The sequence below is a fragment of the Lacticaseibacillus zeae DSM 20178 = KCTC 3804 genome (assembly GCF_000260435.1).
Taxonomy (GTDB): Bacteria; Bacillota; Bacilli; order Lactobacillales; family Lactobacillaceae; genus Lacticaseibacillus; species Lacticaseibacillus zeae.
Genome location: NZ_BACQ01000023.1, coordinates 1 through 57,671 on the forward strand (window position 1 = coordinate 1; position 57,671 = coordinate 57,671).

Below are 57,671 nucleotides of genomic sequence, written 5' to 3' on the forward strand. Positions count from 1 at the left end.
GAAGCCGATGTGCTCATGATGATCCGCAACGGAAAGGCCATCGCCCAAGGCACGCCTGACCAGCTTAGAGCAAACTATCATACAGATTCGATCGAAGCGGTCTTTTTGGCCGCAGGGAGGCAGCAAGATGCGCGTTAATGCATTAATCAGTCGTATTTTCAAAGAAATGATTCGCGATAAACGGACACTGGCACTGATGTTCATTGCGCCGTTGTTTATCATGACGTTAATCTTTTTTCTTTTCCAATCCAACACAAATACAAAAGCTGACTTAGGCGTGCGCGGTGTGGATACATCTGTGGTTCGGGCCCTGGATACGGATCGAATCCGGCTCCACCATGTCGGCAATGAAGATCCGACCATGCTTATCAAAGATCACGATTATGCTGGCATCCTGACTCAGAAAGGCAACAAACTGACACTATTACTCGCCAATGCCGATCAAGGAAAAAGTGCCCTCTTGAAACAGGGCTTACAGGCAGCAACCATCAAGCTTAAAATGCAGGCAGCAGCTACTACGATTAAAAATCAAGCAACCGCTTTACAAAAACTGGCATCAGCGTTACAACATTCCACGCGTGGAACTGCACAGGTAAGGGTCCCAACCGGCATCAACTGCCACTCACTACAGAATCGCAACTTATTATCGTTACGGATCGGCTAATTCGACTTATTTTGACACCTTACTGCCGATTCTGATTGGCTTCATCGTTTTCTTCTTTGTTTTCTTGATTTCCGGCATCGCGCTATTACGTGAACGCACAACCGGAACGCTTGACCGATTACTGGCAACTCCTGTGCGGCGAGGAGAAATTATTAGTGGCTATTTATTGGGCTATGGCATTTTTGCGGTGATTCAAACAATCTTGATTGTCGGCTATGCCTTGTTCGTCTTTAAAATCCAAATTCTCGGAAGCATTGCCGCAATTTTTCTAATCAACTTATTATTGGCAATCACGGCGCTTTCGCTTGGCCTACTGATTTCAACGTTTGCCAATACGGAATTTCAAATGCTCCAGTTCATCCCATTGGTTGTCGTCCCGCAAATTTTCTTTACCGGGCTGATTCCTGTGAATCAAATGCTCGGCTGGTTGCAACCGATTGCCCGCTTAATGCCGCTTTATTACGGTGCCGATGCGTTAACCGGCATTATTGCAAAAGGCCAGTCATTAAATGCGTTGTATCCGGACGTCATTGCCCTCCTAGGCTTCTTCTTACTATTTTTAAGCCTGAATCTTGTCACCATGCGGCATTATCGACAGGTTTAAACAAATCTGACTAAAGAAGGAAGTGAATGATCGTGCAGCCGCATAATCTGACGGATCTATTCTCCTCATCGCTTGCTGAAAGCCAGTTGTCAGCCAAGCAACAAGCGGTTTTGAAAGCAATTCTGAGCCTTTTTTCGGAAAAAGGATTTGATCGTGCCAGCACAAAAGATATCGCCCACCTGGCAGGCGTTAGCGAAGGAACAGTTTATAAGCAGTTCAAAACCAAAGAAAGCATCCGCCAAGCGTTATTGGCGCCCATGATTCAACACGTTATCCCGAGCGCATTCACTGAGTTCATTCATGAAATCGGCGAACAGAAACTGCCTGACCTGCACACTTTTCTAACCTTCATCGTGCATAATCGCATGGCCTTTGCCATTGAGAATCAGGCGCAACTTCGGATACTGGCCGCCACTCTTTTGCAAGATGCGGCGCTAAGCCAAGCACTGGCGGAAAAGTTTCAAAAGCAATTCATGGACAAGGCCATCCACTTACTCGCCGTCTATCAACAGGAAGGTGCGCTCGTTGACTGGCCACTGACGCGCATCCTTCGCTATATTTTTGGTACCATTTTAAGTTACCTGTTGCCAGTTGTCTTGGGGATGCAATCTAGTTTTGATCTTGAGACTGCGGTTTCCGAGGCAGTGGCGTTTCTTGAGCGGGGGTTACAAGCATGATAAGACCAGATATACCAGCTATAAATCGCTAAATTTTAATCACCTAAATTCGACAGTTTTGGGTGTTTTTACATCCGGCAGAACGTTAGAATGAGGTTAAACGTCTTAATAAAAGGAGCCATGTCTGAATCATGAAAAGTGAAAAGGAGACGCGGCGCAAGTTTGCAACTGAATCGGTTGCGGATTTACTGGACGACTTGCACACAACGTCAACTGGATTAAGTCAAAAAGAAGCAGCTGCCCGCCTTGCTAAATATGGTGAAAACACAATCACCCGCGAAAAGCAAAAGTCGCAGTTGCTAGTCTTTCTGAAAAACTTTACCAGTGTGATGGCGATTCTGTTATGGGTAAGCGGGTTTGTTGCAATCCTATCCGGCACCCTGGAGCTAGGTATTGCCATCTGGCTGGTCAACGTTATTAATGGTATTTTCAGTTATTGGCAGGAACATGAAGCTCAAAAGGCAACGGACTCACTCATGAAAATGTTGCCGACCTATACGCAGGTCTACCGTGATGGCAAACTGCAACAGGTCAATGCTACCCAAATCGTACCGGGCGACGTTTTCAATCTACAAGCCGGCAATGCCGTACCGGTGGACGCCCGCCTGATTAAGGCCACTTCTGTCCAAGTCGATCAAAGTGCGCTTACCGGTGAATCGGTCCCTGAATCCAAAAAGGTTGACTATAATGCTGGCCAAGGTGAGTTTGCCGAATCCAATCTTGTCTATGCCGGTACCACGGTTGGCGCCGGAACGGCAACGGCCATTGCTTTTGCGACTGGCATGAAAACCGAGTTCGGGCGAATCGCCGCGTTAACCCAACAACAAAAGCGGAGTCTAAGCCCGCTGCAATTAGAGCTTAATCGTCTAACCAAACAGATTTCACTCATTGCTATTAGCTTAGGCGTTCTTTTCTTCGTGGCCGCCATCTTCTTTGTCCATTATCCGGTCGCCCAAAGCTTCATTTTCGCGTTAGGCATGATCGTCGCCTTCATCCCCGAAGGCTTACTGCCGACAGTGACACTTTCGCTGGCTCAAGGCGTGCAGCGCATGGCCAAGAAGCATGCTTTACTAAAAGACTTGAACAGTGTTGAAACGTTGGGTGAAACAACGGTGATCTGCTCGGATAAAACCGGCACCCTGACGCAAAACCAGATGACGGTCGATCATATCTGGACTCGGTCACATACTTATACCGTGAGCGGCCAAGGCTATGTCAATAATGGCCATATTGAGTTAGACGGCAAAAAAGTCCAATACGGCAGCGACCCTGACCTGGATCTGCTCGTTCGTCTGGTTGCATTCAACAACGACACCGAAGTTGAACCAGCAAAAGGCCAAGCCCGACCGAAAATCCTTGGCACACCAACCGAAGCATCACTGGTGATCCTGGCGCAAAAGTCCGGTATCGACGTTAATGCTTATACTAAAAAATATCCGCGGCTTAAAGAGCTCCCCTTCGACTCCGATCGTAAACGGATGACCACCATCCACCAGCACGATGATCACACGCTTTCCATCTGTACCAAAGGCTCTCTTAGCGATTTATTGCCGCACTGCGACACCATTCAGGAAAACGGCAAGGTCCGGCCTTTAACCGCAGCAGACAAAGAAGCAATCGATGCCGCCAACCGCAAGTATGCTTCTCTAGGCCTTCGCTCAATTGCGACCGCTTATCGTGAAATTCCCCAAGAAGCTGATAAACAAAGTCAGCTCGACAACCTCACGATTGAGACGGCCGAAACCAAACTTACCTTTGTCGGCTTGGCCATCATGTCCGATCCACCGCGTCCGGAAATTTACGATGCCATCGAGAAATGCCATCGGGCCAGCATCAAAATCATCATGGTGACCGGCGACTCCTCACTAACGGCGAAGTCCATTGCCGTTAAAATCGGCCTGACCTCCGATAAAGCGCGGGTCGTCACCGGCAGTGAACTCGATGCCATGAGCCAAGACGAACTCAAACAAGCACTGGCAGGCGAAATCATTTTTGCCCGGGTCGCGCCAGAGCAAAAATATAAAATCGTTTCTACGCTACAAGCGATGGGCGAAATCGTTGCCTCCACCGGTGACGGCGTGAACGATGCGCCTGCGTTGAAAAAAGCAGACATTGGTGTTGCGATGGGCGTTACCGGAACCGACGTCGCGAAAGATGCTGCTGACATGATTCTGACTGACGACAACTTTGCTTCGATTGTTGCTGCCATCGAAGAAGGTCGCACCGTTTACAGCAACATTCAAAAGTTCTTGGTTTACATTTTGAACTCCAACCTGCCAGAAGCGGTACCATCTGCGCTCTTCCTCTTCTCGCGCGGTGCCATCCCGTTACCGTTGACCGTCATGCAAATTCTGACTGTCGACCTCGGCACCGACATGATGCCAGCGCTGGGACTAGGGTCGGAAAAAGCCGAGCCTGGCATTATGGACAAACCGCCACGCGCACGTGATGCTCACCTTATGAACCGCACCGTTTGGAAGGCGTTTGCCTGGTATGGCTTAATTGCATCCATCATTTCCAGCGGCGCTTACTTCTTCGTCAACCATCTAAACGGCTGGCCACTACGCGGCCTGGCAACCAGTGGATCAACCTATGTCATGGCCACGACCATGACTCTTGCCGCGATCATCTTCTGCCAGATCGCTGCCGCTATGAACTGCCGCACCGAAAATGCTTCGGTCTTTAAAGTCGGCTTGTTCACCAATCACTTGGTCTGGTTCGGTATTGGCTTTGAAATCTTTCTGTTAGCATTGCTTAGCTACACGCCATTCTTACAGAACTTGTTCCACACCGGACCGTTAGCACTCACCGACTGGCTTTTCCTGGCAATCATTCCAATTCCCCTCTTCCTAATCGAAGAAGGCCGCAAATGGCTTAATCGCCGGCGCTTATCGCGTGAAAAAGTCACGGCTACCGCTCGTGCGTCAAGTGTTACCCGTTAACAGCATACCCGTAAGTCAATTAGAAAAGGTCCAGAAGACGTAATGCGTACGCCTTTTGGACCTTTTCTAGTTGGCTGTTGTTTATAAACCTTTAACCAATTTAATGTGAACCTATACTTCGCTAACCGATTCAGCGAAACAAGCCAGGTGCAACTCACCATTTTTTAAAAACCGTGACCGTCTCACCGAGTGCGCAAAGCCCAAAGGCCAGCATGATGATGATATAAGGTCGGTTCACTTTAATTGCCAAAGCTGCCAATAGCAGACAAACTACTGCCAGCCACAGACTCAGACAACAAATGATATCAAGCCACAGGCCTTCGTTGTGCCGACTATGTTTTCTCATTTGGGTCACCTCATATACAACCTATCATACCTGATTGAGCTGCCTGGGACTACTATGTGCTTTCTTTTAAATCTGTCTGGTTAAGATGACTTGACACCATTTTGGAGGCTTAATGGTTGCGGCTTGTTTGATACTATAAAAACCATCATGAAATCAAAACAAAAAAGCCGCATCAATCAGGGGCTTCCCCCCAACTGACGCGGATAGTTTTAGATACGTTTGCTCACCGGCGGTACATCTTAAATTCTAAAAATAAATCATTATATAACCCAACCTTTGCCGGCGGGAGGTCTGAGTAGATCTCCAGATGCTTCATGGTCTCGTCATCTGGATAGAACTGCCGATCATTTTGAACGCTTTTTGGCAGCAGTTTTTTGGCTGCGGCGTTTGGCGTCGCATAGCCGACATATTCGGCATTTTGGGCGGCGTTTTTGGGTTCCATCATGAAGTTGAGAAAGGCGTATATGGCTTTGAAATGTTTGGCGGTTTTTGGAATGACCAAGTTGTCAAACCAGAGATTGCTGCCTTCTCGCGGAACGACATAGTGCAGGTGTTTATTGTTGGCCAGCATTTCACTGGCTTCACCTGACCAGTCGACAGCGATTTTAGCTTCGTTTTCAGCCATATACATTTTGATTTCATCGGCGACAACTGCCTTGACGTTGGGCGACAATTGATCGAGTTTGGCTTTGGCCACTGCCAGCGTCTGCGGATTGGTTTCGTTAACTGACTGGCCCATTGAGATCAAAGCCGGCGCGAAAACATCACGCGCGGAATCAATCAGCATGATCGAATCTTTGAACTTAGGATTCCATAACTGATTCCAGTGCTGAACTTCACTGGCTTTGACAAACTTGTCATTATAAATGATCCCCAGTGTCCCCCAGAAATAAGGAATGCTGTATTTATTGCCAGGATCGAATTCCTTATTGATCAAGCGCGGATCCATATTCTGCATCCCATTTAATTTACTTTTATCGAGCGGCAATAGCAGATGCGCCTTTTTCATTTTCTCAATCATATAATCCGACGGGACGGTCAAATCGTAGCTGGTGCCGCCTTGCTGGATTTTGGTGAACATGGCCTCATTGGAATCAAATGTTTCCTGATTCACGTGATAGCCGGTTTGCTTTTCAAATTTACTGATTAGTGCCGGGTCGATGTAATCGCCCCAGTTGAAAAGATTCAGCGTGTTGTCGCCGGTATTGCCTTGCGACTTTTGCAGGTCTTGGCTCCAAACCGCTAATCCCAGGCAAACGGCCAGGATGGCGACCGCAATACTAATGAGTCGTTTCATTGATCAACGCCTCGCTTTCTCGCTTGTGTTTGGCCCGCCGACTTTGACCCGCCCGCTGTAGGAAGTAGTAACCGACAACCAGTAGTAAGGCAAAGACGAACATGACCCCGGATAATGCATTGATTTCCAAGCTGATGCCTTGGCGGGCGCGAGCGTAAATCTCGACAGCCAACGTTTCAAACCCATTGCCGGTCACGAAGAAGGTCACCGCAAAGTCATCCAGCGAGTACGTAAATGCCATGAAGAATCCCGAGAAAATGCCAGGCGTGATGTAAGGCACGATGACGCGCGTCAGCACCTGATAGTTGGAAGCACCCAAATCACGAGCGGCGTCCAGCAAGGAATGACTCATTTCCTGCAGACGCGGCAGGATCATCAGCACCACAATAGGAATGGAAAAAGCAATGTGGCTCATCAGCACTGACCAGAATCCCAACGGAACTTTCAAGGCCGTGTAAAAAATCAGAAAGCTGGCCCCGATAATAACATCCGGACTTACCATCAAAATGTTGTTGAGTGACAAGACCGTATTTTTCATCACGGGACGGCTGGTTCGATCAATGGCCAGCGCGCCCAATGCACCGATAATCGTCGCAATTAAGCTTGATAACAACGCCACCAGCAACGTATCCAAAACAATCTGAATCATCCGCGTGTCCGCAAAGAGCTCGGCATAATGTTTCCATGTAAAGCCGGAGAAGTTGCTCATCCGATCCCCAGTCGAAAATGAATAGATCACAAGATAAAAAATCGGCACGTACAGACAGATGAACACGAAAATCAGATAAAGGTTGGACCATTTAAACTTACGCTTCATGCCGGCGCACCCCCTTCTTCTTTCGCTCACCGGTCAGGAACATGATGATAAACATGGCGACAATCAAAACAACGCCGATCGTTGAGCCCATGCCCCAGTTCATTGTCGTCAAAAAATGCTCTTCAATGGCGGTACCAAGGGTGATGACCCGATTCCCGCCAATTAACCGGGTTAACATGAACAGGCTTAAACTGGGAATGAAAACTGCCTGGACCCCTGACTTGACCCCTGAAATCGTCAACGGCCAAATCACTTTAGTAAAGGTCTGCCAGCCGTTTGCGCCCAGATCCTGCGAGGCATTCACCAAGTTTTCCGGTAGTTCTTCAATCGCATTGAAGATCGGCAGAATCATGAACGGAATTTCGATGTAGGCAGCAACGAAAATAAAGCTGAAATCAGTAAAGAGAAATTGCTGTGGTGCAATCCCAAACATCCCTAAGAAACTGTTGACCCCGCCGTCCTGGCTGAAGATGCCGATGAACGCATACGCTTTTAGCAACAAGTTGATCCACGTCGGTAAAATGATCAGCAATAGCCACAATTGCTTATGCTTGGCATAATGCAGCAGATAAGCAGTCGGATAACTGATCAGTAACGTGGCAAAGGTGATCAAAAAAGCATACCAAACCGAATTAATCGTCATCATAATATAAGTGCCGGATTTAAAATAAGTTTGGTAATTCGCCAAGGTAAAATGGCCGCTGATATCAAAAAAGCTTTGATAAACGATCAATACCATCGGCGCGATGACAAATAGTGCGAGCCACATCACATAAGGCATGTAAAATGCAACATTCGTGGTGGATTTTTTCACGATGACCCTCCTCAGATTCAAAATCTAATGGTACCTGCCAAGTGTTGGTTTTTCCAGACTACAAACGCCGACAGAACACCGATCCCCCTACCACGGATCAGTCGCCTTCATAGGTTTCCAGCCGTGCGTCGAATTCTTCTTCAGACTCGTTCAACCGCATGACGTGAATATCTTCAGGATCAAAGGTTAATCCGACTGTTTCCCCGTCTTTTGCCGGATTCGTCGAGTGAATCAACCATTCATTTTTCAATTGGTCGTAAGCGACAATTTCGTAATAATCGCCGCGGAACAATTGGGTGTCGACTTCAACATTCACTTTACCGGCATCGGCCGCCGTAATGTCCAAGTCTTCCGGGCGCAGGACAACTTCAACGGGTTCATTTGGCCGCATACCGGCGTCGGCGCATTCAAACTGTTTGCCATTGAATTCAACCAGGAAGTCTTTAATCATATGGCCTGGGATGATATTGCTTTCACCAATGAAGTCGGCAACAAAGTGATTGACCGGTTCATCGTAAATATCGACCGGCGTGCCACTCTGCTGAACCTGGCCATCGTTCATGACAAAAATTTCATCCGACAATGCCAGTGCTTCTTCCTGATCATGGGTCACAAATAAGAAGGTGATCCCCAAACGTTCCTGCAATTCGCGCAGCTCGTACTGCATGTCCTTACGCAGCTTGGCATCAAGCGCTGATAACGGTTCGTCTAAAAGCAACACTTGCGGCTCAAGAACAATTGCCCGGGCAATGGCGACGCGCTGTTGCTGGCCGCCTGACAACTCGGAAATTTCCCGGTCGGCATATCCTTGTAGCCGAACCATTTTAAGCGCGTCCGTTACCTTGGTCTGAATCGTTTCCTTGCTCATACGATGCAACCGCAATCCAAACGCAACATTGTCAAAGACGTTAAGGTGCGGAAATAACGCATAATCCTGGAAAACGGTATTCACTTTGCGTTGGTTAGCCGGGACATCGTTTATTTTTTTGCCATCAAAAAGAACTTCGCCTTCCGAAACATCCAAAAATCCCGCAATCGCGCGCAAAATCGTTGTTTTACCGGAGCCGGACGGGCCGAGCAGCGTATAAAATTTTCCTTGTTCGATTTCGATATTGACATCTTTTAATACTTGCGTGTCGCCATAACGTTTGCCGACATGCTTCAGTTCCACAATAATGTTGCTCAATGACCCCCACTCCTTATAGATAAGATGCTGTCGCAACCAGCAGGCACTTGCTGCGACCCGTTGCTGCGTTGACAAGTTGATGTTGTTTCGTTGCGTGAAAATAAATGGTTTCGCCTTTTTTGGCAACATAAGCCTGATCGCCCAGCAGCAGTTTTACTTTGCCGCTGACAACGTAAACAAAGGTCTCAGCCGGAGATGGTTCAAACGTTTTAAAAATGCCGTCCGGGGCAAAATCAATCATCACCGGCTCCATCTCATTCTCATTACTTTCCGGTACCAACCACTTCAGTTGATAGCCTTTGTCTTCATCCAGATAAGTGACCTGATCTTCTTCGTGGTAAACCAGCGAATCAACCGGCTCTTCCCGGAAAAAGTCTGCTGGAGACTCGCCTAAAACGCTCAGAATATCAAAGAAAGTCTCGAGTGACGGTGAACTCTGGTCATGTTCAACCTGCGAAATATACCCTTTCGATAAGTCGGTCCGCTCCCCGAGTTCTTCCTGTGTCAGGTTTTTTCGAATGCGCAGATCACGAATTTTACTACCAATATCCATGGCACACCGCCTTTTTAGGTTTCGTTAAACTAAACTTCAAGTTTACTGACTCTGCCTATTATACAAATGTCATGCACCAACGCAAGCTTTTATAACTGAGATGGGCAAAATATTTTCAAGCGGGACTGCCTAGATGAGAATTTAATGAATATCGCCACAAATCGGTAGCAGCACAAAAACGGCGGCATCGCATTTTCTTTTAAGAAAAGGATGCCGCCGTTCGTTTATCTATTGAGAATAGTGCTGCTCTGTAGCCGGGCTTCTAAGATCAGACTTCCTCCAAAGACGTCAGAGTCGCTGCGTTTTCGGTAAAGTTGACATTTTGATTCAGCCGCTGGGCCATCGTCATGGTGATGTAGCCTTTTTCCATCAAATCATGGATGGCTGTTCGTTCTGCGGCAAACGCGATGGCGCGCAATCGACTTAGCTCATGTTCGTACTGGGTGGATTTATGCGTATTCAATGCCTTGACCGAGGCGATGCGATTGCGATATTGAACAATCAATGAATAAATCACCTGGCGATTGTAATGGTGGGCCTTGTTTTCCTTTTGGCGGAGAAACTTCGACAAGTACTTCAACCCGCCTTTTGCCGTTTCTTTTTCAATGAATAATTTCTCGTTAAAGAAGCGATGCGAGCGGTTTTGCTCACTGGCCACGGTGTACCAGAAGTGTGATAGGCGCAATGCCGAGCGGTCAAAAAGCATCCGCAACGTTGGCCGCCCCGATCGTTTGGCCATGGAGTCCAGATCATCCATTCGGTGCTTTAATCGCTTGCGTGCTTTGGCATAACTCTTCGACATGATTTTGTTTTCCCGCCACAAATCGTCCAATGCATATAATTCGCCTTGAACACCGACTTTGCGCAGGTCAAGTTCGTCTTGGACCAGTGGCGGAATTGCGGCACCGGTGTCTTCAGCCAGTTCCAGTCGCCGAATCAGATTCTGATATTCCGCGATGAGATCCAATGCCGCTTTTTGATTATTTTCCCGGCGCTCTGATTCAACGCGGCGCACGGCCATTTGGTACACAAACATCTGCGCCTGACTCATCGAAATAATCCGGACATCATTGGCGTGATCCTCATCAACTTCAGTCTCATCATCAGTCGCCGCGATGGTGGAACCACGCGTTTGCAAAGGTGCGACAGATCGGGTTACGATCGGCAAGGCTATGATCGCAACAATCAGACTCAGCACCACAACGCCTGCCGCAATAAATAACATCAGGCTGCGCTCAGGGAACGGATCACCATTGGCCAGTGCAGCCGGTACGGCAAACACCCCGACCAAGGTGATGGCACCGCGAACTCCTGAAATGCCACTCAACAAGGCTGCGCGCCATGAAGGCTGGTTGCCTTTTGACCGCACTGTCAGCAACATGTAGCCATAAATCCATAAGGTTCGCAAAATCAGAATGCCCAGATAGACCAACACGACAAAGCCGAGTGCCTGTAACGTGCTGACTTCATGATCAGCAATCGTATCGCGCATCGCCACCGGAAGCTCAATGCCCAGAATCAGGAAAATAATTCCGTTAAGCGTGTAAACAATTAAATCCCAAGTCCGCTCTGACACGATTCTTAGTTCCGGCAAAGCGGCCACATATCGATTGTGTTGTGTATTGCTCAGTAACCCCGCCACAACCACAGCAATGACGCCGGAAGCATGCATGAACTCGTCAACAATCAAATAAATAAAAAATGGCGTTAACACCTGCAAAATCGTATGCAGAATCACATCATTGATCCCTTGTTGCAACAGCCAGTTACGACTCAAGTTGATGATCCCGATTAAAACAAGCCCAGCCATTGCGCCAACTAACGCCACATAGAAGAAATCCTGAACCGCGTGTCCAAAAGCAAATGTCCCGGTCAGCGTTGCGGCAATACCATATTTGAAGCCGATCAAGCCGCTGGCATCATTGATCAGGCTTTCACCGCTGACCAAGTGCAAGACCCCACTCGGCAGATGCGTCCGCTTGGCCAGGCTCTGAACCGCAATCGGATCAGTCGGGCTGAGAATCGCGGCCAAGGCAAAACTTGCAGGCAGCGGCAATGGCGGGATCAGGAAATGAATCAAGTAACCGCCAACCAACATCGTTGCAAAGACCAGAAAAATCGCATTTCCGATGATCGGACCGCGCAATTCCCACAACTCCCGCCGTGGAAAATGCCGCCCATCGTAATACAAAAGCGGCGCAATGAACAAAAGCATGAACCAGTCAGTCGCTAAGTTTATCGTTAAATGAAAAAACAAAGCCGCGCCGAGTCCCAGCGCGACTTGAATCAAAGATACCGGGACAGCGACAATGTAGTGGCTGAGCACGTTTGACACGATGACCAGCGCCATCAAAAACAAGACGGCTTCGACTAAATGCATTGTGGGGCCCCTTTCTTTTATTTTGAATGTAGGCTACGACTGCAAGGGTTCGCCAATGATGCGGACTTCAGTTTCCAAATCGACACCAAATTTGGCTTTAACCGTTTTCTGGATCAGGTGAATCATATCCAGATAATCAGTAGCAGTTGCGTCGCCTAAATTGATGATAAAGCCTGCATGCTTCATTGAAACCTGCGCACCACCAATAATGTGGCCTTGCAGTCCGGCCTTTTGAATCATCGGGCCGACAAAATGATGCGGCGGCCGCTTAAAGACTGAACCGCAAGACGGATATTCCAATGGCTGTTTAGCCGCCCGTCTTGCATTCAGTTCGTCCATTTTGGCGCGAATTGCCGGTTTATCGCCGGGTTTCAGGGAAAAAGTAACGCTTAAGACAACATCGCCGGTATCCTGAACAATACTATGGCGATACCAGAACTTCAATTCGCGATGGTTATAGGTTTTGAATTCACCTGCGCGCGTCAACACATGGGCGCTGCTGATAACATTGCAGACTTCACCGCCGTATGCCCCAGCATTCATGAAAAGTGCGCCGCCGACACTACCTGGAATCCCGGCCGCGAACTCAAGACCGGTCAATCCGGCGCGATACGCAGCTTCGGTCGTGTCAATGAGGCGTGCGCCAGCCTGAGCCGTTACGGTGTTATCGTTCACCGTAATCTCGTTCATGGCCGTCAAAATCAAGACCAGCCCACGGATACCGCCATCGCGCACAATTAAATTACTTGCGTTTCCGATGACCGTCAAAGGCAAATGCTGTTCCCGCGCCGATTCAACCAGAGTCCGGACCTCGGCAACGTTTTTAGGAAAAGCCAGTAAATCGGCTGGCCCACCGGTTTTTGTAAACGTATAATGGCTTAACGGTTCATCATGCATGATAGTGATCCCTTCAAGCATCCGTGGTGCATCTACCACAACATCAGGTCCTTTCAAAAAGACTACTTATATATTTTAGCAGAAATTGAGGCTTGTGAACACTTACCTCTCCGTGCGTTTGTTAGAAAAGTCTAGTAGAATAAAAGAGCAATGTAGCGATAGGAGTGAACGTTTTGAAATTAATTTCATGGAACGTGAATGGCTTGCGGGCCGTCTTAAAAAAAGACTTTATGACCATTTTTAATGAACTGGATGCTGATTGGTTTTGTCTTCAGGAAACCAAAATGCAGGCAGGCCAAGTGAAGCTTGACCTTCCTGGCTACTATCAGTATTTTAACTACGCGGAACGCAAAGGCTATTCAGGCACCGCGATTTTTACGAAACACGAACCGCTCAATGTGACTTACGGCATGGGCATTCCCGAGCACGATAAGGAAGGCCGCATCATTACGCTTGAATATCCCAAGTTTTACTTGATGACGGTTTACACTCCCAACTCTGGCGGCGAGCTCAAGCGACTCGATTATCGTCAACAGTGGGATAAGGATTTTCGTGCCTACACTAACCAGTTGGCGGAAAAAAAGCCGCTTGTGTATTGCGGCGATTTAAACGTTGCTCATGAACCGATCGACCTTAAGAATGATAAGACCAATCACCATAACGCTGGGTTCACCGATGAGGAACGTGCCGATTTTACCAAGCAGCTTAAGAGCGGCTTTATCGACACTTTCCGCCATCTGTATCCCAATACGGTCACTTATTCTTGGTGGAGCTATCGGTTCCACGCGCGCGCCAATAATGCCGGGTGGCGGATTGACTACTTTGTTGCCAGTTCAAACTTTCAGCCGTATGTCAAAGATGCCAAAATTTTAACCGACGTCATGGGCAGTGATCACTGTCCGGTTGAACTCATCACGCAGGATTTACTATAGGAGCGTGAAATAATGGATTTTATTGCCATGGACTTTGAAACCGCCAATCGCAAACGGGCCTCAGCCTGTTCGCTTGCCTTAGTGGTTGTGCAGCAAAATCGGGTTGTCGATAGTTTTTATACGCTCATCAACCCGCAGATGCGCTTTGACCCGCAAAATATTCGCATTCACGGGATCACACCGGATATGGTTCAAAACCAGCCGACTTTTGACCAGGTTTGGCCGCATATCCAGATGTTTTATACTCCGGGTCGCATTGTCACGGCTCACAATGCCCCGTTCGATGTGTCGGTGTTGCGCCTGACACTTGACCGGTATGGCATCACTGCGCCGCGCTATCAGGTGATCGACACTGTTCGGACTTCACGGCAATTTTTACCGAAGCTGCCAAATCATCGGTTGGATACGGTCAGTGCAGCGTTAAAAATCCCACTGGAACATCACCACAACGCGTTGGCAGATAGTTATGCCTGCGCGCGGATTCTCATTGCCGAGAACAAACATTTTGGTGAAGCCCGAACGAAAGCTATGATGAAGTTGGCTAAGGCCGGTTAATACCAAAGCGAAAGAGGCTGAGCCATAATTTTGCGCGAACGTTCGCAGATTAGTAAATCCCGAACGATTTAAAAGTTTTAGGCAATAAATTCCTTGCCGTGCCAAACTCCGCAATCTCCGGCCAGCTGGGGCTGGAACGCTGTGACGGCGCTTTGAGCCAGAAAACCGCTGTCTCAAAGTCGCCTAACAACATCAGCGACAAGATCGGTCACTGTGTTGTTTGCACGGCTGAGCCCCATCTGGCCTACGATTGCTCCGCCTTGGCACTCATATCTTAAATAACTCCACCGTATTACCATAGGGAAACAAAAAAGCGAACATACGCTTATCATCACGGTATGTTCGCTTTTTATTGTGGCTATGAATTATGACTCAGCCTTTTTAAAAGATAGCGTTGTTCCTGCAATATCACTTTTTAGCAACGCTACGCTCAGATTTCCAAATGCTAAAGGACGTTTTCATCGACTGCCACAAGCCTGAACCGGAGTAAACCAATACATTGTTCCGGTAGACTTTTACCGTAAACATGGTAAACAGCACGAGGAAGACGAGGCTGATGGCGACGCTGATCCACGCCTCGCCCATGCTGGCCCGTCCTAGTGACATCTGGGTGGGCATCACGAAGACATTCAGGAATGGAACATAGCTGGTAATCTGTGCCAATGCCGAATCGCTTGACTGAGCCGCAATCGTAATGAAATACCCAATCAACCCCAACATGCTAATCGGCATAGCTGCCTGCTGAACCTGTTCCTGATTGGAAACCAGCGAACCGGTCAACGCCGCCAGTACTGAGTAGGTCAAGGTGCCGATGATGAAGAAAACGACAATCATCGCTGTGGTGCCAGACACCAGAATCGAAAAGTCAAACTGTTTCAAAACACCGGACACAAACGACTGATTTTTGACGAATTGCCAACTAATCACCCCGGCAACCACATAAATTGCTAGCTGCGTCAGTAACAGCGCGAAGATTCCGGCCAGTTTACCGAAGAATTGGGTGGTCGCGCTCACCGAGGACAAAAGAATCTCCATAATGCGCGAGCCTTTTTCCGTGGCAATTTCCTGAGCAAGAATCGAGCCGTAAACCATGGTCACCATCAAGATTAAAATCATGGCCACAACCGCAACCCCGTGATTCATCAATTGCGTTGAGTTTGACTTGGTCACCTGTTTGCCGTTTTCAATGGCCACCGTTTTGGTGCTGACCATTGGCGGTTGCGTCAGTGCACTGACCTGCGCTGCCGTGAGATGCATACTTGCCGCGGTGCTGCTAAGTTTCAAGCCACTGAGTGCCGTGACCAAAGTGGTTTTATCAACCTCTTGGCCGTTATCCCGCGAAACATAGCGCGAACGGAATTGATCTTTGGCATTGACAGTTAAAATGCCGTCAACTTTCTCATCGTTCAGCGCCGCATCAGCCTTTTTACTCGATGAGTACACTTTAAAATGCAAATCATCGTTGTTTTGCTTACTTAATGCTTGGCTGACCGCGCTGACGTCACTGACAACTGCCACTTGGGCGGGTGCCTGCGTTTTGGCAATGTAAAAAGCAATGCCGAATCCAATCGCCAGAAAAAGCAATGGCGATAAGACCAAAAAGATCCACGAACCGCTTTTGGCATTCTTTTTGTAAACCTGACTCATGACGACCCAGAATTTATGCATGTGTTTCACCCACTTTCAAGCGGAAAATCTCATCAAGCGTTGGCGGTTGTTGCCGAAATTCCGGTATGTACCCATTGGCGACCGCTTTTTCAAAAATCTGGCGGCCCACTGCCGGATCTGCCAGCGTCAATTCAAATTCCTGACCATGTTGACGAATATTCGTCACACCGTCAAAGGCTTACAAGTCTTCCTGGGATAAGCCTGACTCAATGAAGAGTTTCGTCCGGCCAAAGCTTTCGCGGATATCACCGACAGCGCCGTTTAAGACCATTTTTCCTTGCTTCAGCATCACCAAATGATCCGAGATGGCTTCGACATTGGCCATATCGTGGCTGGAATAAATAATCGCCGCGCCATTGTCTTTTAGCATCTCAATACCAGCCATTAACAAGCTCGCATTGACCGGATCCAGTCCTGAGAAAGGCTCATCTAGGATCACCAGTTTAGGCATATGAATCATGGTCGCAATCACTTGCACTTTTTGCTGGTTACCTTTGCTCAGGTCCTTGATTTTATCGGTTGCCTTGCCTTTAACCTGAAAACGTTCCAGCCATTCGGGAATCCGGGCTTTCACATCCGCCGTCTTCATCCCGCGCAATCGGGCAAAATAAATAATCTGATCCTGCACGCGCATCTTCGGGTATAAACCGCGTTCTTCAGGCAAATAGCCGATGATGTCATAATCCTTGGCCGTTAACGGGTGGTCATTCCAGGTAATCGTTCCGGAGTCTGGGGTCAAAAAATTCAAAATCATTCGAAACGTTGTTGTTTTACCGGCACCGTTTTGGCCAATTAGTCCCATAATTTCGCCAGGCTTGACGGTAAAACTCACATCATCAACCGCCGTCATGGTGCCAAAAGTCTTGACGAGATCTTTAACTGCTAACATTGCACACCTACTTTCTTAATTCATGTCATGCTCCACATTGCTAACAGTGTAGCATGTATACTTTGCTTATCAAAATATAATTTTTAACTATCATAGCCAATGATTAACCTGTTACACTAAAAATAGCACTAGAGCCACCACTGGTCTTAGTGCTATTTTAGTTGAAGTTAAAATAAAAATCATTGGCGCTACGCTCATTTTAAGCTCTGAAGCAATGTTTCATAGCGCTTACCCTGAGGAACAAATTCAAGATGACGGGTTGTATCCGACTGCTCATCTTTTTGAAAGTGCACCAGCAAATCGGCTTCGGGTTCGCTTGCACCCAGAAAATCCGGCCATTCAACGACTGAAACGCCGTCACCTTCAAAGTATTCTTCAAGTCCAAGATCTTCGGCACCACCATCTTCCAAGCGATAAAGATCCATATGATACAGTGGCAGCCGACCGTGACGATATTCGCGAATAATCGTAAACGTCGGGCTTTTGACATAATCCGTAATACCCAGTCCCTTAGCCAAACCTTTGGTAAAGCTGGTTTTGCCAGCGCCAAGATCACCATCCAAGAGAAGGACATCTCCTACCTGTAAATGCGGACCTAGCGAAGCGGCGAATGACTGTAGTTCGGCTTCGCTGGTAAAATCTTTTTTCAAACTTGTCATAGCAAGGTCTGGGCCGCTGTGATAATGGCCAACTTGTAGACGTCTTCTTCGTTAGCGCCACGACTGAGGTCGGAAACCGGCTGATTCAAGCCTTGCAGAATCGGGCCGATGGCTTCAAAGCCGCCAAACCGCTGGGCAATTTTGTAGCCAATGTTTCCGGATTGCAATTCCGGGAAAATAAATACGTTGGCTTCACCGGCAACTTTGGACTCGGGCGCCTTTTGCTTGGCGACAGTCGGGACAAACGCCGCATCAAACTGCAACTCACCATCCAATGCCAAATCCGGTGCCAGCTCGTGAGCTTTCTGGGTTGCGGCCACCACTTTGTCCACTTGTGGTCCCTTAGCGCTTCCTTTAGTCGAAAATGACAACAAGGCAACTCGTGGCGGATCAATGTCAAATAAAGCAGCGGTTTTCGCTGATTCAACCGCAATTTCTGCCAGTTGATCGGCATCCGGATCGATATTAATCGCATTATCCGCAAATAAGTATCGTTCATCCCGGCCACGTTGCATGATAAACGCGCCGCTAACAAGATGAACGCCGGGACGGGTCTTGATGATTTGTAAAGCCGGCCGCACGGTATCCGCCGTTGAATGCACCGCACCGGAAACCATGCCGTCTGCTTCCTTCATGTAAACAAGCATGGTGCCAAAATAATTGGCATCCTGGACAATCTTTTCCGCCTGTTCCGGAGTTGCTTTGCCTTTACGCCGCTCAACGAACGCGGTCACCATCTTGGCGTGAAGATCATCATGCTCAGGATCGCGAACCGTCAACTTGCTTAAATCCCAGCTTTTTTCGGTTGCCAGGTTATGAATTTTCTCAGGGTTACCCAGTACAATCGCCTGCACCAATCCATCGGCGGTCAGTCGTACCGCGGCTCCTAAAACCCGCGGATCCTCGCCTTCCGGAAATACAATGCGCAAATGCTTGTCGTTAATCTTGTCTTTTAAGCTTTCAAATAAATCCAAATCTTATCCCTCCATAAAAGCGCTTTATTCCTTAACATCATACCGTTTTTATCGGGTCGTGACCAGCGGAAGACAATGGAAAAACACTTTGCGTGACTTGATTAACTCGCCGCAGTCACGGTTTCTGGCAGTTGCCAATTAATCGGCGTTTCGCCCATTTTTTTCAACGCTTCATTGGTACGTGAAAATGGCCGACTGCCGAAAAAGCCGCGAGACGCTGACAATGGACTTGGGTGCGCGGAGGCAATGATGGCATTTTTGCTGGTATCAATCAACGCAGCTTTCTTCTTGGCAGCATTGCCCCACAAAATAAACACAACCCCGCCACGCGCAGATAAAGCCGCAATTGCTGCATCGGTCAGCTCCTCCCAACCATGATTCTGGTGGGAATAAGCCCGGCCTGCCTGCACGGTCAAGACCGCATTCAGCAACAAGACCCCTTGATCGGCCCACGCCTTTAGATACCCGTGATGCACCGGCGGATAACCTAAATCGCTTTGTAATTCTTTATAAATGTTTTGCAACGACGGCGGCAATGCCACACCAGGCGCCACGGCAAAACTCGCCCCCACCGCCTGATGCGGATTATGGTACGGATCCTGTCCCAAAATGACCACTTTGACATCATGAAATGGCGTCCATTCGAATGCCTGAAAAATGTGATGCATTTCCGGATAAATTGTTTTGGTCGTGTATTCTTCCTTTAAGAACTCATGCAGCCGGGCATACTCGGGACTTTCAAAAATCGGTTCCAGCACCGTCTGCCAATCATTATGTATTAATGTTTTCAAAAGCTGCACCTCCGCAAATAGTGTACAAGAATCCCTGCGCGTTTGCTACCGGGCAACCGCTTTTCATGCTAAAATTAAGGACGTAATCGCACCATGACAAACCGGAGGGAACAGTAATATGATCAAACTTATTGCATCAGACATGGATGGCACGCTTTTGAATGACAAAATGGAAGTCTCAGACGAAAATGCCAAGGCCATTCGTGAAGCGCAAGCCGCTGGTATCGAGTTCATGGTTGCCACCGGGCGTGGTGTTACCGAAGCCAAGCCATTATTGGCGGCACAGCAGCTAAAGCCCGCGTTCATCACGTTAAACGGTGCCATGGTTTTTGACGAGGCCGGCAAACCGGTTGTCACCATCCCTATCGCCGATGATTTAAGCCAGTACGTTATCGATACTTTACAAGCAGCCGACATCTACTTTGAAATCACAACTAACAAAGGCGTCTTTTCCGACAGTCGGGTTAAGCGCATTCAGAACGTGGCAGACTTGCTAGTCGATCTCAACCCTGATACCACTTACAAGCTCGCCGTTGCTTTGGCGGCTGCCCGGTTGGAAATCATGAATATTAATTATGTGGATGACTATCAAAAATTACTGGACGATCCGACGATTCAGATTATGAAAATCATCGCTTACACCGGCGAAACACCTGACATTTTAAAGGCCCCGGCTAAAGTATTTAAAGCGACCGGCAAATTAAGTGTCACATCCAGTTCCGTTAACAATATTGAAGTCAACAATATTAAGGCGCAGAAAGGTTATGCGGTTGAGGCTTATGCCAAACAGAAAGGGATCACAATGGATGAGGTCATGGCCATCGGTGATAATCTGAATGATGCCAGCATGATCAAAATGGCCAAATACGGCATCGCCATGGGCAACGCGATCCCTGAAATCACCGACTTAGCTTGGGGTACAACCGGCACCAATGGCGAAAATGGCGTTGCCGAGGCGATTCGCAAAGCCATTCGGATCAATAAAGCGGAAGCAACTAACGCGCGTTTCTAGGATTGGCAGCTGAACCACATCATGCAAGCCTTCAAGGGAGGTTAGCAAATGGCGTTATATCTTGACATCAATGCATTGAGTACCGGCAGTCTTAGTGTGGTCAAAACCGACAATGGTAAGCCTGCCTACATTCTGACCGCCCGTCACGGTCTCATTAACGGTGGTTTCGATTTGAATACGCTCAGTGGCAACCCGTTAGGTTCGATCCGGCAGAAAACGGTCAGTGTTTTCCCGCGATATGACCTGTACATCGCCAACCGGAATGTTGCCAGCGTCAAAAAGATGTTCGGCGTCTGGCACCAGTTTATTTTTATTTCAAAACTCAACTGGGTGGCTATGGGGAATCTCTTAAATAACCATTACCAGGTCTTCCACGGCGTTAAAACGATTTTCAGTGCTGAAGAAGTTGCCCCGGCGATCGTCAAGCTAACCATTCCTAACAATCGTGACATTCCAGCCGCCATTTTGCTAGCCGCCATCCTCGATCGCTTCCGCCACGTCGGCGTTGCCGATCCGCTCAAACGTTACGAGTACGGCCTGGACTTTCCGGATTAGCGTCTGGGTTTAAAACAGCTTAGGGCAATTAGTCCCTTGCCGTGCCAAACTCCGCAATCTCCGGCCAGCTGGGCTGGCGACCGCGAAGCTAGAGTGGTGGGCACAACTTAGAGCCTCTGCAAAATCGGCAGAGGCTCTAAGCTCGGCCTTGTACTACGCCGGGAAGATCGCCCGGCTAGTACAATTGCACCACTGAGCCCCATCTGGCCTACGATTGCTCCGCCTTGGCACTAACATCTGAATAATCCTACCGAATTACCTTCGGGAAACAAAATGAACATCCTCCGTCATTATTGGGGGATGTTCATATTTTATTTGTGGCTATAAATTATGACCCAAGCTTTTGCTTTGTTTAGTCCGTGGCGTCTCTGCCGCAAATCTCAGCCGCTACTCACCCACCGGCCGAACCATATGATCATAACGGTGACTGCCGATCATGAGTTCACCGTTTTTGACAAAGCCATTGCGTTCATAAAGTTTCTTGGCGCGCGGGTTTTGCTGGTCGACGTTCAGACTCACAACCTCCGCTTTGTGTGCGCGGGCAACCGGGTCAGCGGCTTGCAGCAATTTTGTGCCGATACCATGGCCTTGAGCACTTGGGGCTACGGCCAGTGTGTCCAGATACCATTCGCCCGGGTAAGTTTCCGTATCCGTAAACAGCGATGATTGTGGCGTTAAGCCCAGCTTTGGCAATAACGGCTGCAAGGCGTCATCAATGTGTGCCTCCTGTTCGTGCAGATATCCGACTGCGATGCCTTCAATTTTGCCATTTTGATCGGCCACGAGCATCTGGGGATAGCCGTAGCGATAAGTCGGCAGAAGAAATGCCTGTTGCAATACTGCATAAAGCGTCTGCTTCGGCACGCGCATCAGTTGCGGAATTTCCATTTCGGTAAAAACAATATCAATCAGCGGTGCCACCTGAGCAGCATCCGCAGGTTTACTTGGACGTATGATCACAAAAATCGCTCCTTTTTCTTGTTGTTTATTATAGCAAAAAAAGCGAACGTTCGCGTGTTACCGCTTCCGAATCATTAATCAAATGTTTTTAAGCGAATAAGTCCAATTTTCCGCCGTTCTGGGTTAAAATATGTGAAGAGTTGTGTTGGCTTGCCGCCTACTAGATATAGTCAAGTGGTATAGCTACAACGCAATATCTTGTTCCAAATTTTCTTTTTGGCGCGACCCTGTTTGGCAAACCATGCGGGACCGACGAACGGAGGTGAGGAGCAGAAAACTATTTGAAGGAGCGTACTGGGTTGAAAGTTACTTTCAAGGACGTCACGATGTCCTACGATGGCAAGACAGATACCCTGAAGGATCTGAATTTTACCATTCCCGACGGCACGCTGGTTTCCCTGCTGGGTCCTTCCGGCGGCGGTAAAACCACAACGTTGAATTTGATTTCAGGGTTGTTGTCCCCTACTGCTGGGCAAATCTTTTTTGGTGACACCGATGTGACCAAAAAAGATGCCTTAGCCCGTAAAGTCGGCATGGTATTTCAGAACTACAGTCTGTATCCGCACTTGTCAGTGTTAGACAATATCGCCTTTCCGCTGAAAATGGCTAAAGTCAGCAAGGCCGAGCGCCACGCTAAAGCTAAGGATCTTGCCAAGTTGGTCCATGTCGAAGACCAGCTTGACAAGAAACCGGGTGCCTTGTCTGGCGGCCAACAGCAGCGTGTCGCTATTGCGCGGGCGCTGGCCAAATCACCAAGCCTATTGTTGCTGGATGAACCGCTATCCAATCTTGATGCGCGGCTACGAATCGAGATGCGGGAAGAGATTCGCCGAATTCAGCGCGAAACCGGCGTTACGACCATCTTCGTCACCCATGACCAGGATGAAGCCTTGCATATTTCCGACAATATCATGGTCCTGGCCAATGGATCGATTCAGCAGTTCAGTTCACCGCAGACACTCTACGATCAGCCTAATAACCTGTTTGTGGCTAAGTTTATCGGCGAACCTGTCATTAACACCATTCCGGCACAGGCCTTAGCTGCCGATCTTGCAGGAGCCGTTCCGGAAGATATTTTGAAGCAAGCCGAAACCGCCGGCATTCGCAGCGAGGCACTTATCCCTTACGATGCCGGTGAGAATGTGTTGGCCAAACTTCATGGCAAGATTACCCAAAGTTCTAAATATGGCCGGGAAGCCACCGCCAATATTACTTACAACGGTGAACATCTCTTGTCGACCGAAATGGCCGGTGTTTCCGGTAGTCAACCGGAGTTGGATTTTTATCTCACCAAATCAGGATTCTTTCTCTTTGATCAGTCTGGCGCCTTGATTTTTGGTGGTGAAAGTCATGCTAAATGAAAAAGCCAGCTTTAAATCGACAGCCAAGGCAGCGTTGTATTTGCTGCCGATGCTCGTCATTACCATTACCTTTAACATCTGGCCGATCATCAATTCTTTTTTAATGAGCCTTTACACCAAGTATGACTTTTACACGGATAAGGTCAGCGGCTGGGGATTCGACAATTTCGTCTATCTTTGGAATGATCCGGATTTTCACCTTGCCGTCCGCAATACCTTGGTCTTTGTAGTTGGCGTGGTGCCGATAACGGTGATTTTGTCGCTGATCATTGCGTTGCTGCTGAATCAGGTCAAGATCATTTCCGGCTTTTTCCGAACTGTCTACTTCTTGCCGTTCGTTACCAGTACCGTCGCCATTGCCATGGTCTGGAACTGGATGTTTCATGGTAACTACGGCTTGGTCAATTACTTCTTGAGTTGGTTTGGTGTTCATCCAATCAACTGGCTGACCGACCCGCATTATGCCTTGTTGGCGTTGATCATCATGAGTATTTGGAAAAGTCTTGGTTTTAACATCATTCTTTTCCTGGTTGGCTTGAACAACATCGATCACGGTTACTATGAAGCGGCGGAAATCGACGGTGCGAATGCCCGCCAGCGGTTCTGGAACATTACCATTCCGATGCTTTCGCCGATTACCTTCCTGGTTTCGGTCAACGGGATTATCGGTAGCTTCAAAGTCTTCGATGAAATCTTTGCCTTGTTCCAAGGAACACCGGGACCGGGCAAAGCCGATTTGACGATTGTGTATTACTTGTACCAGAAGTTTTACACCGAGTATAAGTATCCGATTGCCGCGGCATCAGGCGTTGTGCTTTTCTTCCTCATCTTGCTCGTGACACTCGTGCAGTTGTGGTATTCGCGCAAGCACGTTCACTATTAAGGGGGGAAGCAAAAAATGGCTAAAAAGCTCAGTAAGGTTTTACTTTATCTGATCGTTATTTTAGGGGCCATCACCATGCTGATCCCCTTCCTATGGATGATCTCGACGTCATTGAAAACAGCACCGGAAACCATTGCGGTACCGCCGATCTGGATTCCCAAGTTCCTGCAGTGGGGCAATTACGTCAGGGCATGGAATGAAGCACCGTTTGGTCAGTACTTTATTAACAGCATTATCGTCACGGTCGTCACCACGGTCGGCCAGCTTTTCACCAGTATTCTTGCCGCATTCGCCTTCGCACGGCTGAAGTTTTACGGCAAAAATATTTTGTTCATCATCTTTTTGGGAACGATGATGATTCCTGGGGAAATGCTGATCATCCCTAACTTTGTGACCTTGTCGCATTTAGGGCAAATCGACCACTATGGCGCGTTGATTCTGCCGTGGTTGGCCAGTTTCTTTACGGTTTTCACCTTGCGTCAAACATTCCAGTCCACCCCGGATCAGATTTATTACGCTGCCAAAATTGATGGCGCCTCGGACTGGAAATATCTATGGCAGGTGCTCGTTCCGATGAGCAAGTCCACCATCACGGCGGTGACCGTCCTTCAAGTCATCGGTTCATGGAACGCCTTCATGTGGCCGTTAATTGTCACCAACTCCGATAAGATGCGGACCCTGCCAGTCGGCTTGCAGGCCTTTACGACCGATGCCGGCACACAATATCAACTTTTGATGGCGGCTTCTACTTTCGTCATCATTCCAATGGTCATTTTGTATATCTTCTTACAGAAGTACATTATTGCTGGGATTTCTAAAGCTGGATTGAAAGGATAATCTATCAAAATGAAAAAGCAAAATTGGGTAAAACGAGTCTTACTTGCAATGCTGACGATCACACTGGTTGCTGTCTTGACCGCGTGTGGTAGCAACAGCAGCAGCAAATCCAGTTCCACGACTAAGAGCGATTCAGGCAAACGTGTCACCATCACCTTCTGGCATGGCATGAACGGTCCTTACCAAAAAGCCATCAACCAGATCATTACCGATTTCAACAAGAGTCAAAAGCAATACAAGGTAGTCGGAACCGCGCAAGGTAACTACACGGCTCTGCAGCAAAAGATCATGGCTGCTGCTAAGTCACGTAACTTGCCAACCATTGCTCAGACCACTTACACGACCGTTCCTGATTACGTTAAAAACGGGTTTATCACCCCACTCGATCAGTACATGCTGAAGGGTGACAACAAGATGAGTGCCAGCGACTTGAAGGATATTTATCCAGCCTTCCTGTCAAGCTCGAAGTATCAAGGCAAGTACTACAGTGTACCTTTCTCCAAATCAACCCGAATCCTTTTCTATAATGAAGCACTGATGAAGAAGTACAACATCGACAAGCCTAAGAGTTGGGAAGACATCAAAAAAGATGCCGACAAGCTGAAGGCTGATGGCGTTACCGCGATTGGTTTTGACAAGAGTTTCGATATGGAATTCGAAGGTCTCGCCCGTCAAGCCGGCAATCCGCTCATTTCCGCCAAGCCGTTGAAAGCCAACCTGGATACCAAGAAGACCATCACTGCAGCCAACTTCATCATGGACATGGTTAACAATGGTGAAGCCAAAACTGCAGGTGAAGATATTTACGGCGACAAGAACTTCACTTCCGGCAAGACCCTCTTCTATGCCGGTTCAAGTGCCGGGATCACGAACATGAAGCAAAATGCACCTAAAGACTTCAAGTGGGGCACCATGCCGCTGCCAAGCTACAAAGGCAAGAAAGCGACCGAACTCGCCGGTAACGATATCGTCCTCTTCAAGTCTGCTTCAGCCGACCAGCAAAAAGGTGCTTGGGCATTCATGAAGTTCCTGCTATCTGAAAAGGAAACTTCCAAGTGGGCCCAGTTGACCGGTTATGTTCCACTGCGTAAGTCCGCGGTTCAATCTGCTGACTTCAAGAAGTATCTGAACGAAAACGAAACCAGCAAGGCTGCGGTTGATTCCCTCGGCTTCGGCTTCCAGTCCACGGCATTCATCGGCTTCTCGGAATATCGTAACGATCTTCTGAACGCCGTTGATGCCATGCTGACGAAACACGAAAAGCCGGAACAGGCATTAAAGACCCTGCAAGGCCAAGCTGAAACCATTATCAAGACAAACAAGTAATCGCGCGAATCATTCACGCGGATGATTTAAACAATGCCTTGTTTAAAATAGCGTCGGACATGATCGACCCCAGAGATGCACCGCGTCTCTGGGGTCGATTTGTTTAAAAGCGATATTTGTTTAATATGGCTGATTTTGATAGCACGAATAATGCTCAGTTTCAAATTTTGACCGGCTTACAGTTCGTCGTCGTGATTCGCCCTAATAAAGATAAACCAGCCTAAATAGGCGAAGAAAGCCAATGCCACTCCACCAACAAGGAACACATGCTTGATGACTATCAATAGAATACAAGGAAGAACCACAAGAATGGCATAAAGAATTCCGAGAAATATTTTTCTAACTTTGTCCAAGGCTAGACCCTCCTCACAACTTTTACAGATCCATAAACATGAACACCCCAGTTGATCAACGTCCACTCTGACTTTGTCGGGTACTCAAAATACGATAACTACCACAATTCAAAAGCGAAAATTCTTTATTTGCTTTTCAAGCATCTGCGGAGTATGATCTAATGTTCTCAAAATATTGACGAGACATTGGAGGAAATCACGTGACTACGATTCGCTTTTTAAATGGCTTAAATACCATTGGCGGTAATATTGTCGAATTCGCCACTAAAACCAGCCGGGTCATTATGGACTTTGGGGTGGCAGCTGATTTAAGTCAAGAAACTGTAGCCTCGGCCCTTGAGCAAGGAAAACTGCCGCATGTGCCGGAACTCTTTTTCAATCAACCTGATCATTTTTCCGACGAAGCGATTTTTATCTCACATCTGCATATTGACCACATGGGTGCTTTGCAGTATTTGCAAAAGGACATCCCGATCTATCTTTCGGAACCATCCTACCGCCTCTATCGACTGCTCATTCAGTTAGGTATCGAAAAACCGGTTGCAAACCTGCATCCCCTCGCCTTTGAAACCTCGCTTGCGGTTGGCGATCTGACGGTCACTGGGTTTCATAGCGATCACGACGAGCCGGGTGTGATGGCGTTGCTGGTTGATGACGGTTCGCGCCGTTTTGCGCATTCAGGCGATGTCCGGCTCAACGGCCCGCATGCTGATCGGGTTCACGCATGGGCCAATCGCTTTAAGGAGGAAAAAGTGAGTCTTTTGATGCTGGAAGGCACCAGCTTTTCGTTTGACACGCCGATTCCTGCTGAGGATCAGAATCATCCCAGTGTGCCATTGACGGAAATGAGCCTGCAGACCAAGTTTCAGCAATTATTGGCGGATAGCTCTCAACTTGTGGTCATCAACCCTTACAATCGCAATTACGAGCGCTTAGCGGCGTTCCAAGCCTCGGCTCATGTCAATCATGTCAATGGTCGGCAAATGGTTTGGGAGCCAAATGAAGCTGCCATTTTAACAACCATGACCGGCACGCAACCCGATGCCATTCTCGGCCAAACGATCCAGCTGACTGACATTGCCCAGCAACCGCAACGCTACGTTCTTCAAAACAGCTTTGCAAATCTGGCCTCACTAGCAAACTTACCGATCAGCGCGTACGTCCACAGCAACGGCGAGCCACTGGGCGACTATGATCCCCGTTTCGCCCAGCTAAAAGATTGGCTAGCTGACCACAAGATGCCATTAGTGTTCATGAACGCCTCAGGACACGCGGCTCGTGAAGATCTGATTGAATTGGTCAAGGAAGTCAACCCCCGTGTCGTCGTGCCGTGGCACAGCTTCCATCCCGAACGCGAAGCTGACGCGATTGATGCCCAGACAAATGCCGATGTTCTATTGCCGGAAAAAGATTTGTATTACGATTTCAATCCTTTAACTGAAGAAGAATAGTTAGCAAAAAACAGGTTGCAAAGTGTCCTTGCAGCCTGTTTTTTAATGCTGGAATAGATCATCTACCGTTGTCTGTAGCTGCTTGGCTAAAGCAAAGGCTAAGGAAAGTGTTGGGTCATATTTATTGTTTTCAATGGCGTTAATGGTTTGGCGTGTGACGTTAACAGCATCGGCCAATTCCTGCTGGGTCAGATTTTGCCGGGTTCGAAGGGTGCGGATTTTATTTTCCATGGAACATCAAGGCGACCAAGCCAAAAATGAACACGATCGCTGTTAACACAATACTCATATATAAAATTCGACCTGGTTCTTTATCGGTTTTGTCAGCCTTATGCTTGAACCATTCGTAACCGCCCCACTGAATTACAACTGAGGTAATGATTACAAGTGAGATAAATGATGTCTCAGCGTCGTTTGTGTTGTTTGTCAACTGGACAAGATCGTAGATTGCCAATACAGTCAAAAGGAACACATAGGCGTATCCAGTTGATCTCTCCAAAAATTTGTGCTCCATTTCATCCATCTTTCTCAAGGAAGCCACCCCCTTAATGTCAAATCCTTTTTACATTCCAATTATATACCACCCAAAACAGATGTCAAAAGTTTTTGACTTTGTGACAGTCTAGCTTGTGTCTATAGACTAGCCGGCAAACTTTCAAAGATTTTGATTGTGTTTGATCCACTAATCCCTATTTTCAAGACAAAAAGCAGACAATGTCGGATTCCTTCAAAAAATACGAACTTTGCTTTTCTTAAAACATCAAGGCAATTAAGCCAAGGGTGAATATAATTGTCACTAACCCAATTGTTATATATAAAAATCGACTCGGTTCTTTATCGGTTCGATCCACTCGATACTTGAACCACTGATAGCTGGCAGACTGAACAACGCCCACAATGACTACGACAAAAAAGTCAAAATTCCACTGGCCAGTTTTGATTCGTTGAAAAATCGCGCTTGTGAGCAACATCAGAAGCATCATGGTGTATCCAACTTTGATCGTTTGATCATTGAATTTATGTTCCATTTCATCCATTTTTCTCAAGGAAATCGCCCTCTTAATGTCAAACCTTTTTTACATTACAATTATATGCCAGTTAGACCAGATATCAAAAGCTTTTGACTTTCAATATAAGCCATTTAATGATTCCCGCAGCATTTAAACCAGTCACCCACTAACGCCAATTAAAAAAGAACCAGTCACTGACCGATCCTTTCTTTTTGTAAAACTCTTATTACGCTGATTACCGCCGTTCAAACGCCGCCACAATGCGATCGTAATCCAGCTGTTCCGTCGTCGACACGCGATAGTCAGCCGCGGCCAACTTTTCCGCATCCCCAATGCCCACCGAAAACTGGCCGGCCGCCTTGATCGCCGCAATGCCAATCGGTGCATCTTCAAAACTGATGACCTCAGCGGCTTGCAATTGCAACAACTGCTGGGCCTTCATATAAATTTCCGGATCGGGTTTGCCATGATGAAGGCTGCTCGGGTCAACAATGGCATCGAACTGTGAAGCCAAACCCAATCGCTGTAAAATCATCGGGGCATTTTTAGATGCCGAAGCTATTGCCATTTTCAAGCGGTGTTGCTTGGCCTTTTCCAGTAGCAACGGGATTCCTGGTAAGATATCCGCGGAGGTGATGGACGCAACTAATGCTCGGTAGCGCCGGTTTTTCTCCTCAGCTAGCGCCACCTTTTGCGCCTCATCATAGTTCTGCTCCTGATGGCCATACTGCAAAATAAGTTCCAGCGAGTCCATGCGCGCACGGCCGCGTAACGCCGCATCAGCTTCAGGCGGCAAGTGAATACCCAACTGCTCGGCTAATTCGTGCCACGCCGTTAAGTGGTACTTCGCCGTGTCGGTTAAAACACCGTCTAAATCAAAAATAAAACCTTTAAGCATGGCCATCCTCCACTTCCAAGTGCACCGGTTTGCCATCAATTGCCATATCCAACGCCGGCCCCGCCAACAGTGAGACAGTGACCGTTTGCCCGACATCAACGGCTAATAGGCGCCCGCGATAGTTGAGTTTGAACTGATATCGGCGCCAATTTTTCGGTAATTGGGGGTGAAACCGCAGCTGATCATGATCGTAGCGCATGCCGGCGAATCCTTGCACAATCGCCAACCAGCTGCCACTCATGGACGTGATGTGTAGACCGTCTTGCGTATCGTGATTGTAATCATCCAGATCCAACCGAGCAGTGCGGGCGTAAAGTTCAGTTGCCTTATCGATTTTGCCGAGCTCAGCTGCCAACACTGCATGGATGGATGGACTCAGCGAACTTTCGTGGACCGTCAGCGGCTCATAAAAGTCAAAGTTGCGTTCTTTTTCCGCCTTGGTGAAGCGATCATTCAAGAAGTACAAGCCTTGTAACACATCGGCCTGTTTGATGAACGGCGAGCGCAAAATGCGGTCCCATGACCAATGCTGGTTAATCGGCCGCTGATCTACCGGAATCGTGCTGGCAGGCCGCAAATCCTTATCCAGGAAGTTGTCCTGTTGCACAAAAATGCCTAATTGATCATCGGTTGGATAATACATATGGTCGATAATCGCCTGCCAATGCTGCTTTTCCTGATCAGTCACGGCAAGGGCAGTCACGACATCAGCGTCGCCTTTTGCCAATCGTTCTAAGGTATACTGCAACTCCCACACGGCCATGGTATTGGTGTACCAGTTGTTATTCACGTTATTTTCATACTCGTTGGGGCCGGTCACGCCATGGATCATGTATTGTTGGGTGCGCTGGCTAAAATGAACCCGATCCGCCCAAAAGCGCGCGGTCCCCACCAACACTTCCAGCCCATCATGCTTCACATAACTTTCGTCGCCGGTATAAGCCGTATATTGATAAATGGCAAATGCAATAGCGGCGTTGCGGTGAATCTCTTCAAACGTAATTTCCCATTCGTTGTGACATTCAATGCCGTTAAAGGTAACCATTGGATAGAGCGCGCCGGCCAAGCCTTGTTGCCGGGCGTTGTGAAACGCCCCCGGCAACTGGTCATGCCGATATTGCAGCAATGCCCGCGTCACTTCCGGCGGGGTCACAGCCAGGTACATTGGTACGATAAATGCCTCCGTGTCCCAATACGTCGCCCCGCCGTACTTTTCGCCGGTAAATCCCTTTGGCCCGATGTTAAGTCGCTTGTCTTCGCCGTAATAAGTCATAAACAGCTGGGCAATATTAAACCGAATGCCTTGTTGGGCAGCCGGATCGCCTTCGATCACCACATCGCTTTTAGCCCAGCGCTGCTCCCAGCGATCGGTATGCGCTGCCAAATGAGCTGCGAAGCTTTGAGCAGTTACTCGCTTCATCAGCTGAGCCGCTGTCGTTGCTTGGGCCGCCGGTGCAACATCACGGCTGGTGACCACAATCGCGTCTTTTTCCAGTTGATAGCTCTGGCCTTCCGCTAACTGCACCGTCACCTGCTCATGTAATTGACCGCTTGTTGTGGCGACCTGACCATTCACTGGCTGATCATTCACGCGCAACTGTTGTTTGAGCAAAACAGTAAACTGCGGCACCCCGTAAGGATTAGGTTTGGTTTGCAGCTGAATACTTTTGGCCGCCGCATCTTCATGCAATGGCACCCAAAAGCGCTCATCATAATTACTGTCTTCGTTCGTGACCTGACCATCCAACGAGGCATCAAACGTCACCGCGGCATGCCCACGCAGCACCGTCGCCTTGACGCTGACAAACGCCGCTTCTTTAATGGTTTGACTTAAAAATCGGGCAAACTCAAACCGCACTTCAACCCCATCACCCAGGTAAACAAATCGCCGCGTCAGCAATCCCTGGTGCAAATCCAGCGCCAGATAAAAATCACGGTACCGACTCGTTGCCAAATCCACCTGCTCGCCATTGACCGTAATCCCGATCCCCAGAAAACTCGGCGCATTAATCACCTTGCCAAAATATTCAGGATAGCCGATTTTCCACCAGCCAACCCGGGTCTTATCTGGAAACCAGACACCGCCTAAGTAAGTACCCTGAAGTGAATCGCCGCTATAGCCTTCTTCAAAGTTACCACGAAGGCCCATATAGCCATTGCCGACCGCCGTGATACTTTCCTGCAACCGCCGATCAGCCTTATCCAAATGATGCGTGGCAACCAGCCAAGGATCAACTTCAAATAATCGTTTCAAAATTACACCTCTTTAAAAATGCGCATAAGTCAACCTTCATCAACCCAAGCTAACCATGAATCCTTTAGGCGCCAACTGACCATCCACAAATCCTTGCGCGAAACCAGCTCCCCTGTTGACGGCGACTGGATGCTCCGTGGTATTAAAGTAGCCCGTCAGCATCTCGTGTCCCTGCCGAACCACTTTAATCAAGCCGGTGTCAGTAACACTTAACCTTGTCGTACCAGTTCCAAGCGTGGTTGCATGCTGACGGCGAAAATGAACCAGTGCGGCTACCCTTTTCCAAATCGGCTGACCCAGTTTCGCCCAATCCATCGGCTTCCGGTTATCCGGATCGGCCCCGCCGGACATGCCCATTTCGGTTCCATAATAAAGGCAAGGGCTGCCGGTTTGCATCCACGTGAATGCCAACGCCTGCAACGCCAAGTCTTCATCCCCATGTGCCAACGTCAAAATCCGCGGCGTATCATGGGAATCCAACATGTTCAGCATTACCTGATTGGTTTGATCCCGATACAGCATCAATTGATCCGTCAACAAGGCAACCATTTCCGCTGCTGTCCGGCGCCGCTTGAAAAAGTGATCCTCAATCTGCTGCGTAAAAGGATAATTCATCGTCCCTGAAAACTCATCACCGTTTAACCATGCCTGACTACGATGCCACACCTCACCCAGCACATAAAAATCCGGTTTGATCGTTGTAACCGCCTGATAGAACTTTTTCCAAAAATGATGATCCACTTCATTGGCAACATCCAAGCGCCAGGCGTCAATATCAAACGTTTTGATCCAGTACGTTGCGACCATCAACAAATAATCCTGTACTTCCGGGTTGGCCGTGTTCAATTTGGGCATTTTTTCCTCAAAAGCAAACGTATCGTATTGCGGTTGGCCTTCACCTTTTAGCGGATTATGAAAAGGCATCACCGGGGTTTGATGCAAATGAAACCATGACGCAAAGCGAGACTTTTCGCCATTGCGCAACACGTCTTGCCACTGCAGACTGCCATAACCCATGTGATTAAACACCGCATCCAGCATCACCCGCATGCCGCGTTGATGCGCCGCGTGAATCAATTTAGCCAACAACGTCTTATCGCCAAACGCAGGATCCACATTCAGGTAGTCGATCGTGTCATATTTGTGATTCGAAGTAGCAGTAAAAATCGGGCAAAAATATAACCCGTTGATACCCAAGGCCTGTAAATCATCAAGATGATCCAGCACCCCTTGCAAATCACCGCCATAAAAATCTTCACGTCCAGGATGATCCGTCGGGTGCCATGGTTTGGTACCAGCTGGATCGTTACTAGGATCGCCATTGGCAAACCGCTCAGGAAAAATCTGATACCACACCGTCGTTTTCACCCAGTCAGGCGTCTTGACACGATCAATCGCCTGAAAATAAGGCATCCGAAAATAGTTTTCGGCCTCATGCCGTGCGTCCGCACTATTTTGGCGCAGGCCACGATCACCGTACAGCCAAACCTTGCCATCCTGGCCAGTCACTTCAAACAAGTATTGCAGTCGACGATAAGGCGCCTCCAGCGTCACGCCCCAATGGTCCAACACTTGCCCGGTGCCTATGAGCGTCATTGTTTGGCGCTGATAGACGAGCTGATCATCGCCATGGGCATCGGGAATGCGCCAATACGGATCGCCATACAGAACCGTCACCTTTGCGACATCCTGGCGGGCAGTATGAAAACGCAGATGAAGCGTCTTATCCGTGTATAAAAAGCTATCTTCACTTTCCGGTCGATGCGCTAAAGCCGCCAAATTCATGACGCAACCCCTCCTTGAACTGACTCCTGTGTTAAAAATTCACCGCACTGGTTTGAGCCATACGATTTGATATCTATACGGCGATCATACAGCCTTCACGCAGCACACTCAATCAATCCGCATGCTGTTTTACCTTTTGCTGTCCCTGATCATCGCAAAAAGCTTAGGCAGTAAGTTCCGAGTCGTGCCAAACTCCGCAATCTCCGGCCAGCTGCGGCTGGAACGCAGTGGGCACGACTTCGAGCCCGCAAAGTACGCGGTCTCGAAGCTCGGCCTCATTGTAGGCGGTAAACCGCCAACAATGATTTCACTGCTGAGCCCCATCTGGCCTACGATTGCTCCGCCTTGGCACTCATATCTTGAATAACTCAGGAAAATAAAAAGAGTGAACACACTCATTGCCGAGTATGTTCACTTCTTTATTGTGGCTGTGAATTATGACCCAGCCTCTATTTTTTAGTGTATGCATTCAATTAATAACGAGCTTTCAGGGCACGTTGGACCTCACGTTCTTGATCTTTACGCTTCAGAGTTTCACGTTTGTCATAGTTGTGTTTCCCTTCAGCGACGCCTATCAGCACTTTCGCATAACCATGTTTCAGATACATCCGCAATGGCACAAGCGTCACGCCTTGGCGCGCTGTCAATTGGCCAAGCTTGCGAATCTCTTTCTTATGCAGCAGCAGCTTGCGATTGCGCATCGGATCAACATTAAACAAGTTGCCTTCCTTGTAGGGGCTGATATGCACATTTTCAAGCCATGCTTCATTATTACGAATACGGGCAAAACCATCCCGCAAATTGATCTTACCATCCCGCACAGACTTAATTTCGGTTCCCGTCAGTGCAACACCAGCTTCATAGGTATCAAGAATGTTGTAATCATGTCCGGCTTTTTTATTCTGGGCGAGCAGGTTATCAGGTTTTTGTCGATGTTTCTTAGCCATTAAACCATATCCCTCCTTTGTGAGCGTGAGTCAGCCCGGTTTCTGGGCTGGCGAACGCATTATCGCATCAGCCCTACTTAGCGCCACGTTTGGCGTTATAATGCTTCCCTTGATGCGGCGCCCCAGCCGGTTTACGCGGGCGTTGATTATTGCGCTGATTACGATTGCCGCCTCGGTTACCATTGCCAAAACTTGGCCGATTGCCGTTCGAGCGGCGATCGCGCCGGTCATCTTTTTTGACCAGCTTGCCTAAATCACTCGTCGGCGTCTTGTCATCCGGAATAAGTGAAAAGTCCACCTGCCGCTGATCAATATCGACGTTATCCAATTTAACGCGTAGTGACTGGCCGACACGATAAGTCCGCTTGGTACGTTCGCCGACTAAGGCCATCTGACTTTCGACAAAGGAATAATAATCGTCGCTCATCCGTGTGATATGAACCAAGCCTTCAACTGTGTTAGGTAACGCCACAAACATACCGAAGCTTGTCACCCCACTGACAACCGCATCGAACTCTTCGCCGACCTTGTCCGCCATGTATTCGGCTTTCTTCAGGTCGTCAACGGCCCGTTCGGCGTCAATACTACGCCGTTCGGCCATAGACGCTTGGGTCGCAATATCAGGCAACTTCTTATTCCACGAAGCCTGAACGTCATCACCGGCGCCTTCTGTTGCATAGTCGCGAATCAGGCGATGGACAACTAAGTCAGGATAACGCCGAATTGGACTGGTGAAATGACAGTAATACTTCGCTGCCAAGCCAAAATGTCCAAGCGGATCCGGTGAATACCGCGCCTGCTTGAGGCTCCGCAAGAGTTTTACGTTGACCATGGCTTCTTCAGGTGTCCCAGTCACATCCGTCACAACTTCCTGAAGCTGTTTTGGCGTGATTTCCTTACCTTTTTTCATGGGAACCGTAATACCGAAGCTGGCAATGAATTCCATGAATTCTTTAACCCGATCAGCGTCCGGCGTCTTGTGAACCCGGTAAAGGAATGGCAGGTGCTGCTTGTTGTAGTGTTCTGCCACGGTTTCGTTGGCTGCAAGCATGAAGGATTCAATCATGCGCTCAGAAACGCCACGCTCCCGCAACACGATATCGGTCGGGTGGCCCATATCGTCCACAATGATCTTGGCTTCATTTTCTTCAAAATCAATCGCACCGCGGGCATGCCGCATTTTATACAGAATCTGGTGCAATTCGACCATGTCTTCAAACATCGGCACGAGTTCCTGGTACTCGGCCATCACTTCCGGGTCGTGGTCAGTCACAATTTTGTTCACATTGTTGTACGTCATGCGGGCATGACTCTTGATGACACTTTGATAGATCTCGTGACTCACCACATGGCCTTCGTGGTCGATTTCCATATCACAAGACATTGCCAGACGATCAACACCCGGATTCAACGAACAAATGCCATTGGACAACCGAAATGGCAGCATTGGAATCACGCGATCGACCAAATACGTACTGGTGCCGCGGTCAAAGGCTTCCTGATCCAAGGCTGATCCTTCCGTGACATAATGCGAAACATCCGCAATGTGCACACCGAGATGGAAGTTACCATTTGGCAGTTTCCAAACGACGACCGCATCATCAAAGTCTTTACTGTCATCGCCATCAATCGTGACAACTGCCTGATCAGTGATATCTTTACGGCCAACGCGTTCTTCCGGCGTCACGTGATCCGGAATGGCATTGGTCTGATCCATCACTTCATCCGGAAATTCGGTTTTAATGTGATTTTGCAAAACCAATGACATGATGTCCACGCCAGGATCATTCTTATTCCCTAGTGTTTCCACCACCATGCCGTACATTAATTTTGGATGGTATTCAGTCGGAAATTCAGTAATCTCCGTCACTGTCATATCGCCGAGTTGTGGGATCGTCCCGGTATCCTTTACATAAACCGGATAATTCTTCAGTTTCTTTTCATGGCTGACAACCATGCCAATAAAACCGGACTTGGCCCGATCTTTATCGGAAAAAGGTTTGAACTCGCCAACTAAGGTCGTCAGGCTGCGCTGAACAACCTTGGTAATTTCGCCTTCTGCTCCGCGCGAATCGTTTGGCCGCGCTTCACGGACAATGCGAACCTCAACCGTATCGCCATCCAAGGCAAAATCCGTGTTAGTAGCTGGCACATAAACATCATCATCCAAACCTTCAACGGCAACGAAACCAAAACCTTTTTCATTACCATGGAAGACACCGGTCAAAACTTTAGGCGTGCCACCCAATGCATAACGGCCTTCATGATTGGCGTGGATCAGATTGTCATTTTCCATACCATTTAGTGCCTGTACCAGCACTTTAAAATCCGCGCCTTCATTTAATTTCAACGCGCGACTAAGTGTCTGAACCGAATAATCAATCTTCGGATTCCTGCGAAATGTTGCTAATAATTCATTACGAATATGGCCAACTGTGGTCATGCTATCCCTCGTTTTCTTGTTGCATAAATTCAATAACGTCTTGTTCTAGTGCGTGGTGAGCCGAATTGACGGTAATAACGTGCTTGGCCCCGTCGTACCAGTGAAAATCCACACGGGCCGCGTTAATCAACGCATCGCGCAATTGGTACGCCAATCGACCATCCACTAATTCGTCCTCACCGGCCTGACCAATGAAAGTCGGTTGCTTGACTAGATCCAAATCGGCCGCAACCCCCGTGGCAAACTGATCAATCGCAGCCAGTTGACCTGGCAGGTAAGCCAGAATCTGGGTACTTTCATCCGGTTTATTGGCCAAGCGATTCATATACTGGGCATATTTTAAAAATCCCGGAATCAAATGATGCTTGCCTGGCAGAATCGGCGACGAAAAAACGCCGCCAGCCGTAATGCCAGGTAATTTTTCTAAAGCTTTTACCGCAAAAATGCCACCTAACGACAGGCCAAACACAAACACGCGGGTGTACTTTGCGGTCATATGGGCAACGGCAGCACTGGCTTCTGCCCACCAGATGTCTGGATTGCCCTTCGTCAAAATGTCCATGGGCTCGATCGTTCCATGCCCGGCAAAAAGTGGCACATACACGCCATAACCCGCACGTTGTAAGGCTCGGGCCATAAAATTCATGTCATTGGGGCTGCCAGTGTACGCATGCAGTAAAACAACGCCTGTGTCGGTGCCTTCGTATTCAAAAGGTTGCGGTTTACGAAAGATCATGGTGAAATCGTCCTTTGTGGCTTTCAGTGATGTTCGACGCATGAACGCCGATTTTTAAATATTGTGCATGTTTAGCTGCCAGACTGATGCCGAAATTGTCCGTCTAGCCAAAACCTGATACAAAACCTTGGCTGCAGATCGAATACACCGCACAGAAATTTATACGCTTAAGCGGCAGTTCTAGGCAGGTTGATGCTTCTGCAAAAAAAGCCCCCTGAATGTTCCAGGAGACTTTGGTTAATGGGCTTCCAGATAGACCAGCGCGATGGCGAGGCCGAAGAAAATGACACCCAATACAACGGTGACTTTCTCCATGAAAGCTTCAAAACCGCGGGATTTGGTCTTCCCGAATAAATCGGTTGCCCCACCGGACAATGCGCTTAACGCATCCTGTTGTTTGCTTGGTTGCATTAAAGTTGCGATCACGATAAAAATCGAATCGATCACAAGTAATGTGGTCAATAAACTTTGCAAGTTGTTGCCTCCCTTGCGAAAAATCTCACTTTAGTAGTTTAGCATAAAAGCAAGGCAAAGGCGAATCTTTGCTGATTTCAGTCATCTTTTTCATCATTGCACTAAAACCAGCCAATTTCAAAGACCAGTAGGCGACTCTCCGCAATATCATGGCTGTTGAGCGATCACGCAATATGGGGCTTTTTTCTGAAAGTCCGGTACAGCATGTAGCCGCCGATCACGGCCACCAGGAACGGCATTAAATAGCTGGCCTGATCCGCCACCCCAATTGGCAACATTTGATTCAGGGCAATATTCAGACCCATCAGTACCGGATAACCTAAATACCACCAACGCATCGGTTTATCGATAATGACGCCAACGACGACAAGTGCGACCATGCCCCAATTCGCTACGAAACCCAGTAAGAACGGCACAATAAAGCTGGCAAAACCGTCACCGGAAAATGTAAGTAACCCTAGTTCGCCGCCAACCGAATAAAATAACCCAAGGAGAATGCTTGCGATTGCATACACGATGCGAAATGTTCTCATGGTGATCAAGTCCCTTCTGTTGACGATAACCCCGGCTTTGACAAGTCCATTATACATGCGCATCCAGCAAGCGCCCATCCAAAAATCGAAAAATACGTCCAAGCATCACGTTCGCGCCTTATGTGCCGTTGCTAGAGCAGCAGACAGGGCATCGATTCGTTTTTTCACCCGCACACGCTCAGCCGCATCTGTCAGCAATACCAATGTATCGCCTTCTCGAATCAACGTATCACCATGGGGAATCACTTCCCGCTCACCGCGCCGAATGCCGATCAGCAATGCCTCTTTTGGCCATGGCATGTCACGAACCAGCTTGCCGTTGAGTGAACTGCCGACAAAAACCGGAATTTCCAATCGATCAGGCCGGTGTAGCTGGGCAACGGTTTTAGGAAATGTCATTTGTTCAAGCAAGGCTTCATAAATCGGCGCCCCACCAAGCAGGTCAACCACGAGATAAGCCGTCAACGACAGCACCGCCAGCGGCATGAGGTGGGTCAGATTCCCCACCATCTCGGTCACCAATAAAATCGCGGTAAACGGCGCTTTCCCAATGCCGGCAAAGTATCCGGCCATCGAGAAGATAATCAGATTCATGATATAGACATGTGGCAACAAGCCCAGCTGATACATGACCACCCCATAAATGGCCCCGATAATCGCCCCTAACGATAAAATCGGCAAGAAAATACCGCCTGGCAACCCTGAGCCATAAGAAATCATGGAAAAAACAAAGCGAATGGCGAAAATACCCAGTAACGTCAAAAGTGGCGGTACATACTGACCAAACCCGACAATCAAGCTATTGCCGCCGCCGAGCAGATTAGGGGTAAAATAACCGACCGCAATCAATAAGATGAACGGCACGACGCCTTGCACGACCCGTGGTAAGTGGGTCAATCGTTGATACCACCGCGGCATGGATAAAAGCACCCGTTGGTATAAATAGCCTAGCAGCCCTAGAAGAATGCCTAGCAGGATCAAATGCCAGTAACTGGTAACCGGCAAACTTCGCGAATAACTCAAATGTAGCACGGGAACCAGTCCAAACACATACAGCGAGATGAAATCCGATCCAATGGCACCAGCCAGTGCAGTCAGCCAAACCAGCGGCGAGAAATTATGGTAAACCTCTTCCAACACGAACAGGGTCCCAGCAATCGGCGCATTGAAGGCAGCTGCGAGTCCGGCTGCCGATCCGGATGCAATTAGGAGACGCCGATCGGTTCCGCGCAATTTGAATCCACCAGCCAAGCCTTGACCCACAGCTGCGCCTAACTGAATCGAAGGCCCTTCACGACCCAGAAACAAACCGGGAGCAAGTGACAGCACGCCGCCAACGAACTTACGCCAAAGAATGGCCCACCAATGCATTTCCAATTCGCCGGCAAGCTGTCCTTCGACTTGAGGGATGCCTGACCCGGAAATATAGGGTTCTTGTTTTAACATTAGGGCCACAAGCGCCGCCAGCACCAGATTAAAGGCAATCAATAAGGCCCAGTGCCACCAGACAAACGGCCCCATATGTAAGTATCCGTATACCTGATGACTGGCGCGCAACCCGACTTCAATACAGTAACGAAACGCACTGACTACCGTACCGGTCATCAAGCCGACCAATAATCCTAGCAAGACAAACCGCAGGCGGGTGATATCGAATTTTTCTTTTTCCTTAATGATTCGTGCCACAACATTTCCCTCCATGCCAACATTCATTCAGTATAAACCTTAAAAGGAAACGAGAAAAATCCCATTCTTTCAAAAAATTAGGAAAAAAACACGCCACTTGTCATAAGTGACGTGCTCGTAACGACAGCAACGGCGATTAATTAGTCGATTGCTTTAACGTTGTAGAAGGACTTGCGACCCTTGTATTGTGATTGTGCACCTAATTGATCTTCGATGCGCATCAACTGGTTGTACTTGGCAATCCGGTCGGTCCGGCTCATGGAACCGGTCTTGATTTCACCGGCGTTGGTTGCAACAACCAAGTCAGCAATCGTGGTGTCTTCGGTTTCACCGGAACGATGTGAAACAACGGCGGTGTAGCCAGCCTCTTTAGCCATTTCAATTGCTTCGAAGGTTTCAGTCAAAGTACCGATTTGGTTCAGCTTGATCAGAATTGAGTTAGCAACGCCCATATCGATACCCTTCTTCAGGTAATCGGTGTTGGTAACAAACAGGTCATCACCAACGATCTGAACTTTGTCGCCCATCTTCTGGGTGAATGTCTGCCAGCCTTCCCAGTCGTTTTCGTCGATAGGATCTTCAACAGAAACGATCGGATACTTGTTGATGTAACCATCGATCATGTTGGTCCATTCTTCGGTGGTGTACTTCTTGTCAGGGTTTGACCACTTGGTTGTGTAAGTCTTGGTGTCGGCATCGTACATTTCTGAAGCCGCAACATCAAAGGCCAAGGCAATGTCGTCGCCTGGCTTGTAGCCAGCCTTCTTGATCGCTTCAACAAGCAGTTCGAAGGCTTCTTCGTTGTCCTTCAAGTTAGGAGCGAAGCCACCTTCATCACCAACAGCGGTAATGTCACCTTTGCTCTTCAACAAAGCCTGCAGTGCATGGAAGGTTTCTGAACCCATGCGAACGGCTTCACGAACACTCTTGGCACCAACAGGCATAATCATGAATTCCTGGAAGTCAACAGTGTTAGTTGAATGTGCGCCACCATTAAGAACGTTCATCATTGGTGTTGGCAGAACATGAGCGTTCGGGCCGCCAAGATATTGATACAATGGCAGGCCGACTTCATCAGCAGCAGCACGGGCAGCGGCCAAGGAAACACCCAAGATGGCGTTGGCACCCAGCTTGCCTTTGTTTGGTGTACCATCAAGATCGATCATGGTTTGGTCGATCAGGCGTTGTTCGGTAACGTCAAGGCCAATCACAGCCTTGGCAATTTCATTGTTGACATGACCAACGGCCTTCAAAACACCCTTGCCGCCAAAACGATCCTTGTCACCATCACGCAGCTCAACGGCTTCGTGTTCACCGGTTGAAGCACCTGATGGAACTAATGCGCGGCCAAAACCGCCATCTTCGGTATACAATTCAACTTCAACAGTAGGGTTGCCACGTGAATCCAAAACTTCGCGTGCCAATACATCAGTAATGATAGACATATATTCTTCTCCTTTTTGCCAGAAGGCTGTTTAATATTGGAAACCAGATTAATCTTGGTAGTTAGCCAAGGCGATGAAACTTTCAGGATCCATCGAAGCGCCACCGACTAAGCCGCCATCGATATCAGGCTTAGCCATCAATTCTTTAACGTTCGCTGGTTTAACGGAGCCGCCGTAAAGAATCCGAACAGCGTCTGCCGTGTCTTTATTATACAACTTCTCAACGGTCGCACGAATGTGGGCAACAACTTCTTGTGCCTGATCGGCAGTCGCAGTCTTACCAGTCCCGATGGCCCAGATTGGTTCGTAGGCCAAAACAGAAACTTTGACTTGATCGGCCGTTAAGCCAGCCAAAGCAGCTTCGATTTGCGAAGCAACCCAGTCTTCGGTTTGGCCGGCTTCACGCTGGGTCAAACTTTCGCCACAGCAGATGATCGGCAGAAGATTGTTCTTAAAGATAGCCTTAGCTTTCTTATTGATATCTTCGTCGGTTTCGTGGAAGTAACCACGACGTTCGCTATGGCCGATGATGACATAATCAACGCCCATTTCCTTTAATGCTTTCGGGCTGGTTTCGCCGGTATAAGCACCTTCATCTTCAAAGTAGCAGTTTTCTGCCGCTGTCTTTAAAGGTGTGCCTTCTGCTCCGGCAACCAAAGTCGTCAGATCAATGGCAGGTGCGCCAATAACCGTTTCAACTTTGCTTGCGTCAGGCAGTTTGCCTTTCACAGCATCCAAAAAGGCTTGCGTCTCCTTGGGGTTTTTGTTCATTTTCCAGTTACCAGCAATGAATGGTGTCCGCATGACTTAGCTTCCTTTCATTATGTACCGACACGCTCAGCACGTGTCGGCATTGACTGTTAGATCAGCATCACTGACAAATTACTTGTCAGAAATGGCTGCGATACCTGGCAACGTCTTACCTTCAAGATATTCAAGGCTAGCACCGCCACCAGTGGAAATGTGGGTAATCTTAGGTGCGATACCCAATTGCTTGGCAGCAGCGGTTGAATCGCCACCACCAATGATTGTCGTAGCATCCTTCAAATCACCGAGTGCACGGCCGACTTCCAAGGTACCTTCAGCATAATTGCTCATTTCGAAGACACCCATTGGGCCGTTCCAAACAACCGTCTTGGCACCTTGCAAGGCATCTTTGAATTCTTGAATCGTCTTCGGTCCGATATCCAATGCCATGTAGCCATCCGGAATATCGCCTTCAACAACCTTATGAGGAGCATCGTTTGAAAATTCTGGGGCAACAACAGAATCAACAGGCAAAAGCAACTTATCGCCGGCTTGGTCCATAATCTTCTTGGCTAAGTCGATCTTGTCTTTTTCAACCAATGAGTTACCAATACTCATACCTTTGGCTGCATAGAAGGTATAAGTCATGCCACCACCGATAAGGATCTTATCAGCTTTAGGCACTAAGTTTTCGATGACACCGATTTTATCGGAAACCTTGGCACCACCCAAGATAGCGATGAATGGGTGCTTCGGGTTGTCAACAGCGTCGCCTAAGAACTTGATTTCCTTTTCCATCAAGAAACCGGCAGCTGTTTGCTTCATGTTGGAAGCAATGCCGACGTTGGACGCATGCTTACGATGTGCCGTACCAAAGGCATCATTGACGAACAGGTCGCCAAGGCTTGCCCAGTACTTGCCTAATTCAGGATCATTGCCGGATTCTTTCTTACCGTCAAGATCTTCAAACCGGGTATTTTCCATCAAAAGCACATCGCCATCGTTCATCTTGGCAATGGCATCTTCCAGTTCCTTACCGCGGGTAGCCGGTACAAAAGTAACTGGCTTCTTCAGCAATTCACTCAAGCGTTGAGCAACTGGCTTCAACGTCAGCTTAGCCTTATCTTCTTCGGTCTTAACCCGACCAAGGTGTGACAGCAAGATTGCCTTGCCGCCGTGATCAATGACATATTGGATGGTTGGCAATGCTGCCACGATCCGGTTGTCATCACCGATAACGCCATCTTTGATCGGCACGTTGAAGTCAACGCGGATCAGAACTTTTTTATCTTTAACATCTAAATCTGAAACGATTAATTTAGCCAAAAGATTTGACCTCCTTCATTTTCCCAAAGATGATGGATGAACATGGTCCTCCACCATGGTGCTCGCAAAGGGCAAAAATCATCGTGTTTGCGTTGGTTTTTGTCACCTTTCCAAAAAAAGCGGAGGGAGTAAAGCTCCCTCCGCTTCGGATGTTGCGGTTAGAAAAGCGTTACTCCGGATTAGAGAGTAGCAAATTTCAGCAAGGTACGGATCATCTGGCAAGTAAAGCCATATTCGTTATCGTACCAAGCAACCGTCTTAACTAATTGATAGTCACCGGCAGTTGTAACTTCAGTCTGAGTAGGATCGAAGATTGAACCATAAGTCGTACCGATTACATCGGAAGATACGATTTCGTCTTCGTTCCAGCCGAAGCTAGGGTTGTTTTCGGTGTGCTTCTTGATAGCTTCGTTGACTTGGTCAGCTGTAACGTTCTTGGTCTTCAGGATGGAAACCAATTCGGTCAAGGAACCGTCAACAACAGAAACACGCTGTGCGTGACCCTGCAACTTGCCGTTCAATTCTGGGATAACCAAACCGATAGCCTTAGCAGCACCAGTGCTGTGAGGAATCGTGTTAGCAGCGGCAGAACGTGCAGCACGCAGGTTGCCACCACGAACCGGGCCGTCAAGCAGCATCTGAGTTGAGGTGTAAGCGTGAACGGTGGTCATGGTACCAACTTCAATGCCGAATTCCTTGTTCAGGAAGTAAGCCATTGGTGCCAAGCAGTTGGTCGTGCAAGAACCAGCAGAAACAATCTTATCGTCTGCATTCAAAGTGTCATCATTAACATTGTAAACGATGGTCTTCATCTTGCCAGCTGGGGCAGAAATCAGAACACGCTTTGCACCTGCATCCAAATGAGCTTGTGACTTTTCAGCAGAGGTATAGAAGCCTGTGCATTCAAGAACATAGTCAACGCCATCGTTCTTAACCCAAGGAATGTTCTGGGCTTGCGGTTCTGCGTAGACGCGGTATTCTTTACCGTCAATGACAATACCGTTATCGGTTGCACTAACTTCACCAGGGAAAGTACCGTGAGTTGAATCATACTTAAGCAAGTGAGCCAGCATGGTTGGGCTGGTCAGATCGTTGATCGCAACAACCTGGATGTCATTGCTCTTTGCACCCAATTCGTAAATACGACGGAATGCCAAACGACCGATACGGCCAAAACCATTAATACCAATCTTAACAGTCATGCTAAAATTTCCTCCTTTAGGAAATAAGGTTTTATTCTAACGGGTTGCCCCAGTTAAAATCGAATTTGTTGCACCGATGTCAGTTAACAGCCACGTTCGACTCGGTGCGTGTTGCATGTACGCCGCAATTGCTTTGGCTTTACTTTTACCCGCCGCAACTGCGAAGACATACGGTATATGATCAAGATCCGCAAGCTGTAATCCGATTTGCGGTATCTTGTAAACGACCTTGCCCTTGGCATCATAGAAAACACCGAATGCCTCGGCAACGGCATGTTTGGCTTTCAACATGCTGATCGTATCAGGCGACATGCCACGGCGCTTAGCCATGACCAGCGCATCGCCCACACTATGAATCACTACCTGAGCTTTGTCGATAAGGTTTAAAACCTCTCTTACCGACGGCTCTTTGATTAAGGACTCATAGGACTCCGAGCTTAGATTCTCAGGAACATATAAAGCTCGGTATTTGCTATCGGTTGCTTCTGCCATTGCGGCCGCAATCGAGTTGGCCTGAATGGTCACGGCTTCACCGAGGCCACCCCGTGCAGGGACAAACGACAATTCACGACCCGCAGATAGCTGAAAAGTTAACTGCGTGGCTAAATGTGCCATCGTTGTGCCACCCATAACGGCAATCGTTAAATGCCCAGGTGGTAACAATAACTGTAAGGTTGAATTCAACGTTTTGCCAAGTTCATCAAGAACCCGACTACTCTGATCCGCATCCCCGGAAACGACCAGACAATGGTCAATGCCAAGATGCGTTGCCAGCCGCTTTTCATCATCTTTGATTCCCAGCAACTGATTCATCAAATGATCGAGGCCGTGAAAAGTTTCTAACCCTTTTGCTGTCAACACCATGCCAGATTTCGAACTTTCTAAAAGTCCCTGTCCGCGCAAAAAATCCGTTTCTGTACGTAACGCACGTTCTGAAATCTTCATCTGTTCGGCTAATGTTCGCCGGCCAACCGGTGCCATCCAGTTAATAAATTGAAGGACCTGATAGCGTTTAGTGACGACGCCCATCAGATCAGGCGCGATCGCTTTGAGCCACGCAAGTTCAGTATGCATAAGGCACGTCCTTCTTTAATGGGTCATTTCACGTCCCTCCGAGTCGTTTTCCGACCCAGCAAGCTGAAAAAAATTAGGAACCCAACGTTTGCTGTTTTCCCTTACCAACAAAACCAATTGTAGCAGGGGTTCCGCTTTATCGCAAGTCTGTTGCCTAAATCGTCTTAAAGTAATCACAAAACCGGCTAAGTTTGAACATCTACTTCAAGAATGGTTCAAATGTTCGGCAATTACCAGTTTTGGCAACCTCGCTGCGGCTTTTTGATATCAGGGGTTTCGGCTTGCTTCTAATGAAATTTTCATGCACTGTATTTCGGTCTATTTCAACAGCCTACACACAGCCAGTTATGGGTTCTTTCGTCACTGCTTGTTCTGTTTTGAGCATTTTTCAAGCCAAAGTGCCATTTTGTGAGTGGTTAATTTCAATTTGGGTTTTCTTAGCTTAAATGTAACGAAATTGCTTAGAAATATGGCTTATAAGTCTTTGACAATTCCCCCGCTACCCATTTCGTTTAGATTCTACGTGACTATTATTTCCGTATGCCATAGCATTGCAGAAAAGACTTGCAAATTGGCAGCTGATTGAGTAATATAATTAGGTACTTGCGCGGTTAGTGTAATGGATCGCACGTGAGATTCCGGTTCTCGAAATCCGGGTTCGACTCCCGGGCTGCGCAGAAACCCGTTAATTTGGGAAAAGTCTTTATAATTAAAAAAGTCCGCTACGGCGGGCTTTTTAATTATACTGAAGTGAAAAAATGGCCGATAAATATTACTTTTTGAGATCGGTGTAGGTAATGACCCAAGATCCCAGAGTGCTTGCAGCCTTCTTTACTTTAACAATGACTGTGTGCCCTTTTTTAACCTTTGGATTCTCTTCGCTTACAAAGTTAAGATGTTTGCCTGCTTCCAGATTGAACCCAAACGCACTATTGGGTTCAATTTTTTTGACCTTAAATTGAACGGTTTTACCTTTCAAATCCTTACCAGCATTCAAGGCGCTTTCAGCTTTTGCCTCAGTATAATCTGGCTTAGGCGCGGCGCTTCCACAAGCCGTAAGCGCGAATAAAATTGACAACACTGCGATTACTGTTAATAGACCCTTTTTCATGAAAAGTCTCCTCCCCAAATTAATTATTGAACGTCATAAGTCTTTGTTCCAAGTGTCTTAAAGTTCGAATTACTGAATTCTAAGGTAACTGGATTGGTGTTCTTCAAAGTGTAAACTAAAACCGTTTCGACTGTTTTCCCCGGTAGCAGGTTATTGTGAAGATTGTCTTCTTGTGCCTGCAAAGGACTTGTGCCATCTTCATTTAGCTTGACTGTGCCAGGATCGAGATGAACGTTTGAGGTGTCAGTCTTTTGTTTTGCGTTAATGACCATGTAAAAGTTTGAAGGATCCTGCTCTTCCTTCGAATTGTTGCGAATCGTATTGTATATAACCAAAACTCTTTCGCCATCGGTAATGCTGTCGCGGACTTCTGATTTCGTCAATGTCATGGTTTCATTGCCAGCATAGAAAATATTGCCTTTGAAGAACCATTCATGATCCGCATCGGTTGGAACGCTGGCAGTGTCACTCGACTTTTTCTTGGGTGTTGCCTTATTAGTAGCCTTTTCGACTTTGCTGCTGGCTGATTTTGAAGCTCCTCCCTTGCTACTAGTCGATGAGTTACCACACGCGGTTAATAAGATAGCTGTGGCTAACGTTGCACCAATCAAGATAGACTTCTTCATTTCTTTTCTCCTCCGTAGTAATATCATTTGTGTAACACAACACCAACCTGGTCTGGCCCAACAGATCAGGGTTTTTAATTGCCAGAGTGATGGCTGAAGCTCATGAAATATCAGTGAAATCTGCTGACGTATGCAATTATAATGCTTAAGTGGAAGCGCTATCAAGCAAGCTGATTAACAGAGTACCAACGGTCGCGGTTAGAAATCGGATTGCACGCAAGTCCTATTATTCACCGTATATGATTCGTTCTTTTGGGTTTTCCCTAAAATCTTTTACGCGCCCCCTTTACTTCAAATCAAAAAAACACACCGCTACTACAATAGCGGTGTGCCGATTCGTTTAAACCTTATTTTTGATTATTCTTATTAACCAGAATATCATCAATCAAGCCATAATCCTTGGCTTCCTGAGCGCTCATATAGTGATCACGTTCAGTATCCTTCTTGATTTGCTCAACTGTCTGGCCTGTTGCATCGGCCAGGATCTGGTTCATCTTTTTACGGGTCTTCAAAATTTCTTCGGCCGCAATTTCGATTTCGGTTTGCTGACCTTGGGCACCACCTGAAGGCTGATGGATCAAAATGGTCGAATTCGGCAAAGCAAAGCGCTTGCCTTTCGTGCCACCTGCTAACAGGACAGATGCCATGGATGCAGCCATCCCAATAGCAATGGTCTGAACATCGGACTTGATGAAGTTCATAGTATCAAGCATCGCCAAGCCGCTGGTGATCACACCACCGGGACTGTTGATGTAAAGGTAAATGTCCTTTTCAGAATCCTGTGCATCAAGAAAAAGTAACTGGGCGATGACCGAGTTTGCCATTTGATCGTTTACTTCACCGGACAACATGATGATCCGGTCTTTTAATAGACGTGAGTAAATGTCGTAAGCGCGTTCGCCACGACTGGTTTGTTCAACGACGGTAGGTACTAGCATGTCCTAACCTCCTGAAAATCGTTTTTTAGCACTCTTTAAAGTACAGTGCTAAGTATACTGCTAAAGTCAAATAAGGTCAAAGATTTTAATCACAATCTTTGACCTTATAAAAATCGTTCAGACTTGTGGGTAGGCGTCGTCAGCGATGGCACTCAGATGCTCATCAACACGCGTTACCTCAGTCTTGATACGATCATATTCAGTTTGCGGCAGATTCATCAATTCCATGCAGGAGCCAACATGTTCAAAAATCTCATCGCGCGCGTCCAAAGCCTTTTGCGTCAAGCTAACATCAACGCGACGTTCATCTTCGGTTGACCGTTTGCGGCTGATCCAGCCATCTTTTTCCAGACGCTTCATTAACGGTGTCAAAGTACCGCTGTCCAACTCAAGTGTTTGGCCCACCTGCTTAACCGACATCGTGCCGTGTTCATATAGCGACAACAACGTAATGTACTGCGGATACGTCAACTTAAATGGCGCTAATGCCTGAGCATAGAAATGATTATATTGTTTCTGTGCCTTGTAAATTGCAAAACAAAGTTGTTCATTTAACGTGATCGGTTTGACCATAGTGCTTCCTCCTAAAACCTAAGCAACAATTGTATCCCGCTGAACGTGACAATTACCGCTTCATCTGGTAATAACATCACTGTAAATCCGAATGTAAACTGACTCATGTTTCTTGTCGTGGCATTCGTCAACCAGTGCACTGCCGGACAGTTTTTAGCATCCTAAAAGTGGCAGCTGGGTCGTTCAAATGCCTACATCAAATAACTTGATGTCGGTTACATTGTACACGATTATCTTGAGGAAACAAAGGCATTATCTTATAAATATGACTTTTTGCTTATCTTGCAATTATCATAGCTGCTAGGCATCTTCCGGTTGCTGGTAACCCTCGGCAATCTGATTGAGTTTGCGCAACCGATGATTGACGCCTGACTTCGAAATTGTCCCACTCGGAACCATGGCGCCCAACTCCTGTAACGAGACATCCGGATGGGCTAAGCGCAAAACGGCAATTTCGCGCAGTTTGGTTGGCAGGTTATCCAACCCCACATGATCTTTAAGATAGTTGATATTCTCAATTTGTTTCTGGGCCGCATCAATGGTTTTGTTCATATTCGCCGTTTCGCAATTAACGAGACGGTTCACTGAGTTACGCATATCGCGCACAATCCGGACATCTTCGAACTTAAGCATCGCATTCGTTGCCCCGATCACCTGCAGGAAATCCGCGATTTTTTCGGCTTCTTTTAAATAAACAATATAGCCGCTTCGGCGTTCGACGGTGCGCGCATTCAGATTGAAATGATTCATCATTTTCAAAATGCCGGCATTGTGATCGGCATACAACGAATAAATTTCCAGATGATAGCGCGATGTTTCCGGATTATTCACCGATCCGCCGGCTAAAAAAGCGCCGCGCAAGTAGGAACGCATCCGTTGTGGTTCTTCCAAAACCGTTGCCGGGACCGTCGTCGAAATCGCCATCGTCGTCGGATCCAAAATTGACAAGTCCGACAGAATATCATTGACGCCTTCTGTCAGGCGGACAATGTACTGATAATTTTTCTTGAGTTTCATTTTGCGATGAACGACCAAGTTGGCTTCATGCCGATAAACCTGGCGAATCAAACTATAAATTCGCCGAGCAATGGCCGGATTTTCGGTTTGAATGTTTAAGACAAACCGATGGGCCATCAATGTCAGGCTGCCGTTCATCCGGATCAATGCCGACAGCTCTGCCTTCGCATGTTCAGGATGAACCTCGAGTTGGGTCAGTTCTTTTTTCACCATACTGGCAAAGCTTGCCATGCCCTCACCTCCGGATTTTCGCACTCACTTGAAAGGCCAAATTCAAAATTTCCTTAGCTACCTTGTCGCCATCATGGAAGACGCCGCGATCACGCAACTTCAAAAAGTCTTCCGAAATCACGCGACAGCCCATGTCACGCAAACCTTGATAATTATGCTTAACCGGCGTCAGAATCTCATTGTACTTTTGGTGATCGAGATAATTCTCGGGAACCGGCTCGATATTGACGAGCACAGTGTCGACAAAATTCTCACCCATCTGTTCATTCAAGACCCGGACATGGTCGGCATCGGTGAAGTTTTGCGTTTCGCCTTTTTGCGTCATGATGTTAACGATATAAATGACTTCGGCCTTCGTTTTCTTCACAGCGTCACCCAGATTGCCAATCATCAGGTTCGGCAGGATACTGGTAAACAGACTGCCGGGCCCCAGCACGACCACGTCCGCGTCCATAATGGCATCAATGACTTCATGGACGGCTTTGGGTTCGCCATTAGCCGGATCGGTTTCGGAGACGGAAATATGCTTGATATTCTTACCGGCCGCGGTAATTTCGGATTCACCGGATAGGCTCGTTCCATCTGTGAATTCGGCATTAAGTGTGAGTGGCGTGTTGCTGGCAGGATAAACGTGACCATCCACCTGCATCATTTCGCTCAACTGCTGAACCGCCGGGAAAATACCGCCTTTCATCTCTGACAAAGCCGCAATGATTAAGTTGCCAATCGCATGGCCGGCAAAAAACGCATCGGTGGTGTTAAAGCGATACTGGAAAATATCCAGATACAGACTCGGCAGCTCCGACAAGGCAACAAGCACATTGCGAATATCACCAGGCGGCACCACGTTAATATAATTGCGAATGGTGCCTGACGACCCGCCATCATCGGCAACCGTCACAATCGCCGTTACGTCAGCATCCTGTTCATGCAGGCTATGCAAGATAACCGGCAATCCGGTTCCGCCGCCAATCACGACGACTTTCGGACGCCGCCCGCGAATGACGCGGATAAATTTAGTTTCCCGACTCATGAACGATTCACCGTCTCCTTATGTTTCTTAATGTCCCGATGGGTAATATCAACCGCATAGGCATCCGAAAATGCCTTACCGATGCGCTCCGCAAACGCAACGCTTCGGTGTTGACCGCCTGTGCAACCGATCGCGATCGTCACACTGGTTTTTCCTTCGGCTTTATACTTGGGCATGATCTCAGCCAGCAAATCGTAAAATTTGTTGTAGAAGCTTTCGGCATCTTCATTGTCCATTACATAGTCATAAACTTCCTGATCCAAACCGGTTTTTGGCCGGTAAGCCTTGACGTAAAACGGATTAGGCAGGAACCGGACATCCATGACAATGTCCGCATCAATCGGCAACCCGTATTTGAACCCAAATGACATGACTTCAATATGAAAGGCTGGCTGACCGCTATTTTCTTTGAAGTTTAAAAAGATCTTTTCCCGTAACTGCCGCGGACTTAACGTGGTGGTATCGATCACGACTTGCGCCCGATTCCGCAACTCGGTTAGTAGCACGCGTTCCTTTTTAATGCCGTCCATCAACCGGCCTTCCATTGCCAAGGGATGGGAACGGCGGGTTTCCTTGTAACGCGAAACCAGTTCTTCATCCGTCGCGTCTAAGAACAAAATGCGCGAATGAACGTAAGCGTTGTTGTCCAGATTAGCCAACATGTCGATAATCTGGTCATAAAAAGCCCGACTGCGCAGATCCACGACTAGCGCGACCTTCGAAATCTTCCCGGATTCCTTAACGAGTTCCCAGAACTTAGGAAGCAGCGCTGGCGGCATGTTATCAACGCAAAAATACCCCAAATCTTCAAACGCCTGCATTGCAACGGTTTTGCCGGCACCCGACATCCCAGTGATAATAACAAGATCCAAACTTTCAGTCATAAAAGGCTCCTTTGTGCTCATATTCAATCAAGTATAACATTCCGGGCGTGTCATTCCTACCATCACAGACTCCCGAAATCAAAAAAGCCGAAGAACCGGCTTAGAAACACCGATCCTTCGGGCTTTTGGTGGACAATTTAAATGTTGCGTCGAGCAAAGGCGATGACAATACACTCGATGCCGAACAGGACGAAGAACATCGCCAGCAAGGTCACCAGCGTCACTGCCGCAATCACCGGCTGCATGAACAGCATCAGCGAAACAATGACCGCCAGAATATCCAGAATCAGATAAACAACAAACCAGCCGGTGCCGGCAACGCGCAGATGACCGACGTTGAACAATGAGCCGACAGAATCGACCAGGAACCAGATAGCAAACATCATGGTGATCGTCGCCACACCTAAGCCAGAATTCAATAAGAAAATCAGGCCAATGACAAGGTCAAAAATCCCCATAATCAAGGAAATCCATGCCAATCTACCGGTAAACTGGCGCAATGTGGAAAAGCCCGCAAGAACCGCAATCCCTCGAATAATGGCAACGACAGCAAAGATAAAGGTAACCGTCCTTAATGTCGCTAACGGGTACCGTAAGACCACAAAAGCAGCAACCAGAAACAGAATACCGGTGATGAACTGCCCCCAGTCAAAGCCAAAACTCTTTCGATTTAACATATTATTCCCTACTTTCTTAATCATTTCTATCATACCATTTCAAAAAGCAATTCAATAAATTGAATTACCGAAATTTTTGAAGACGCTGGCAAATGCCGCTAGCCACGCATGATCCGCAACCTTTAAAAAGTTATCAAAAATCGGTTCCGCGCTGCTCATTTATGTACATAAATAGTCGCGGTTTTAAACGCGACTATCGAACGCTTTATTTCTTAGGTGCACTTTTTGCTTTACCATCCTTGCCCGCAGCCGCTTCTTTGGTCCGTTTGGTGTCACGGATCAGAACCGGTTTGAGGTACTGGCCGGTGTAGCTATCAGCCACCTCAGCGACTTGTTCCGGCGTGCCTGTGGCAATGACACGGCCACCGCCATCTCCGCCTTCAGGACCCAGATCAATGACCCAGTCGGCAGATTTAACCACATCCAGATTGTGCTCAATGACCAAAACCGTGTTGCCTTCATCGACCAAGCGTTCCAGCACTTCCAGCAGCCGCTTAATATCATCGGTATGCAAACCGGTCGTCGGTTCATCCAGAATATAAAAATTCTTACCGGTCGAAAGCTTCTGCAACTCACTGGCCAGCTTCATCCGCTGTGCTTCACCACCGGAAAGGGTTGTAGCACTTTGACCAAGCTTCACATAGCCCAAGCCGACATCCACAATCGTCTGCAACTTGCGGCGAATCTTTGGAATATTTTTGAAAAAGTTGGTGGCTTCTTCAACGGTCATGTCGAGGACTTCCGCAATATTCTTGCCTTTGTACGTCACTTCAAGCGTTTCGGAATTATACCGTTTGCCATGACAAACTTCGCAAGGTACATAAACGTCCGGTAAAAAGTTCATTTCGATCTTGATGATCCCGTCGCCTTTACAGTTTTCACAGCGACCGCCCTTGATGTTAAAACTGAACCGGCCTTTTTTGTAACCGCGCAGTTTGGCTTCATTGGTTTCTGCAAATAATCCGCGAATATCATCAAAAACGCTGGTGTAGGTAGCTGGATTGCTCCGTGGCGTCCGGCCGATGGGGCTCTGATCGATATTGATTAGCTTCTCGATGTTTTTATAACCCAGAATCTTATCATATGGTCCGGGTTTTTCGGAGTTGTGATTCAGCTTTTGGGCCAATGCCCGCCGCAAAATCGAATTGACGAGCGTTGACTTGCCCGATCCGGAAACCCCGGTAACTACAATGAACTTGCCTAATGGAAAATCAACATTGATGTGCTTGAGATTATGGTCGGCAGCCCCTTCCAAACGGATTACTTTGCCATTGCCTGTCCGGCGCTTCAACGGTACCGGAATAAACTTGCGGCCAGATAGGTATTGCCCCGTGATCGACTTGCGTACCCGCGCCACTTGCTTAGGCGTTCCTGCCGCCATGATCCGGCCGCCATGGTCACCAGCACCCGGGCCGACATCGATCAGGTAATCGGCTGCCCGCATGGTATCTTCGTCGTGTTCAACCACAATGAGCGTATTGCCTAAATCGCGCATTTTTTTCAAAGAGGCGATTAAGCGATCGTTGTCGCGTTGATGCAGACCGATTGACGGCTCATCCAGAACATACATGACCCCGCTCAAGTTGGAGCCGATCTGGGTTGCCAACCGAATCCGTTGTGCTTCACCGCCAGACAGCGTTCCGGCACTACGACTCAAGGTCAGATAGCCAAGACCGACATTGACAAGAAAAGTTAAGCGATCGACAACCTCTTTCACGATCGGCTGAGCGATGACACTTTCAGCTTCGCTCAGATGAATCTGCTTGAAGAATGGTAAGGCGTCTTTGATGGCCAGATCGGAAACTTCGGCGATATCACGCCCGGAAATCTTCACGGCAAGCGCTTGCCGATTCAGCCGCTTGCCATGGCAAACCGGGCAAGGCAATGCGGTCATGTAACTCCGCATCTGTTGGCGCGTAAAATCGCTGTTGGTCTCGGCATAGCGCCGGGAAATGTTGGTCAGTACCCCTTCAAACGGGACATCGACATCCCGAACGCCGCCAAAATCATTTTCATAATGAAAATGGAACGGCTTGCCGTTGCTGCCATCAAGGACGACGGTACGTTCCCGCTTGGTCAACTTCTCAAATGGCACATCCATGCGCACTTTGAAGGCCGTTGCAGCTTGTTCCAACAATTCCGGATAATACTGAGAGCTAATAGGATTCCACGGAGCAATCGCGCCTTGTGCCAAGGTCATGCTTGGATCCGGGACAACCAGATCCATATCGACCGTGAGCTTAACCCCTAAGCCATCACATTCCGGGCAGGCACCAAATGGGGCATTGAACGAAAAGAGCCGCGGCTCCATTTCACCAATGGTAAAGCCACAAATCGGGCAGGCAAAATGTTCGGAAAACCGTAACGTCTCGCCGCCAATCACATCGACATTGGCGTAACCTTCCGACAGACGTAACGCCGCTTCGAATGAATCAAACAACCGGCTGCGCGCTTCAGGCTTCACCACAATCCGGTCAATCACGATATCAATATCATGAGCCTTGTTTTTATCCAGCTCATAGTCGGCCGTTGCGTCCATCACTTCACCGTCAACGCGCATGCGCACATAACCTTCACGCATAATCTTGGCGAAGACTTTCTTATGACTGCCTTTTTTGCGCCGCACAATTGGCGACAGAATTTGAATGCGGCTCTTTTCCGGTAATGCTAAGACGCGATCCACCATTTGTTCGACACTCTGGCTCGTAATCGGTGTCCCATCGTTCGGACAAATCGGATGACCGACCCGCGCCCACAACAACCGCAGATAATCGTTAATTTCCGTGACGGTGCCGACCGTTGAACGGGGATTCTTGGAAGTCGTCTTTTGGTCAATCGAAATCGCCGGACTGAGCCCATCAATCGAGTCGACGTCCGGTTTCTCCATCTGGCCCAGAAATTGGCGGGCATAGGCAGATAAGCTTTCAACGTACCGACGCTGGCCTTCTGCATATAGCGTATCAAACGCCAGGCTGGACTTGCCAGAACCTGACAACCCCGTCATGACCACGAGTTTGTTACGGGGAATAGTCACGTCAATGTTTTTTAAGTTATGGGCACGTGCCCCATGGATCACAATTTTATCATTTGCCATTCACAAAAAATCTCCTCAATTAAAACAAGCCGCCGTCTGCCACCAGAATGTCAGCCCATCTGGTGCGACGAAGCGGATCAGTCCCTGCGTCTCATTCAACGCCAGGATCACGACAAGAAAACAGCCACGATCGCCGGATCTAATCAAGGTAATCATGGCTGACTTTGTTTCATCATGCAAGTTCGTTACAAAAATCTCAAGACATATCCGCTTGCAACTCCAGAATGGTATCCCGTAACGATGCCGCCTGTTCGAAATCCAGTTTCTTGGCCGCCGTCTGCATTTGTGAACGCAGGTTGGCCACCAATTCTTTCTTATCGGCTTTGGTCATGTCTTCATAGTCAACCTCGGCAAAGGTCTTCTTGGCCTCGGCTTTCTCATCGTCAGATTGTTCGTAAGTCGAAATAGCTGCCCGAATCGGTTTAATAATGGTCTTAGGCTGAATATGATGCTCTTCGTTAAACTTCTCCTGAATCGCGCGCCGCCGCTTGGTTTCATCAATCGCGGCCTTCATCGAATCAGTGACTTTGTCCGCATACATAAT

Annotated in this window: 52 protein-coding genes, 1 tRNA gene and 3 pseudogenes (1 of these 56 running past the window's edge); 14 read left to right on the forward strand and 42 right to left on the reverse strand. The window is 48.0% G+C overall.

What is annotated here, in order from left to right; genetic code table 11:
• The 4 genes and pseudogenes from GSO_RS15530 to GSO_RS04095 form a co-directional block, all read left to right on the forward strand.
• Positions 1-138: pseudogene (locus tag GSO_RS15530) on the forward strand (ABC transporter ATP-binding protein); the annotation flags it as partial.
• Positions 128-1,268, forward strand: a pseudogene (locus GSO_RS15535) (ABC transporter permease). The pseudogenes GSO_RS15530 and GSO_RS15535, both read left to right, overlap by 11 nt.
• A 26-nt stretch (positions 1,269-1,294) precedes the next feature.
• Positions 1,295-1,945, forward strand: coding sequence for a TetR/AcrR family transcriptional regulator (locus tag GSO_RS04090; protein ID WP_010489265.1), 651 nt, complete (start codon positions 1,295-1,297; stop codon positions 1,943-1,945).
• A 131-nt stretch (positions 1,946-2,076) separates the two neighbouring features.
• A complete protein-coding gene (locus tag GSO_RS04095; RefSeq protein WP_010489267.1) occupies positions 2,077-4,887 on the forward strand; it encodes a cation-translocating P-type ATPase in 2,811 nt (936 codons plus the stop codon).
• 154 nt (positions 4,888-5,041) lie between these two features.
• On the opposite strand, the gene GSO_RS18650 is transcribed toward GSO_RS04095, so the two are convergent.
• The 8 genes from GSO_RS18650 to murB all read right to left on the reverse strand — a co-directional run bounded on the left by GSO_RS18650 (position 5,042) and on the right by murB (position 13,216).
• Positions 5,042-5,233, reverse strand: coding sequence for a hypothetical protein (locus tag GSO_RS18650; RefSeq protein ID WP_010489269.1), 192 nt, complete (start codon positions 5,231-5,233; stop codon positions 5,042-5,044).
• A gap of 223 nt (positions 5,234-5,456) precedes the next feature.
• On the reverse strand, positions 5,457-6,530 hold the full coding sequence (locus GSO_RS04105; protein WP_010489271.1) for an ABC transporter substrate-binding protein: 1,074 nt from the start codon (positions 6,528-6,530) through the stop codon (positions 5,457-5,459).
• Positions 6,514-7,347, reverse strand: coding sequence for an ABC transporter permease (locus tag GSO_RS04110; protein ID WP_010489273.1), 834 nt, complete (start codon positions 7,345-7,347; stop codon positions 6,514-6,516). Before GSO_RS04110 ends, GSO_RS04105 begins: the two co-directional genes overlap by 17 nt.
• Positions 7,337-8,161, reverse strand: a complete 825-nt coding sequence (locus GSO_RS04115) for an ABC transporter permease (protein ID WP_010489276.1) — start codon at positions 8,159-8,161, stop codon at positions 7,337-7,339. The genes GSO_RS04110 and GSO_RS04115 overlap by 11 nt, the downstream gene beginning before the upstream one ends.
• Positions 8,162-8,258: 97 nt before the next feature.
• Positions 8,259-9,347: an ABC transporter ATP-binding protein gene (locus GSO_RS04120; protein WP_010489277.1), complete on the reverse strand. Its 1,089-nt coding sequence runs from the start codon at positions 9,345-9,347 to the stop codon at positions 8,259-8,261.
• A gap of 13 nt (positions 9,348-9,360) precedes the next feature.
• Positions 9,361-9,900, reverse strand: coding sequence for a helix-turn-helix domain-containing protein (locus GSO_RS04125; RefSeq protein ID WP_010489279.1), 540 nt, complete (start codon positions 9,898-9,900; stop codon positions 9,361-9,363).
• Positions 9,901-10,168: 268 nt separating this feature from the next.
• Positions 10,169-12,280, reverse strand: coding sequence for a cation:proton antiporter (locus tag GSO_RS04130; protein ID WP_010489281.1), 2,112 nt, complete (start codon positions 12,278-12,280; stop codon positions 10,169-10,171).
• A 33-nt stretch (positions 12,281-12,313) separates the two neighbouring features.
• A complete protein-coding gene (gene murB / locus GSO_RS04135; protein WP_029345517.1) occupies positions 12,314-13,216 on the reverse strand; it encodes a UDP-N-acetylmuramate dehydrogenase in 903 nt (300 codons plus the stop codon).
• Positions 13,217-13,350: 134 nt separating this feature from the next.
• Between murB and GSO_RS04140 the strand changes: the two genes are divergently transcribed.
• Entirely contained in the window at positions 13,351-14,109 is a 759-nt protein-coding gene (locus tag GSO_RS04140; protein ID WP_010489284.1) for an exodeoxyribonuclease III, read from the forward strand.
• A gap of 12 nt (positions 14,110-14,121) precedes the next feature.
• Complete coding sequence (locus GSO_RS04145; protein ID WP_010489286.1) at positions 14,122-14,664, forward strand: 3'-5' exonuclease; 543 nt, start codon at positions 14,122-14,124, stop codon at positions 14,662-14,664.
• Between the two features lie 408 nt (positions 14,665-15,072).
• Here the strand turns inward: GSO_RS04145 and GSO_RS04150 are convergent, their stop codons facing one another.
• The 5 genes and pseudogenes from GSO_RS04150 to GSO_RS04170 form a co-directional block, all read right to left on the reverse strand.
• A complete protein-coding gene (locus tag GSO_RS04150) occupies positions 15,073-16,332 on the reverse strand; it encodes an ABC transporter permease (protein WP_010489288.1) in 1,260 nt (419 codons plus the stop codon).
• A pseudogene (locus GSO_RS15540) lies at positions 16,325-17,221 on the reverse strand (ABC transporter ATP-binding protein). Before GSO_RS15540 ends, GSO_RS04150 begins: the two are co-directional and overlap by 8 nt.
• Before the next feature lie 194 nt (positions 17,222-17,415).
• Positions 17,416-17,880, reverse strand: a complete 465-nt coding sequence (gene tsaE, locus GSO_RS04160) for a tRNA (adenosine(37)-N6)-threonylcarbamoyltransferase complex ATPase subunit type 1 TsaE (RefSeq protein ID WP_010489290.1) — start codon at positions 17,878-17,880, stop codon at positions 17,416-17,418.
• Positions 17,877-18,854, reverse strand: a complete 978-nt coding sequence (gene pta / locus GSO_RS04165) for a phosphate acetyltransferase (protein ID WP_010489293.1) — start codon at positions 18,852-18,854, stop codon at positions 17,877-17,879. The genes tsaE and pta overlap by 4 nt, the downstream gene beginning before the upstream one ends.
• Positions 18,855-18,955: 101 nt before the next feature.
• On the reverse strand, positions 18,956-19,645 hold the full coding sequence (locus GSO_RS04170) for a uracil-DNA glycosylase (protein WP_010489295.1): 690 nt from the start codon (positions 19,643-19,645) through the stop codon (positions 18,956-18,958).
• Between the two features lie 118 nt (positions 19,646-19,763).
• Here GSO_RS04170 and GSO_RS04175 point away from each other — a divergent pair, with 118 nt between their 5' ends.
• Both GSO_RS04175 and GSO_RS04180 read left to right on the forward strand, forming a co-directional pair.
• Positions 19,764-20,657 carry a Cof-type HAD-IIB family hydrolase gene (locus GSO_RS04175; protein WP_010489297.1) on the forward strand — a complete coding sequence of 298 codons (894 nt, stop codon included), beginning with the start codon at positions 19,764-19,766 and terminating at the stop codon, positions 20,655-20,657.
• A gap of 48 nt (positions 20,658-20,705) precedes the next feature.
• Positions 20,706-21,212 carry an LURP-one-related family protein gene (locus tag GSO_RS04180; RefSeq protein ID WP_010489299.1) on the forward strand — a complete coding sequence of 169 codons (507 nt, stop codon included), beginning with the start codon at positions 20,706-20,708 and terminating at the stop codon, positions 21,210-21,212.
• 387 nt (positions 21,213-21,599) lie between these two features.
• On the opposite strand, the gene GSO_RS04185 is transcribed toward GSO_RS04180, so the two are convergent.
• Positions 21,600-22,172 (reverse strand): GNAT family N-acetyltransferase, encoded by a 573-nt coding sequence (locus GSO_RS04185; RefSeq protein WP_010489301.1) that lies wholly within the window; start codon positions 22,170-22,172, stop codon positions 21,600-21,602.
• A gap of 299 nt (positions 22,173-22,471) precedes the next feature.
• Between GSO_RS04185 and GSO_RS04190 the strand changes: the two genes are divergently transcribed.
• The 4 genes from GSO_RS04190 to GSO_RS04205 are packed head-to-tail and all read left to right on the forward strand — an operon-like array spanning position 22,472 to position 26,579.
• On the forward strand, positions 22,472-23,533 hold the full coding sequence (locus GSO_RS04190; protein ID WP_010489303.1) for an ABC transporter ATP-binding protein: 1,062 nt from the start codon (positions 22,472-22,474) through the stop codon (positions 23,531-23,533).
• On the forward strand, positions 23,523-24,416 hold the full coding sequence (locus GSO_RS04195; protein WP_010489305.1) for a carbohydrate ABC transporter permease: 894 nt from the start codon (positions 23,523-23,525) through the stop codon (positions 24,414-24,416). Before GSO_RS04190 ends, GSO_RS04195 begins: the two co-directional genes overlap by 11 nt.
• Before the next feature lie 15 nt (positions 24,417-24,431).
• A complete protein-coding gene (locus tag GSO_RS04200; RefSeq protein WP_010489307.1) occupies positions 24,432-25,253 on the forward strand; it encodes a carbohydrate ABC transporter permease in 822 nt (273 codons plus the stop codon).
• Positions 25,254-25,262: 9 nt separating this feature from the next.
• Positions 25,263-26,579 carry an ABC transporter substrate-binding protein gene (locus GSO_RS04205; RefSeq protein ID WP_010489308.1) on the forward strand — a complete coding sequence of 439 codons (1,317 nt, stop codon included), beginning with the start codon at positions 25,263-25,265 and terminating at the stop codon, positions 26,577-26,579.
• 176 nt (positions 26,580-26,755) lie between these two features.
• Here GSO_RS04205 and GSO_RS17710 read toward each other — a convergent pair whose 3' ends face one another.
• Positions 26,756-26,932, reverse strand: coding sequence for a hypothetical protein (locus tag GSO_RS17710; RefSeq protein WP_155807519.1), 177 nt, complete (start codon positions 26,930-26,932; stop codon positions 26,756-26,758).
• A gap of 200 nt (positions 26,933-27,132) precedes the next feature.
• On the opposite strand from GSO_RS17710, the gene GSO_RS04215 reads away from it, so the two are divergent.
• Positions 27,133-28,383: an MBL fold metallo-hydrolase gene (locus tag GSO_RS04215; RefSeq protein ID WP_010489310.1), complete on the forward strand. Its 1,251-nt coding sequence runs from the start codon at positions 27,133-27,135 to the stop codon at positions 28,381-28,383.
• Positions 28,384-28,425: 42 nt separating this feature from the next.
• Here the strand turns inward: GSO_RS04215 and GSO_RS04220 are convergent, their stop codons facing one another.
• The 17 genes from GSO_RS04220 to GSO_RS04300 form a co-directional block, all read right to left on the reverse strand.
• Positions 28,426-28,614: a helix-turn-helix transcriptional regulator gene (locus GSO_RS04220; RefSeq protein ID WP_010489313.1), complete on the reverse strand. Its 189-nt coding sequence runs from the start codon at positions 28,612-28,614 to the stop codon at positions 28,426-28,428.
• On the reverse strand, positions 28,604-28,906 hold the full coding sequence (locus tag GSO_RS04225) for a hypothetical protein (RefSeq protein WP_225358775.1): 303 nt from the start codon (positions 28,904-28,906) through the stop codon (positions 28,604-28,606). The genes GSO_RS04220 and GSO_RS04225 overlap by 11 nt, the downstream gene beginning before the upstream one ends.
• A gap of 229 nt (positions 28,907-29,135) precedes the next feature.
• Positions 29,136-29,420, reverse strand: a complete 285-nt coding sequence (locus tag GSO_RS04230; RefSeq protein WP_010489317.1) for a DUF6442 family protein — start codon at positions 29,418-29,420, stop codon at positions 29,136-29,138.
• Positions 29,421-29,628: 208 nt separating this feature from the next.
• Positions 29,629-30,291, reverse strand: a complete 663-nt coding sequence (pgmB, locus tag GSO_RS04235) for a beta-phosphoglucomutase (protein ID WP_010489319.1) — start codon at positions 30,289-30,291, stop codon at positions 29,629-29,631.
• On the reverse strand, positions 30,284-32,545 hold the full coding sequence (locus GSO_RS04240; RefSeq protein WP_010489321.1) for a glycoside hydrolase family 65 protein: 2,262 nt from the start codon (positions 32,543-32,545) through the stop codon (positions 30,284-30,286). Before GSO_RS04240 ends, pgmB begins: the two co-directional genes overlap by 8 nt.
• Before the next feature lie 39 nt (positions 32,546-32,584).
• Positions 32,585-34,330 (reverse strand): glycoside hydrolase family 13 protein, encoded by a 1,746-nt coding sequence (locus tag GSO_RS04245; protein ID WP_010489323.1) that lies wholly within the window; start codon positions 34,328-34,330, stop codon positions 32,585-32,587.
• Positions 34,331-34,803: 473 nt separating this feature from the next.
• A complete protein-coding gene (gene smpB, locus GSO_RS04250) occupies positions 34,804-35,277 on the reverse strand; it encodes an SsrA-binding protein SmpB (protein WP_010489326.1) in 474 nt (157 codons plus the stop codon).
• A 73-nt stretch (positions 35,278-35,350) separates the two neighbouring features.
• Positions 35,351-37,720 carry a ribonuclease R gene (gene rnr / locus GSO_RS04255; protein WP_010489328.1) on the reverse strand — a complete coding sequence of 790 codons (2,370 nt, stop codon included), beginning with the start codon at positions 37,718-37,720 and terminating at the stop codon, positions 35,351-35,353.
• Position 37,721: 1 nt separating this feature from the next.
• The gene (locus GSO_RS04260) at positions 37,722-38,456 is read right to left on the reverse strand and encodes an alpha/beta hydrolase (protein WP_010489330.1); all 735 of its coding nucleotides are present in this window, start codon (positions 38,454-38,456) and stop codon (positions 37,722-37,724) included.
• Between the two features lie 237 nt (positions 38,457-38,693).
• Positions 38,694-38,930, reverse strand: a complete 237-nt coding sequence (gene secG, locus GSO_RS04265; protein ID WP_010489332.1) for a preprotein translocase subunit SecG — start codon at positions 38,928-38,930, stop codon at positions 38,694-38,696.
• A gap of 164 nt (positions 38,931-39,094) precedes the next feature.
• Positions 39,095-39,526, reverse strand: a complete 432-nt coding sequence (locus GSO_RS04270) for a hypothetical protein (RefSeq protein WP_010489334.1) — start codon at positions 39,524-39,526, stop codon at positions 39,095-39,097.
• 42 nt (positions 39,527-39,568) lie between these two features.
• Complete coding sequence (locus tag GSO_RS04275; RefSeq protein WP_010489335.1) at positions 39,569-41,149, reverse strand: ClC family H(+)/Cl(-) exchange transporter; 1,581 nt, start codon at positions 41,147-41,149, stop codon at positions 39,569-39,571.
• A 140-nt stretch (positions 41,150-41,289) separates the two neighbouring features.
• On the reverse strand, positions 41,290-42,594 hold the full coding sequence (eno, locus tag GSO_RS04280) for a phosphopyruvate hydratase (protein ID WP_010489337.1): 1,305 nt from the start codon (positions 42,592-42,594) through the stop codon (positions 41,290-41,292).
• Positions 42,595-42,642: 48 nt separating this feature from the next.
• A complete protein-coding gene (gene tpiA, locus GSO_RS04285; RefSeq protein ID WP_010489338.1) occupies positions 42,643-43,398 on the reverse strand; it encodes a triose-phosphate isomerase in 756 nt (251 codons plus the stop codon).
• Between the two features lie 78 nt (positions 43,399-43,476).
• On the reverse strand, positions 43,477-44,667 hold the full coding sequence (locus GSO_RS04290) for a phosphoglycerate kinase (protein WP_010489340.1): 1,191 nt from the start codon (positions 44,665-44,667) through the stop codon (positions 43,477-43,479).
• A 179-nt stretch (positions 44,668-44,846) separates the two neighbouring features.
• Positions 44,847-45,869: a type I glyceraldehyde-3-phosphate dehydrogenase gene (gene gap / locus GSO_RS04295; RefSeq protein ID WP_010489342.1), complete on the reverse strand. Its 1,023-nt coding sequence runs from the start codon at positions 45,867-45,869 to the stop codon at positions 44,847-44,849.
• 36 nt (positions 45,870-45,905) lie between these two features.
• Positions 45,906-46,943: a sugar-binding transcriptional regulator gene (locus GSO_RS04300; protein ID WP_010489344.1), complete on the reverse strand. Its 1,038-nt coding sequence runs from the start codon at positions 46,941-46,943 to the stop codon at positions 45,906-45,908.
• Between the two features lie 605 nt (positions 46,944-47,548).
• On the opposite strand from GSO_RS04300, the gene GSO_RS04305 reads away from it, so the two are divergent.
• Positions 47,549-47,620 (forward strand) — tRNA-Arg (locus tag GSO_RS04305).
• A gap of 95 nt (positions 47,621-47,715) precedes the next feature.
• Here the strand turns inward: GSO_RS04305 and GSO_RS04310 are convergent.
• The 10 genes from GSO_RS04310 to uvrB all read right to left on the reverse strand — a co-directional run.
• The gene (locus GSO_RS04310) at positions 47,716-48,054 is read right to left on the reverse strand and encodes a hypothetical protein (protein ID WP_010489345.1); all 339 of its coding nucleotides are present in this window, start codon (positions 48,052-48,054) and stop codon (positions 47,716-47,718) included.
• A gap of 23 nt (positions 48,055-48,077) precedes the next feature.
• On the reverse strand, positions 48,078-48,680 hold the full coding sequence (locus GSO_RS04315; RefSeq protein WP_010489348.1) for a DUF5067 domain-containing protein: 603 nt from the start codon (positions 48,678-48,680) through the stop codon (positions 48,078-48,080).
• Positions 48,681-49,027: 347 nt separating this feature from the next.
• Positions 49,028-49,618: an ATP-dependent Clp endopeptidase proteolytic subunit ClpP gene (gene clpP, locus GSO_RS04320; protein ID WP_005684526.1), complete on the reverse strand. Its 591-nt coding sequence runs from the start codon at positions 49,616-49,618 to the stop codon at positions 49,028-49,030.
• Positions 49,619-49,735: 117 nt separating this feature from the next.
• Complete coding sequence (locus GSO_RS04325) at positions 49,736-50,191, reverse strand: MarR family winged helix-turn-helix transcriptional regulator (RefSeq protein WP_010489365.1); 456 nt, start codon at positions 50,189-50,191, stop codon at positions 49,736-49,738.
• Positions 50,192-50,491: 300 nt separating this feature from the next.
• Positions 50,492-51,439, reverse strand: coding sequence for a DNA-binding protein WhiA (gene whiA, locus GSO_RS04330; RefSeq protein ID WP_010489366.1), 948 nt, complete (start codon positions 51,437-51,439; stop codon positions 50,492-50,494).
• Between the two features lie 4 nt (positions 51,440-51,443).
• Positions 51,444-52,472: a gluconeogenesis morphogenetic factor MgfK gene (gene mgfK / locus GSO_RS04335; protein ID WP_010489368.1), complete on the reverse strand. Its 1,029-nt coding sequence runs from the start codon at positions 52,470-52,472 to the stop codon at positions 51,444-51,446.
• Positions 52,469-53,356 carry an RNase adapter RapZ gene (gene rapZ, locus GSO_RS04340; RefSeq protein ID WP_010489370.1) on the reverse strand — a complete coding sequence of 296 codons (888 nt, stop codon included), beginning with the start codon at positions 53,354-53,356 and terminating at the stop codon, positions 52,469-52,471. The genes mgfK and rapZ overlap by 4 nt, the downstream gene beginning before the upstream one ends.
• A 137-nt stretch (positions 53,357-53,493) precedes the next feature.
• Positions 53,494-54,033, reverse strand: coding sequence for an HdeD family acid-resistance protein (locus GSO_RS04345; protein ID WP_010489372.1), 540 nt, complete (start codon positions 54,031-54,033; stop codon positions 53,494-53,496).
• A gap of 205 nt (positions 54,034-54,238) precedes the next feature.
• Entirely contained in the window at positions 54,239-57,127 is a 2,889-nt protein-coding gene (gene uvrA / locus GSO_RS04350) for an excinuclease ABC subunit UvrA (RefSeq protein ID WP_010489374.1), read from the reverse strand.
• Between the two features lie 196 nt (positions 57,128-57,323).
• Positions 57,324-57,671, reverse strand: partial view of an excinuclease ABC subunit UvrB gene (uvrB, locus tag GSO_RS04355; RefSeq protein ID WP_010489376.1) — the final stretch only. Its footprint extends 1,668 nt past the window's final position; the window shows 348 of its 2,016 coding nt (coding positions 1,669-2,016); the start codon falls outside the window, past its right edge; it ends in the stop codon at positions 57,324-57,326.

Bases quoted from the DNA above. Each gene is read 5' to 3' on its own strand.
- GSO_RS04090 (WP_010489265.1), top strand. From the start codon at position 1,295: ATGATCGTGCAGCCGCATAATCTGACGGATCTATTCTCCTCATCGCTT.
- GSO_RS04095 (WP_010489267.1), top strand. From the start codon at position 2,077: ATGAAAAGTGAAAAGGAGACGCGGCGCAAGTTTGCAACTGAATCGGTT.
- GSO_RS18650 (WP_010489269.1), bottom strand. From the start codon at position 5,233: ATGAGAAAACATAGTCGGCACAACGAAGGCCTGTGGCTTGATATCATT.
- GSO_RS04105 (WP_010489271.1), bottom strand. From the start codon at position 6,530: ATGAAACGACTCATTAGTATTGCGGTCGCCATCCTGGCCGTTTGCCTG.
- GSO_RS04110 (WP_010489273.1), bottom strand. From the start codon at position 7,347: ATGAAGCGTAAGTTTAAATGGTCCAACCTTTATCTGATTTTCGTGTTC.
- GSO_RS04125 (WP_010489279.1), bottom strand. From the start codon at position 9,900: ATGGATATTGGTAGTAAAATTCGTGATCTGCGCATTCGAAAAAACCTG.
- GSO_RS04130 (WP_010489281.1), bottom strand. From the start codon at position 12,280: ATGCATTTAGTCGAAGCCGTCTTGTTTTTGATGGCGCTGGTCATCGTG.
- GSO_RS04145 (WP_010489286.1), top strand. From the start codon at position 14,122: ATGGATTTTATTGCCATGGACTTTGAAACCGCCAATCGCAAACGGGCC.
- GSO_RS04150 (WP_010489288.1), bottom strand. From the start codon at position 16,332: ATGCATAAATTCTGGGTCGTCATGAGTCAGGTTTACAAAAAGAATGCC.
- tsaE (WP_010489290.1), bottom strand. From the start codon at position 17,880: ATGACAAGTTTGAAAAAAGATTTTACCAGCGAAGCCGAACTACAGTCA.
- GSO_RS04175 (WP_010489297.1), top strand. From the start codon at position 19,764: ATGATCAAACTTATTGCATCAGACATGGATGGCACGCTTTTGAATGAC.
- GSO_RS04180 (WP_010489299.1), top strand. From the start codon at position 20,706: ATGGCGTTATATCTTGACATCAATGCATTGAGTACCGGCAGTCTTAGT.
- GSO_RS04195 (WP_010489305.1), top strand. From the start codon at position 23,523: ATGCTAAATGAAAAAGCCAGCTTTAAATCGACAGCCAAGGCAGCGTTG.
- GSO_RS04200 (WP_010489307.1), top strand. From the start codon at position 24,432: ATGGCTAAAAAGCTCAGTAAGGTTTTACTTTATCTGATCGTTATTTTA.
- GSO_RS04205 (WP_010489308.1), top strand. From the start codon at position 25,263: ATGAAAAAGCAAAATTGGGTAAAACGAGTCTTACTTGCAATGCTGACG.
- GSO_RS04220 (WP_010489313.1), bottom strand. From the start codon at position 28,614: ATGGAAAATAAAATCCGCACCCTTCGAACCCGGCAAAATCTGACCCAG.
- GSO_RS04225 (WP_225358775.1), bottom strand. From the start codon at position 28,906: ATGGATGAAATGGAGCACAAATTTTTGGAGAGATCAACTGGATACGCC.
- GSO_RS04230 (WP_010489317.1), bottom strand. From the start codon at position 29,420: ATGGATGAAATGGAACATAAATTCAATGATCAAACGATCAAAGTTGGA.
- pgmB (WP_010489319.1), bottom strand. From the start codon at position 30,291: ATGCTTAAAGGTTTTATTTTTGATTTAGACGGTGTTTTAACCGACACG.
- GSO_RS04245 (WP_010489323.1), bottom strand. From the start codon at position 34,330: ATGAATTTGGCGGCTTTAGCGCATCGACCGGAAAGTGAAGATAGCTTT.
- smpB (WP_010489326.1), bottom strand. From the start codon at position 35,277: ATGGCTAAGAAACATCGACAAAAACCTGATAACCTGCTCGCCCAGAAT.
- rnr (WP_010489328.1), bottom strand. From the start codon at position 37,720: ATGACCACAGTTGGCCATATTCGTAATGAATTATTAGCAACATTTCGC.
- GSO_RS04260 (WP_010489330.1), bottom strand. From the start codon at position 38,456: ATGATCTTTCGTAAACCGCAACCTTTTGAATACGAAGGCACCGACACA.
- GSO_RS04270 (WP_010489334.1), bottom strand. From the start codon at position 39,526: ATGCGCATGTATAATGGACTTGTCAAAGCCGGGGTTATCGTCAACAGA.
- eno (WP_010489337.1), bottom strand. From the start codon at position 42,594: ATGTCTATCATTACTGATGTATTGGCACGCGAAGTTTTGGATTCACGT.
- tpiA (WP_010489338.1), bottom strand. From the start codon at position 43,398: ATGCGGACACCATTCATTGCTGGTAACTGGAAAATGAACAAAAACCCC.
- gap (WP_010489342.1), bottom strand. From the start codon at position 45,869: ATGACTGTTAAGATTGGTATTAATGGTTTTGGCCGTATCGGTCGTTTG.
- GSO_RS04300 (WP_010489344.1), bottom strand. From the start codon at position 46,943: ATGCATACTGAACTTGCGTGGCTCAAAGCGATCGCGCCTGATCTGATG.
- GSO_RS04310 (WP_010489345.1), bottom strand. From the start codon at position 48,054: ATGAAAAAGGGTCTATTAACAGTAATCGCAGTGTTGTCAATTTTATTC.
- GSO_RS04315 (WP_010489348.1), bottom strand. From the start codon at position 48,680: ATGAAGAAGTCTATCTTGATTGGTGCAACGTTAGCCACAGCTATCTTA.
- clpP (WP_005684526.1), bottom strand. From the start codon at position 49,618: ATGCTAGTACCTACCGTCGTTGAACAAACCAGTCGTGGCGAACGCGCT.
- GSO_RS04325 (WP_010489365.1), bottom strand. From the start codon at position 50,191: ATGGTCAAACCGATCACGTTAAATGAACAACTTTGTTTTGCAATTTAC.
- whiA (WP_010489366.1), bottom strand. From the start codon at position 51,439: ATGGCAAGCTTTGCCAGTATGGTGAAAAAAGAACTGACCCAACTCGAG.
- mgfK (WP_010489368.1), bottom strand. From the start codon at position 52,472: ATGAGTCGGGAAACTAAATTTATCCGCGTCATTCGCGGGCGGCGTCCG.
- rapZ (WP_010489370.1), bottom strand. From the start codon at position 53,356: ATGACTGAAAGTTTGGATCTTGTTATTATCACTGGGATGTCGGGTGCC.
- GSO_RS04345 (WP_010489372.1), bottom strand. From the start codon at position 54,033: ATGTTAAATCGAAAGAGTTTTGGCTTTGACTGGGGGCAGTTCATCACC.
- uvrA (WP_010489374.1), bottom strand. From the start codon at position 57,127: ATGGCAAATGATAAAATTGTGATCCATGGGGCACGTGCCCATAACTTA.